The 57671-nt window shown below is 44.8% G+C and carries 44 protein-coding genes and 1 pseudogene (2 of these 45 only partly in view); 12 read left to right on the plus strand and 33 right to left on the minus strand.

The genetic code is table 11. From position 1 onward, the window contains the following. The 9 genes and pseudogenes from DWY79_RS09660 to DWY79_RS09700 all read right to left on the minus strand — a co-directional run. Positions 1-1289 carry the 5' portion of an ABC transporter permease gene (locus DWY79_RS09660; protein ID WP_122369263.1) on the minus strand. It extends 1096 nt beyond the left edge of the window, so only the first 1289 of its 2385 coding nucleotides appear in the window; its start codon is at positions 1287-1289; the stop codon falls past the left edge of the window. Positions 1290-1371: 82 nt separating this feature from the next. After that, a pseudogene (locus DWY79_RS22740) lies at positions 1372-1455 on the minus strand (ABC transporter ATP-binding protein); the annotation flags it as partial. A gap of 199 nt (positions 1456-1654) precedes the next feature. Continuing rightward, entirely contained in the window at positions 1655-3997 is a 2343-nt protein-coding gene (locus tag DWY79_RS09665) for an ABC transporter permease (RefSeq protein WP_122369264.1), read from the minus strand. Positions 3998-4022: 25 nt separating this feature from the next. After that, positions 4023-6347: an FtsX-like permease family protein gene (locus DWY79_RS09670; protein WP_122369265.1), complete on the minus strand. Its 2325-nt coding sequence runs from the start codon at positions 6345-6347 to the stop codon at positions 4023-4025. A gap of 95 nt (positions 6348-6442) precedes the next feature. Then, entirely contained in the window at positions 6443-7123 is a 681-nt protein-coding gene (locus DWY79_RS09675; protein ID WP_005858035.1) for an ABC transporter ATP-binding protein, read from the minus strand. A gap of 245 nt (positions 7124-7368) precedes the next feature. After that, positions 7369-7809: a DUF5024 domain-containing protein gene (locus DWY79_RS09685; RefSeq protein WP_009274957.1), complete on the minus strand. Its 441-nt coding sequence runs from the start codon at positions 7807-7809 to the stop codon at positions 7369-7371. A 27-nt stretch (positions 7810-7836) separates the two neighbouring features. Next, positions 7837-8424: a hypothetical protein gene (locus DWY79_RS09690; RefSeq protein WP_057329155.1), complete on the minus strand. Its 588-nt coding sequence runs from the start codon at positions 8422-8424 to the stop codon at positions 7837-7839. After that, positions 8421-8921 (minus strand): RNA polymerase sigma factor, encoded by a 501-nt coding sequence (locus DWY79_RS09695; protein ID WP_009274955.1) that lies wholly within the window; start codon positions 8919-8921, stop codon positions 8421-8423. Before DWY79_RS09695 ends, DWY79_RS09690 begins: the two co-directional genes overlap by 4 nt. Positions 8922-9146: 225 nt before the next feature. Next, positions 9147-10028 (minus strand): hydroxypyruvate isomerase family protein, encoded by an 882-nt coding sequence (locus tag DWY79_RS09700; RefSeq protein WP_122144118.1) that lies wholly within the window; start codon positions 10026-10028, stop codon positions 9147-9149. A gap of 113 nt (positions 10029-10141) precedes the next feature. Between DWY79_RS09700 and DWY79_RS09705 the strand changes: the two genes are divergently transcribed. After that, complete coding sequence (locus DWY79_RS09705; protein ID WP_122369266.1) at positions 10142-10804, plus strand: DUF2490 domain-containing protein; 663 nt, start codon at positions 10142-10144, stop codon at positions 10802-10804. Between the two features lie 61 nt (positions 10805-10865). Beyond that, on the plus strand, positions 10866-11546 hold the full coding sequence (locus tag DWY79_RS09710; RefSeq protein ID WP_005858047.1) for a queuosine precursor transporter: 681 nt from the start codon (positions 10866-10868) through the stop codon (positions 11544-11546). Between the two features lie 25 nt (positions 11547-11571). On the opposite strand, the gene DWY79_RS09715 is transcribed toward DWY79_RS09710, so the two are convergent. The 16 genes from DWY79_RS09715 to DWY79_RS09795 all read right to left on the minus strand — a co-directional run bounded on the left by DWY79_RS09715 (position 11572) and on the right by DWY79_RS09795 (position 33128). Next, the gene (locus DWY79_RS09715; RefSeq protein ID WP_122369267.1) at positions 11572-12186 is read right to left on the minus strand and encodes an HAD family phosphatase; all 615 of its coding nucleotides are present in this window, start codon (positions 12184-12186) and stop codon (positions 11572-11574) included. 1 nt (position 12187) lies between these two features. Continuing rightward, positions 12188-13525: an ABC transporter substrate-binding protein gene (locus DWY79_RS09720; RefSeq protein ID WP_121772514.1), complete on the minus strand. Its 1338-nt coding sequence runs from the start codon at positions 13523-13525 to the stop codon at positions 12188-12190. Between the two features lie 6 nt (positions 13526-13531). After that, positions 13532-14320 carry an ABC transporter permease gene (locus DWY79_RS09725; RefSeq protein ID WP_005858053.1) on the minus strand — a complete coding sequence of 263 codons (789 nt, stop codon included), beginning with the start codon at positions 14318-14320 and terminating at the stop codon, positions 13532-13534. Next, entirely contained in the window at positions 14320-15117 is a 798-nt protein-coding gene (locus tag DWY79_RS09730; protein WP_005858055.1) for an ABC transporter permease, read from the minus strand. The genes DWY79_RS09725 and DWY79_RS09730 overlap by 1 nt, the downstream gene beginning before the upstream one ends. Before the next feature lie 12 nt (positions 15118-15129). Then, on the minus strand, positions 15130-16518 hold the full coding sequence (potA, locus tag DWY79_RS09735; RefSeq protein ID WP_121956415.1) for a polyamine ABC transporter ATP-binding protein: 1389 nt from the start codon (positions 16516-16518) through the stop codon (positions 15130-15132). Positions 16519-16833: 315 nt separating this feature from the next. Further along, positions 16834-20277: an alpha-L-rhamnosidase gene (locus tag DWY79_RS09745; protein ID WP_122369268.1), complete on the minus strand. Its 3444-nt coding sequence runs from the start codon at positions 20275-20277 to the stop codon at positions 16834-16836. Between the two features lie 94 nt (positions 20278-20371). After that, positions 20372-21772 (minus strand): class II fumarate hydratase, encoded by a 1401-nt coding sequence (fumC, locus tag DWY79_RS09750; RefSeq protein ID WP_122369269.1) that lies wholly within the window; start codon positions 21770-21772, stop codon positions 20372-20374. Between the two features lie 151 nt (positions 21773-21923). Beyond that, positions 21924-22856 (minus strand): glycosyltransferase family 2 protein, encoded by a 933-nt coding sequence (locus tag DWY79_RS09755; RefSeq protein WP_005866377.1) that lies wholly within the window; start codon positions 22854-22856, stop codon positions 21924-21926. 5 nt (positions 22857-22861) lie between these two features. After that, complete coding sequence (locus tag DWY79_RS09760; protein ID WP_005858065.1) at positions 22862-23242, minus strand: GtrA family protein; 381 nt, start codon at positions 23240-23242, stop codon at positions 22862-22864. Beyond that, positions 23229-23978: a hypothetical protein gene (locus DWY79_RS09765; RefSeq protein ID WP_005866375.1), complete on the minus strand. Its 750-nt coding sequence runs from the start codon at positions 23976-23978 to the stop codon at positions 23229-23231. The genes DWY79_RS09760 and DWY79_RS09765 overlap by 14 nt, the downstream gene beginning before the upstream one ends. An 89-nt stretch (positions 23979-24067) precedes the next feature. Next, a complete protein-coding gene (locus DWY79_RS09770; protein WP_122369270.1) occupies positions 24068-25069 on the minus strand; it encodes a GRP family sugar transporter in 1002 nt (333 codons plus the stop codon). A 7-nt stretch (positions 25070-25076) separates the two neighbouring features. Further along, positions 25077-26093 (minus strand): nucleoside hydrolase, encoded by a 1017-nt coding sequence (locus DWY79_RS09775; protein ID WP_122369271.1) that lies wholly within the window; start codon positions 26091-26093, stop codon positions 25077-25079. Positions 26094-26105: 12 nt separating this feature from the next. After that, positions 26106-27662 (minus strand): ADP-ribosylglycohydrolase family protein, encoded by a 1557-nt coding sequence (locus DWY79_RS09780; RefSeq protein WP_122369272.1) that lies wholly within the window; start codon positions 27660-27662, stop codon positions 26106-26108. 21 nt (positions 27663-27683) lie between these two features. After that, positions 27684-28613, minus strand: a complete 930-nt coding sequence (gene rbsK, locus DWY79_RS09785) for a ribokinase (protein WP_122369273.1) — start codon at positions 28611-28613, stop codon at positions 27684-27686. A gap of 15 nt (positions 28614-28628) precedes the next feature. Next, the gene (locus tag DWY79_RS09790; protein WP_022191894.1) at positions 28629-30143 is read right to left on the minus strand and encodes a RagB/SusD family nutrient uptake outer membrane protein; all 1515 of its coding nucleotides are present in this window, start codon (positions 30141-30143) and stop codon (positions 28629-28631) included. A gap of 12 nt (positions 30144-30155) precedes the next feature. Continuing rightward, positions 30156-33128: a TonB-dependent receptor gene (locus DWY79_RS09795; protein ID WP_122369274.1), complete on the minus strand. Its 2973-nt coding sequence runs from the start codon at positions 33126-33128 to the stop codon at positions 30156-30158. 264 nt (positions 33129-33392) lie between these two features. On the opposite strand from DWY79_RS09795, the gene DWY79_RS09800 reads away from it, so the two are divergent. Further along, positions 33393-34919, plus strand: a complete 1527-nt coding sequence (locus DWY79_RS09800; RefSeq protein WP_122369275.1) for a hypothetical protein — start codon at positions 33393-33395, stop codon at positions 34917-34919. A 37-nt stretch (positions 34920-34956) separates the two neighbouring features. On the opposite strand, the gene DWY79_RS09805 is transcribed toward DWY79_RS09800, so the two are convergent. Further along, positions 34957-35310, minus strand: coding sequence for a helix-turn-helix domain-containing protein (locus tag DWY79_RS09805; RefSeq protein WP_005858079.1), 354 nt, complete (start codon positions 35308-35310; stop codon positions 34957-34959). Between the two features lie 166 nt (positions 35311-35476). Between DWY79_RS09805 and DWY79_RS09810 the strand changes: the two genes are divergently transcribed. Then, a complete protein-coding gene (locus DWY79_RS09810; protein ID WP_005858081.1) occupies positions 35477-36007 on the plus strand; it encodes a DJ-1/PfpI family protein in 531 nt (176 codons plus the stop codon). Between the two features lie 104 nt (positions 36008-36111). On the opposite strand, the gene DWY79_RS09815 is transcribed toward DWY79_RS09810, so the two are convergent. Further along, complete coding sequence (locus DWY79_RS09815; RefSeq protein ID WP_122369276.1) at positions 36112-38460, minus strand: ABC transporter permease; 2349 nt, start codon at positions 38458-38460, stop codon at positions 36112-36114. A 289-nt stretch (positions 38461-38749) separates the two neighbouring features. On the opposite strand from DWY79_RS09815, the gene DWY79_RS22585 reads away from it, so the two are divergent. Further along, positions 38750-38986 carry a hypothetical protein gene (locus tag DWY79_RS22585; protein ID WP_022191889.1) on the plus strand — a complete coding sequence of 79 codons (237 nt, stop codon included), beginning with the start codon at positions 38750-38752 and terminating at the stop codon, positions 38984-38986. 214 nt (positions 38987-39200) lie between these two features. On the opposite strand, the gene DWY79_RS09830 is transcribed toward DWY79_RS22585, so the two are convergent. Beyond that, positions 39201-41660, minus strand: a complete 2460-nt coding sequence (locus tag DWY79_RS09830) for a hypothetical protein (RefSeq protein WP_122369279.1) — start codon at positions 41658-41660, stop codon at positions 39201-39203. Positions 41661-41885: 225 nt separating this feature from the next. Between DWY79_RS09830 and DWY79_RS09835 the strand changes: the two genes are divergently transcribed. The 6 genes from DWY79_RS09835 (at position 41886) to rpiB (ending at position 48893) form a co-directional block, all read left to right on the plus strand. After that, on the plus strand, positions 41886-42962 hold the full coding sequence (locus tag DWY79_RS09835) for an aldose epimerase family protein (protein WP_005866355.1): 1077 nt from the start codon (positions 41886-41888) through the stop codon (positions 42960-42962). A 45-nt stretch (positions 42963-43007) separates the two neighbouring features. After that, positions 43008-44282: an MFS transporter gene (locus tag DWY79_RS09840; RefSeq protein WP_005866353.1), complete on the plus strand. Its 1275-nt coding sequence runs from the start codon at positions 43008-43010 to the stop codon at positions 44280-44282. 107 nt (positions 44283-44389) lie between these two features. Continuing rightward, on the plus strand, positions 44390-45535 hold the full coding sequence (gene galK / locus DWY79_RS09845) for a galactokinase (protein WP_122369297.1): 1146 nt from the start codon (positions 44390-44392) through the stop codon (positions 45533-45535). A gap of 20 nt (positions 45536-45555) precedes the next feature. Next, positions 45556-46248 carry an NUDIX domain-containing protein gene (locus DWY79_RS09850; RefSeq protein WP_036610602.1) on the plus strand — a complete coding sequence of 231 codons (693 nt, stop codon included), beginning with the start codon at positions 45556-45558 and terminating at the stop codon, positions 46246-46248. A 180-nt stretch (positions 46249-46428) separates the two neighbouring features. After that, positions 46429-48459 carry a transketolase gene (locus DWY79_RS09855; protein ID WP_122369280.1) on the plus strand — a complete coding sequence of 677 codons (2031 nt, stop codon included), beginning with the start codon at positions 46429-46431 and terminating at the stop codon, positions 48457-48459. Between the two features lie 2 nt (positions 48460-48461). Further along, a complete protein-coding gene (gene rpiB / locus DWY79_RS09860; RefSeq protein WP_122369281.1) occupies positions 48462-48893 on the plus strand; it encodes a ribose 5-phosphate isomerase B in 432 nt (143 codons plus the stop codon). 143 nt (positions 48894-49036) lie between these two features. Here the strand turns inward: rpiB and DWY79_RS09865 are convergent, their stop codons facing one another. From DWY79_RS09865 to DWY79_RS09880, 4 genes are all read right to left on the minus strand, one after another. After that, positions 49037-50614, minus strand: coding sequence for a carboxylase (locus DWY79_RS09865; RefSeq protein WP_122369282.1), 1578 nt, complete (start codon positions 50612-50614; stop codon positions 49037-49039). Between the two features lie 106 nt (positions 50615-50720). Next, positions 50721-51641 carry an endonuclease/exonuclease/phosphatase family protein gene (locus tag DWY79_RS09870; protein WP_122144126.1) on the minus strand — a complete coding sequence of 307 codons (921 nt, stop codon included), beginning with the start codon at positions 51639-51641 and terminating at the stop codon, positions 50721-50723. Between the two features lie 79 nt (positions 51642-51720). Beyond that, positions 51721-52767, minus strand: coding sequence for an AraC family transcriptional regulator (locus DWY79_RS09875; protein WP_233563959.1), 1047 nt, complete (start codon positions 52765-52767; stop codon positions 51721-51723). Further along, a complete protein-coding gene (locus DWY79_RS09880) occupies positions 52764-53951 on the minus strand; it encodes an AraC family transcriptional regulator (protein WP_233563960.1) in 1188 nt (395 codons plus the stop codon). The genes DWY79_RS09875 and DWY79_RS09880 overlap by 4 nt, the downstream gene beginning before the upstream one ends. Positions 53952-54151: 200 nt before the next feature. Between DWY79_RS09880 and DWY79_RS09885 the strand changes: the two genes are divergently transcribed. Further along, on the plus strand, positions 54152-57091 hold the full coding sequence (locus tag DWY79_RS09885; RefSeq protein WP_122369284.1) for a hypothetical protein: 2940 nt from the start codon (positions 54152-54154) through the stop codon (positions 57089-57091). A gap of 62 nt (positions 57092-57153) precedes the next feature. Here the strand turns inward: DWY79_RS09885 and DWY79_RS09890 are convergent, their stop codons facing one another. After that, on the minus strand, positions 57154-57671 hold the 3' portion of the coding sequence (locus DWY79_RS09890; RefSeq protein WP_122369285.1) for an alkaline phosphatase. 415 nt of this gene lie beyond the right edge of the window; 518 of the gene's 933 nt are visible here — the last part of the coding sequence; the start codon falls outside the window, past its right edge; the stop codon is at positions 57154-57156.

The raw sequence follows: 57671 nt of genomic DNA on the forward strand, positions 1-57671 counted from the left end.
TGAAAACCGATCAATGCCGTACGCAACTTCTTCCCAGAGGAAGAAAGCCCGAAAGAGCCTTTCAATACTAATGCCGGAGGGAAAGAAGTCATATATAAAGATGGATAGATCCCCGCAATAAGACCTATTATAACAGATAATACAGCTAAGCCACCTACTAAACCGGGGTAAGCAGTCAATGTCGTATCCGCTTGCACAAAATACAGCCATCCCATATGTCCTAATCCCCAAACGATAAACAAAGAACAAAGGAAAGCAAGCAAACTAATACCCACGGCTTCAAATAACAGGGAAGCACGTAATATGCCAGCAGAACTCCCCAGAACTTTTTGCGTGTTGATACTCTTGATGCGCAAAGGCGCCAAAGAGGTACTAAAATTCGTGAAGTTGATACCCGCCACAATAATCACCAGAAAAGCGATCAGCATCAGTAACCGGGCTTTCTCCGCGCTACCGCTTTTCGCTAAACTTCCGCTGGAATCCTCGTTCATATAATAAATATCGGTTAGGGGGACCAGCTCGGCATGTATATCTTTCGCCATATCCCCATATTGCTTCGAATAGTCAAAATGGACATCAAAATTCCCAGCCACTTCTTTCGGGGAAGTAGAAGGATCTAGCATCACGTAACAGAAATAGTTACTACTTATCCAATTCGTCAGCGCGTAATCCGGAGACATCTCCGTATAAATCACGTTCTTCAACTGTGTGTTTTCCGGGAAATCCTTATAAACACCTCCTACGACCAAATATTTCACGCCCGGTTTTGTCCAGATCCCACCATCGGGAACGATCTGCTTTCCAATTGCCGATTCCTTTCCAAATAACCGGTGAGCCATACTTTCCGGTATCAAGGCTTTTTCCGGTTCCGACAAGCAAGAAGATTCTCCTTCACGCATCGTAAACTGGAACATCTGGGTAATCTCCGGATGGCAAGTTATGATCGTCTCCTTGAAACCTTGCTTTCCCTCTTTTCTTGTAACAGTCACATACATCTCTCCTATATACGGATTGATTAACGTACCGGCCTCAATATGCGGGGAAGAGTGGATAAACGACTCTATCAACGGGCGGCAATGGATCATGCTCGCTCCATCCGGGAAAGAAAGTCCCATCCGATAAATCCGGGTCGAGTTCGGATGACAACGATCGAAGTTATGCTCAAAGCTTACTTGCATCATGATAATTAAAAACGCGGCGAAAGCGACCGCTAATCCCGCTACATTCAAAAAGGTAGCCACCTTGAAACGTATTAATACATTGATGAAATTGCGTATGATTGTTTTCATAACTTGCTCTATTTTATTGATACTAAAATCGACCCAAAAAGAGTATTCCTTAAATAAGATGGCTGATATTCATTCGTTTCAAGATATTCAAAGAAACCTTGTTCAACGCAATTGTCTCAACCTCTTCCGTACGGAAAAACTTACTTAAACCTTCGATCTTAATCATGGCTGTATTTGTTTTAATTTATTATACTCAAATCCATCTAATAATATTCAAATAACGTGCCAAACTACACATCAAACTAATATTCAATAAATTAATTCTCAATTCATAAAACAGAAGTGTCCAATAATTGGACACCATTGTACAATTATTGGACACATACTTTTCTATGAAAGCAGCAATATGATTCTACAAAAATCTTCTATTCATTCTTAATACTATGTACTGGATTCTCATTCGCCGCACGCCAGTTCTGGAAAGTGACAGTCAATATCGTGATAACCGCTATGATAGCAAAAGCGATCAAATACACCCACCAATACATAGGAGTCTTATAAGCGAAATTCTCAAGCCATCGATGTACCACGTAACCGGCGATCGGCGCCCCCAAAACAAAACAAACACATAAGATTCGTATGTATGTTTTGTTAAACATCACGATAATCTCCTCGGTAGTAGAGCCTAATACCTTACGGATACCGATCTCTTTCTTCCGGTACTCACTATCGAATACGACCAAACCGAATACCCCTACCACCGAGATAAAGATCGCGATTAAACTAAATAAGGTAATCAATGAACTGAGGCTTCTCTCTTTCTCATAAAGTCCGTTCAATACCTCATCGAAGAAACGGACATTAAACGGATATTCCGGATCAAATGATTGAAGCGTAGTCTTGACATGTTGCATAGCCCCCCGTAAGTCAGAGCCGGCCTTTACCTTTATATAAGCGTAATTAGGTTGGTTTCCCCAATTATTAGTACCCCATACAAAAAAGGCCATAGGCGTTACCTCCGTACGGAAAGAGGCGAATTTAACATCCGGCATAAAACCGACAATCTCCATACTATCTATTAAAGATCCTATCTCCAGCCCATATTCCGTCCGGGCACGTTCGTTAAAGACAAACGTGCCATAACGTTTCGCCTTATCTTCCTCCCGGAAATCACGACCTTCCGATATTTTCACATTCATCACCTTCAAAAAAGAAGGTTCAACCGGTAGACATTGGAATTGTATATCCTTATCCCGGTATTTACGTCCCCATCCCATGTATTGGTCCTGACTAGAAAGGAGCATCTCCGCATATGTAACCTCTTCGATACCGGAGAAAGATTTCACTTGGCTGGCGAAGGCATCCCGACTTTTCCGGATATTGTTATTCATATTCGTAATAATTATCTCATCCTTATCATAACCGAGAGGGGTGTTTTGCATATAATAATTCTGCAAATACATGAAAGTAGCACCGATTATCAGACCAAATGAAGCTACAAATTGTATACCGATCAGCACGTTACGTAATTGGCGACCTTTCGGGGATAGACCGAAACTTCCTTTCAATACCAAAGCCGGAGGGAAAGAGGTCATATAATAAGATGGATAGATACCAGAAAAAATACCAGTCGCTATAGCGATAAGGGCGGTTAACCATACTAGCCCCCAATGTGCCGACAACGTAATATCCGCATCAATCAAGGATGCGAGACTTGTCTTTCCCGTCATATACACCAAGAGTAACCCTATAAAATAAGAGAAAACACTAATAAACATGGCCTCTAATATCAAAGCCAGACGAATCACAGACTCTTCGCCACCCAATACTTTCTGCGTATTAATGCTCTTGATACGCATTGGAGTAAGCGCCGTGCTAAAGTTTGTAAAATTGATGCCAGCGATCACCACGATCACGATAGCGATCGCAAACAACACCAACAAAGTTTGCTTACTGGATTTAGGAGTCGTATCATATTGGATACCCATTGTATAATGAACGTCAGGCAATGGGTTCAAACGAAGATGATACCCACCCCAATGTTCTTTCACGGGAGTAGGATCAAAATGAGCCGCAAAATTCTCGAACAGTCCTTCAGCGTTCTTTGGATCGTCTAACCGAACATAAAATTCATAATTCCAGTTTCCCCATTCTTGGATATTTTCCCTCGGATCCATCTTCTGGTAAATACAGTTTTGTACGGACGAATTACGGGGAAAATCTTTATATACGCCTCCAACCGTCAGCTTATCGCCATTCTCAAATACCAACTGTTTACCGACAGCCGATTGGTTTCCAAATAATTTATAAGCCATGCTTTGCGGTAACAAAACACTGGTCGGTTCTTCCAAGGCCGATTGATTCCCTTCTAAGAAATCAAAATCAAACACCTTTGTAAAATCTGGATAAACACTTACGTATTGTTCCTTGAAACTATTCCGCTCACCGTTCTCTTCCACAGAGAAAAATAATGCGCCACCCCATGGATTCACCAATGTCCCTGCGACAATATGTGGAGAGGATTGAATGAAAGCATCCGCCAATGGACGGCAAACAATCGCTTGTCCATCGCCATCGTTCTGTATTATTTCCACCCGGAATATTGATTCCGTATCTGTATACCCCCGGTCAAAATTCCGGTCATACTCGACTTGCATCATAATCAAGATGAAAGCGGCAAAAGCTATCGAAAGTCCTAATACATTTAATAGCATCGCCATCTTGAAACGGCGCAATACACTCAAGAGATTCCTCAAAATAGTTTTCATACGTAATTTTATATTACCTGTTATATTATTCGTTCTTAATGCTACGGACCGGATTCTCATTGGCGATATTCCAAGATTTCAGGATCACGCATCCCCAAATGATCGCTAGAACCAGTAGAGCCGTAGATATGAAAATAAAAACAGTCAGCGGTATCTTATCCGCGAATTGCCTCAACCAGCTCTCTCCCACGACTCGTGAGGCTATCACTCCTAAAAGGATAGCCGGGAAAGCCGTGATCAAAACATCCTTAGATAAAAGACGTAAAATATTCGGGGCCGTCGCTCCATTCACCTTGCGAATCGCTATCTCCTTGCTCCTACGGTGCATCTCGTCCGTAATATACCCTAATAATCCCATTAAGGTGATCAGCAAGATAGCGATCGAGGCAACAAAGACGCCGTCACGGAAATGACGGGTTCCCTCATACTGAGACTCTATGATCGTTTTCAGCACCGTAAAACCGACATCCTCATTCGGAAATAGTTCCGCTATCTTATCATTCATTTCCCGTAAATATTCCGGAGTTAGCTCGGAGACACGAACCGTAAAGTTACAATAACTCATCCGGTCACTACCAAACATGATGACCGGTAACTGGGGAGTGAAGAAGGAATTCACCATGAAATCACGGGTTACACCCACTATTTTTCCTTTTAAATTACCCTCATCATCATAAATATATTTACCGATCGCAGCATCCGTCCACCCACGTTTACTCACGAATGACTCATTCACTAAAATATCCCCGTCACCTTTTAGTGGTTGCCCCTCAAGCAAGGGGATTTTCATCAGAGAGAGATAATCGGCATCATAGTTTACCTGTCGGGCCGTGAACAGCCAGTTTTTCTCATTATCCAGAATAGGGAAACCACCATAACCACTTAGAATGTCCATTGACGAAAGCCCCGTAGCCGTGACATAAGGTAACTTCTTGAACTCGGCGGTAAGTTTGGCCGTTTCCGGATCATCCATATTATTCAAGGGGGCATACACTATATTTTCCGGATCATATCCTAAATCATTATTCATTAGCCGATCATATTGCAATAACACGATCACCAATAATGTAATGACAAACGCAATTCCCCCAAACTGGATAAAGAGCAAACTCCGCTTCCATCCCTGCTTACCCGAAGTAGATACCCGGAATACTTGGGTAACCGGGATAACGCTGAACAAACGGGCCGGTAGCAAGGCGGACAAAATGAATATAGCCAAGATCATGATCGCAGGAAGCCATATAGTCTGCGCATTCAATAAAGTGCCCAAAGTAGGAACAGCCGCCATATCCGCTACATATTCCCGGAAAGCGAATAAAAGCAATGCCATACATACAAGAGCCACTACAAATAAAGCCGCCGTCTCAAACAAGAACATATTGAAAATGTCCTTGCTGGAAGCTCCATTACATTTGTGTACTCCTACGGATCTCGCCCGGATCGGCAGAGAAGATACCGAGTTCAAGATATAATTCATCGCCGCCACGAATAACAAAGCGAAAGCCAGTACGCTCATGATCACCACCATCCGCTTCACCTCGGTACTTTGCGTATATATCTCCGAGACCGGCTTGATATAAAGCTCCATATCAAAACCTTGTTTCCTCTCTCTTTCTACATCTATATATTTAGGCAATAAAGCCGGTATTTTCTGATTGATTTGTTCCGGGAACACACCCGGTTTCAGGCGGATATAGCCCAGATAACTATCGTCGGCACCCCAACCGGCATAGGCACCGAACTGGGTTTTCATATTAATGAAAGAAGCGACAGCGTCAAAACGTAAATGACTATTTTCCGGTATGTCACGGAATATCCCGGCCACCGTATAAGGATAGTTTTTTCCGTACAGCAGTTGTTTCCCGATCGGATCTTCCTTGCCAAATATACGTTCAGCCATTTTTTCCGATAAGAAAACTTGATCTTCGATTCCCAACAAACGGTCATCCCCTCTTAGCACCTTGATTCCCATCGTACGGAAAAAGAGGGAATCCGCCATCATCAAACGGGGCTTGAACCGATCCTCACCATGATACAATACGGCCCCGTACCTTCTCCGGCAAACCGCCGCGTACTGTATCTCGGGGAACTCTTGCCGCAAAGCCTCTGGGATCGGGGCAAATAGGATACGAGACCCATCTTCCTCTCCCGTTTTATCATCATTGTATCGCACATGCACGCTATACAAATCTTCCACTTGGTCAAAGAATGTATCGAAGCTCAATTCAAAAGCGACCCTAGCGAACAGGATTAATCCCACTCCAAGTCCTAGTGTCAAGGACAGAACCTTGATCACATTTCCCCCTCGGCCTCGAAGTAAATAACGGATTGTATAATATAGCTGTCTCATCGATTTGTATTTAAGTTAAATTGAAAGCTAACCGACCTTCACAGGCCAATTAGCTTATAAAAAACTCTTGTGTGTATGTGTTTATGTCATGTTGACTAAATAAATTCACTAACGGAAGAAACAACGCTACCGTCGAATAAATTGATCACACGGTGAGCGAAACCCGCGTCGTGCTTGGAGTGCGTCACCATTACGATCGTCGTTCCCTCCTTATTCAGCTCGGTGAGCAGCTGCATAACCTCGGCACCGTTCTTGGAATCCAAGTTACCCGTTGGCTCATCGGCCAAGATTATCTTCGGGTTGGAAACTACCGCACGGGCGATCGCCACACGCTGTTGCTGACCTCCGGAGAGTTGCTGAGGGAAGTGAGCCGCACGGTGGCTGATATTCATCCGCTTCAAGATATCCGTTACCATCTGCTTACGCTCCGACGCCTTGATCTTTAGATAAGTCAACGGCAGCTCCACGTTCTCAAAAACGTTCAACTCGTCTATCAAGTTGAAGCTCTGGAACACGAAACCGATGTTTCCCTTACGGACCTGCGTACGCTCTTTCTCTTTCAAGTGTCCTACCTCTTGGTCGCCCAAGTAATAATTTCCCTCGGAAGGGTTATCCAGCAAACCCAGAATATTCAACAACGTAGACTTACCGCAACCGGAAGGTCCCATGACAGCGACGAACTCGCCATCTTTTACCTCCAAAGAAACCTTATTCAACGCAATTGTCTCAACCTCTTCCGTACGGAAAAACTTACTTAAACCTTCGATCTTAATCATGACTGTATTTGTTTTAATTGTTATCTAACTATTTAATTTACCATATCTAATTCAAATAGTGTGCCAAACTAACTAAATATTTAATTCTCAAACAAGTACTATTTTACTTTCCAAAACAGACTGTCCAATTATTTGACAGTGGTGTACAAAATTTAGACACTACTATCCAATATCTCGACATAAAAAAACACCTCCCAGCTTCACAGATGAGAGGTGCTATTGTTGACTTATCTACATAGTAAAACCTACATGTCACTACTTGATCTTATCTCTATATCTTTTTCCTCCGGCATGTCGAAATTCTCAATGACTGTCAAGAAAAGCTCTTCCTTATCAACATTTATAGAATAAGAAACTGTATTTTTACCCTTCGAGAAACGGATAAACCAACTAACCACCCCATCGTTCTCATTCTCGATCACTTGATAAGCCTCTTCCTTGTCCCGCTCAAAAGCGGATTTAATTTCTTGTTGTAATGCGGCGTGGCCCTCTACGACGAAAGAAGAGACTATCTTATATACCTTTTTAGTTTTCGGATCTTTATTCGTTACTACGCTTTTATCGATCGTCTTATCCGCTTTACATTTCTGCACGACAGCCTCCAAATTCTTCTGTGCCCATAACTCTGTACTGAAACTTCCCACCAAAAGGCATAATGCCACCCAAAAACATTTACTTGCTTTCATAACTTCTTTTGTTTATTAGTTAATTTACTATTTATCCAATTCCAAGATCTTATAAACTTCCTTACGTACCTGAGTATCCGGAATATTCCTCAGTAGAGTCTCCCGTTTCTTCTCGAACCGCTTATTCATCCTTTCCGGCAAATAAGCTATTTCATCCGCATTTCTTAAGAGCTGATCCGCATTCTTCTCCATCGCTTCCGCCGCTCGGGATATGACCTCCAATTCGGGTTGTATCTTCTTTATATCTGTCATTACGACACCATTGCGCACGATGTAGCTTCCCTCATAAGGGTTAAAAGAAGCATTTTGATTCATAAAGACCGTATTCACCAAAAACAACAAAAGAGAAGCCGCCACGCAAACTGCGATCGCCCATCCCATTTTTCGCTTATCAGAAGATTCCTTAACGGGTAGCCTCAATTCCGGAGTCTCGCTAAAATCCAAGGCAATGCCACTCTCGAAGTATCCGAATACCTCCCGATAACGTTCCAGATGGGCGGGAATATCCGGACGGGCGAAGAACTCATACAACACTCGCTCCTCCTCGTTCGAGGTCTGGCCCTCGAAGAAGCGGTCTAATAAATCCTCTATAGACTTGTATTCCTCTGTTTTCATAACGTCTGCATTTTAAAGAATTGATCTCTCACCCGTTTACGGGCACGGGAAAGATTCATACGTACCGCCTCGGGGGTACTTCCGGTCAACCCGGCGATTTCCTCTACCTCGAAACCATCCACGTGTTTCATGCGAAGAATGGTCTGTTGAAGTCCCGGTAGTTTATTGATAAGCCGCATTACATGCTCCAAACTGTCTTTTTGTTCCAGCTGGGTATAAGGCGTGGAGGCATCGCAGATAAAGAATTGTTCGCCCGCCTCACCTTCCGTGCGTTCACGAACTTTCATCCGATTCAGGCAAAGGTGCTTTGTGATTTGTACGGACAAGGCCATTACATTATTATAATAGTCTAACTCGCCACGCATATACCACAGTTTCAAAAAGACTTCCTGCATGATATCCTCGGCATCCTCCGGGTTATCAAGCAGCCTTCTCGCATAAAGGAATAGTTTCTCCCGCAAAGGCAATATCTCTTTTTTAAACTGTTCTTGTTCCATTCTATCTTAATGACAATCGAGAAAAGAAAACGTAACATGGCTGGAGAAAATAAATTCAAGGTCTTTGTCATTCTAGTATTATAGTCGTGCCACCCTTATGGCACGATAATGCCACGGCGATGGCACGATGATGCCATAGCGATGGCACAACGATGCCACGCTGGTGGCACAGCCGTGCCACTATAACGGCACGGGCTTGGCACTGTAAGTTATTACTAAATAGCCCTATACATCACAGATACGGATACACTTCTCCAAGGAAGCGATCTTGTCTTCTTGGGCGGGGACGAACTCCTGCCCAACGAAGCCTTTATAGCCTGTCTCCATAAGAGCCTTGATGATAGCCGGATAATAAAGTTCCTGCGTCTCGTCGATTTCCGCGCGCCCCGGGCTACCTCCGGTATGGACATGGGAGAAGTATTGATTATATTTCCGGATATTCTCGATGATATTCCCCTCCATGATCTGCATATGATAAATATCATATAGTAACTTAAAATTAGGGGAACCGATACGGCGACAAAGCTCCGCACCCCAAACCGTATGATCGCACAGATAATCCTTATGGCCGACACTGTTCAAAAGCTCCATGGTCAAGACGACCTTGTGTTTCTCCGCTAACGGGATAAGGCGCTTCAACCCCTTCTCGCAGTTCTCCCAGCCTTGCAAGTCCGTTACGCCATTACGTCTGCCGGAGAAGCAAATCAAGTTTGTCAATCCAGCGTCCGCCACCATCGGGATCACCTTCTCATAACTGGCGACCAACTCGTCATGCAAGGCCGGATCATTGAAACCTCGATCTATTCCAAGCCCGGCCCCTTGCGCCATCGCCACCGTCAGGCCATGTTTTTGTACGATCGGCCAATCTACCGGGTCCAGCAACTCAACGGATTCAATCCCTATATGCTTGCAGATCTCACAGAACTCGTCCAGCTTATAATCGCCGAAACACCATTTACTTACGGAATGGCGGACATTTCCTTTCAAGGTTTCCTTCACGTCTGTTTTCTTTTTCGCGGCGGCTGCCGCCTCGATACCTGTAGTCGCCAAAGCCACGCCTCCAGCTAAAAATGTCTTGATAGCCGTTCTTCTTGATATGTTTTCCATGTATTCGAATTTAATAGTTAATAGGAGACAAATATAAGAAAAATCGGATATAATATCCTGAGGCGTTGGTATTACATCCAAAAACACTACTTTTGCATCGGAAGTCACTCTACATGAGAAACACATCATATACAAAACGATCTATTTATCTGATCCTATTCTTTATAATAGGATGCACTTCATCCCTATACGGAATGGAAGGCGCAGGTGTGTATTTCAAGGCGAGCCTATGCGGAAAAATCTATAAGCATTTATCCTTTCTTGTAGAAGAGGACATCCGTCCGAGAGATGACTTTAAGGAAGCGGAATGGTTCCTCACCACCGTTGAGGTAAACTACAAGTTTAATAAATATCTTCTGGCAGGAAGCGGATATATGTCTCTAGCACGATACAAGGCATCCGACGAGTTACGAAACCGATATTATCTCTACGCTACGGGGACTTATTCGGCCGGACGTTTTACCCTCTCTGTCCGGGAACGTTTTCAAAGTACCTATAAGGTTCACGCCGAACATCCCAAGAATTATCTGCGTTCGATGCTGACCCTCTCCTATAAGATCGGCAAGAGTGGTTTCTGTCCTTTTGCCTACACCGAGGTCTTCAATGATACGCGAAATAAGATGCGGTCCGATAAGATCCGTTTCTCCACAGGAAGTAATTACCAACTAAACCCGAACAATAACCTCCAACTCTATTATCGCTACCATATATTTAATGTAGACGATCCCGTGAATTACCGCCATGCGATCGGTATCTGCTATACCCATCGTTTTTAATGAGAATTTTCGTACCTTTGCGCCCCGAGTGCTTGATAAACCTCGTTAAAAACAAGAAGACATGCAAAAAACAGTTACAGTACCTTTCATGCTGCTAGGTATACTTTTTAATATATGCCTTGTAGCGTCCAATCTTTTAGAGACAAAAGTAGTGCAAGTAGGCGGTATAACGGCTACCGCAGGTTTGATCGTATTCCCGATCTCGTATATCATCAATGATTGTATAGCGGAAGTGTGGGGATTCAAGAAGGCACGGCTAATTATCTGGAGTGGCTTCGCCTCTAATTTTCTGGTGATCGCATTCGCGCAATTGGCGGTATTATTACCGGCCGCCCCTTTTTGGGAGGGTGAGGAAGGTTTCAATTTCGTCTTCGGGATGGCCCCACGTATAGCGGTCGCCAGCTTGATAGCGTTTTTGGCCGGTTCTTTCCTGAACGCCTATGTGATGAGCAAAATGAAAATCGCCTCCAACGGAAAGAATTTCTCGTTACGAGCGATCGTATCTACCCTTATCGGTGAGAGCGCCGATTCCCTGATCTTTTTCCCGATCGCCTTCGCCGGATTGATCCCGGCCGGAGAATTGCTTATCATGATCGGGACGCAGGCGGTACTTAAATCCTTGTACGAGGTTATCATCCTTCCCGTCACCATCCGTGTCGTAAAGTACATCAAGAAAGTAGACGGGAATGATGTGTATGATCTTGGTACCTCGTATAATATCCTAAAGGTTAAAGACATTTAGGCCGGGACCAAACAATGACCGGCCTTCATTTGAATAGATGCGACCAATCCTCCCTTTGCTGCGGCATATAGGACTTCATTCCCAATAATTCAGCCGCCCGGCAATTCACGGAAGCGTCATCAATCAGCATAGTCTCCTCGGCTAAAAGATTCGAGTCCTTCAGTACGTACTCAAAAATATCCGCGTTCGGCTTCAGCATATGCAATTCGTAAGAGAGGTAAATCTTATGGAAGAAATCTTGGGCACAAAGACCTTGATAAGAGAAATAGGTATCTTCGGACCATTTCCAATGAAGCTCGTTCGTATTGCTCAGAAGCATCGTATTATAGCGTTCACGAAGCTCCAATAGCAAACGCAACTTATTTTCCGGGACGTCTCCCAACATGGCGATCCATGCCGTGTCGATTTGTTCGTCCGTCAGGGACTTTCCCGATAAGGCACGAATATCATCGCGAAACTGTTCCACCGAAATCGTTCCCAACTCTAATCGCTCAAACAAGTCCTTATGTTGATAGTTATTCGTGATCTGTTCCCGGATATTCTCCACGCCCAGATTCTCGAAAGCCTCGATACAACGGTTGCGAGTCAGGTTAATAAGCACACCGCCCAAGTCTATAATCAAGTTCTTTATGCCTTCCATATCATTTCTTTTTATACCAGCTACGACGTCTGCGATGTCGTCTTTTCTGTTGATAACGATTGATCCGCTTGTAAACGACCCAGACAAACAACAAGCCGAAAACAGCGAATATCAATATAACAATCCAAGAGTTAAGATTGTCACCTTTTACCCGGCTCCACATTTCCAGAACCACCTCCGTCTCGTTCCCGAAATCACGGATCATGGCACAACGTTCCACGACCTTCCGGTCCGGATATTGAGCCGGGTCTATCTGGATACGCTCCGCTCCCGGTCCGAAGAAATAACTTACGTCCGAGAACTCGGTCAGCGTCGTATCGATCTTTTCCGCCAATATTTCCGGGGTAGCCACGGTGCTGACATATCCGGTCACTTCCATATTACGGCTGACGATGTCCGGACGGCATAGATAGTCCATAAAATAACTGGCGGCCTTCACGTTGCGAGCGTATTTAGGGATCGCCCAACCATCGTACCAGATATTACTACCCTCCAAAGGAACCTCATACCCCAGATCTACGCCTACGGCACTCGCCTCTTCCATGGCCCAGACCGCGTCGCCGCTCCAAGTGAAATTCAGCCACGCCTTTCCTTTCGTCATCATCTCCTTACCGAAATCGGCCTCCCAACCGGCGATATTCGGTTTCATTTTCTTTAAGTATTCCTCGGCGATAGCGATCATTTCCGGGGAGCTATCGTTCATCAATTGCTCCACCGTGATCGTACCATTCGCCAATTCCCTCGCATGGGCGTATATGATAGCGGTTCCATAAGCGTCACGATAACTATCCTTCATCAAGATCTTATTCCTGAAACGAGGGTCCCAAAGGCATTTCCACGACATTACCTCGTCCCTCGAGACATCGGCTTTATTATACAACAGGCCGGCGGTTCCCCACATATAAGGAACCACGTAGTCGGTAGTCTTACGGCCCGGCTGACTTAACTTATTCAGTTCCTCTTGGATATAGGGAGAGACATTGTCGATATAATCCGGTGTCTTCCCGAAATTACGGTCGATCGGTAGCAAGAGATTTTTCCGCAGCATGCGCTCAAGGATATACTCCGAAGGGCAAATCAAGTCGAAATCCTCATGTCCCCGCTCGATCTTGGTCAACATGATCTCGTTGATATCAAAGACCTGATAGATAATCCGGACTTCCTCACCCGTCTGTTCCTTATACCATTTCGGGAAATCCGTCAGGACGTCCTCGTCGATATAATCTCCCCAGTTATAAATCTTCAAGATCTTGCTTCTCTCCTCGTCCGAGCGCCCGCAAGAAGTGAACAGCCCCATAAGCAGGGCCAAAACAGACAGAATCGATATAAATTTCTTCATTTTCATTTACGCTCGCTTCGCTTTCTCAGCACGTTTATTTATAACAATCAACAATACTAACACGGTTACGAATATAATCGTTGAGAGGGGACGCAGTTCCGGGGTCAAACCTCCTTTCCGGGCATCCGCGTAGATAAAGGTGGAAAGGGTTTCCAAGCCCTCATTACCAATTGTAAATATGGTCACGGCGAAATCGTCGATAGATAGCGTGAAGGCAAGGATAAAGCCACTGATCATACCCGGACGGATTTCCGGGAAGATCACCTTCCGCAAGGCCTGAAACGGAGTCGCCCCCAAATCCAACGCCGCCTCGTAGATATTCTGGTTCATTTGTTTCAAGCGGGGCATGACGCTTAATACCACATACGGCGTACAGAACGTGATATGCGCCAGCACGACCGTCGTCAAACCTTGAGAGATCCCTAAGCTGACAAACAACAGGAACAAGGAAATACCGGTAATGATATCCGGATTCAACATCGGGATGTTATTGACAAAACTCACGGCATTGCGGGCCCTTGCCTTCAAATTAAAGATCCCGATAGCGGCTACGCTCCCCAACAAGGTAGATACCGTAGCGGCTATCATGGCGATAGCGAACGTATTCCAAAGTGCGCTGACCAACGAATGTTGTACGTTGCCGGCAAAAAGAGAGCTATATAATTTCGTGGAGAACCCGGTCCAGTTACCCAGTACTTTCGCCTCCGTAAACGAGAAGATCATGATAATCAAGATTGGCGAGTAGAGCAATAATAACAAAGCCCATAGATATCCCTTAGCTAAATATTTCACCATCAGATAAGCCCTCCCTCATTCGCCGAATCACTGCTCTCATTGCTGAACAATCCCGTGATTCCGATTAATAACAACATGATAAGAGAAAGCGCCGCCCCGTAGTTCCACATACCGTTATTGATATTCTCCTGTATGGTCGTACCGAAGAGCTTGATATTGTTCATCGTCAACAACTCGGCGATGGCAAACGTAGAGATGGTCGGCATAAACACCATCATGATACCGCTCATCACTCCCGGCATCGATAGTGGGAATACGGCCTTGATAAATACCTGCGACGGATTCGCCCCCAAGTCTTGCGCCGCCTCTATCAAGCTGTGATCCATTTTCTGGAGTGTATTATAAATCGGGTAGATCATAAAGGGCAGGAAGTTGTACACCATACCAAAGATCAAGGCCCCCTCTCCCAGCGGGAAATTCAAGAAATCGAACAAAGCCACGGTAGCCAACGTACGGATCAAGATATTGACCCACATCGGAAGGATAAACAAAACGACCATCGTACGGGAAGTATTAAATCGGGCTTGGCTCAATATCCAAGCGGCCGGATATCCCAGCAGCAGACAAAGAATGGTCGTTATCAAAGCGATCCCGACTGAATACACGAAGGTGTTTATCGCCTCGGGATGGATCATAAACTTACGGAAATTGGCGAAGGTAAACATCCCTTCGTCATTCGTAAAGGCGTAATACACGATCAAGAGGAGCGGTATCACGACAAAGATGGCCAAGAACAGGACATAAGGAATGGTCCAGTTCCTTCGTCTCATAAAAAATGCAGAAAACGTATTGATCACTTCCTTCCCTTTTTAAGCATGAATAATTCGAATTTTATCCGGGGCGATCGTTATGCCGACATGGTCTCCATCATCCCATACATCGTTGGTATCGACAAAGATGTCCTCGTCCCAATCCGTAAACACGGTCAGATGATAATGGTTGCCTTTGTAGAGGATAAATTTCACCTCTCCGGTCAGGCGACCGTCTTCCTCGTTATCCTCCAAGATCACATCTTTAAAATCGATCTCGACTTTCACAGGCGTATTTGGCTCTATATCGGTTACCTCCTTGCATTCGAACGTACAGCCTAGGAATTCCACATGCGTAGCGTCGATGAGCTTTCCCTCGAAGGTATTGCAAATACGCTCTTTCTTCATTACATGGATATCGAAAGGCTTGATAAGAAGCCCGACCTCGCTACCCGCCTCGAACGGGTGGTAATCCTGTACCATGAACTCGTATCCGTTCGGGGTTTGCACCATCATCTCATAATGCACGCCCTTAAAGATGGAGGAGGTTACCGTACCCGTCAGCATCGCCGCCTCCGACGGCTCGAAGATGTAAATATCCTCAGGGCGCAACACGACATCTACCGGCATTTGCTCCCCGAATCCCTCATCCACGCACTCGAACTCATGACCGGCGAAAGAGACTTGCTTATCCTTGATCATCGTTCCGTTCAAGATGTTACTCTCACCGATGAAATCAGCGACGAACGAATTGACCGGCTCGTTATAAATATCGATCGGGGTACCGATTTGCTGGATCTTTCCCTCGCTCATGACAACGATCGTGTCGCTAAGCGTCAGCGCTTCCTCTTGGTCGTGGGTCACGTACACGAACGTAATGCCTAAGGACTTATGCATCTCTTTCAATTCCATTTGCATGTCCTTGCGCATCTTCAAGTCCAAGGCCGCCAACGGCTCATCCAGCAATAACACCTCCGGCTCATTCACGATAGCGCGAGCGATCGCCACACGTTGCTGCTGGCCACCGGAAAGGGAATCGACATCCCGATCCTCATAGTCTGTCAACCCTACCATTTTCAACGCCTGTTTCACTTTCTTCTCGATCGTGGCGGAAGGAAGTTTCTTCAGCTTCAGGCCAAAGGCGATATTATTGTACACATTCAGATGTGGAAATAAAGCATATTTCTGAAATACCGTATTTACGGGACGTTTATGCGGCGGCGTCTGCGTAATCTCCTTCCCGGACATCGTGATAACGCCCTCGGAGGCCGTCTGGAAGCCGGCTATCAAACGCAACAGGGTAGTCTTTCCGCAACCGGAAGGCCCCAAAATGGTTACAAACTCGCCCTTGCGGACCTGTAAATTTACATCATTCAGCACGGCCTTCTCGCCAAAATACTTCGATACGTGCTCCACGCTGATAATGCGATCCGATTTTCGTATTGACATTCTCGCTTGATCTAATTAGAATTAAACAATCATGAACAATGTTCTTATTTATTTTTGCGCGAATGTACAGATTTTAATAAGGCCGGGCACTATCGTTTTTACAAAATCTGACCTTACACCGGGTGAGAAGCACCGCATTTCTCCAAGATTCGACCTTGCACCCGGTGTAAACCCCGCATTTCTCCGAGATTCGACCGCGCACCCAGCGCAAGGTCAAATATTTCTCCAAGATTCGACCCCGCGCCCGATGTAAGCCCCGCATTTCTCACAGATTCGACTGCGCACCCGATGCAAGGCCAAATATTTTCTAAATATTCAATCCACACATATCCGGTAGCTCCCCGATCTCAATCGGTACACAGCCTTCCCATCCTTCAACCCCACGGACGTGATACCCTCCTGCCCTTTCTCCATACGAACGGACTTCTCCGATTTAGCGGGCAGATATAAAATAGCCGTCGTATTAGCGGGGATGGTTGCCTCGTATATATAGCCCCTCTTTTGGATTTGCCATCCACTCTCGATACGGCCATAGGCGGAATCGTAATGACCCCGGATGAACGAGAAGGTTCCGCCGATACGGGGTTGAAGGATGATGTGCTTATAGGCGGGTTGTTCCTCATCCCGCTGGATACCCAAGGTATAAGCTATCATCCACTCCTCGATAGCGCCATACGAATAATGGTTGAAAGAGTTCATATCCACAGGGCCGAAGCCATTTACCAACGTGTAGGAATTCCAACGTTCCCAAATCGTGGTAGCGCCTTGCAGGACAGGGTATAGCCATGAAGGATAGGCGGTTTGCTCAAACAGCTTATAGGCGACATCGTCATAACCATTGTCGGATAATACCAAATTCAGGTAAGGCGTACCGATAAAGCCAGTCGTAAGCGTATAATTATGTTTCTTGATATTCTCTACCAGATGCCGGATCGCCAAGGGTTTGTTTTTCTCATTGAACAGATCGAACTGGAGAGGAACCACGTATGAGGTCTGCGTATCTACGATTTTCGCCTCGGTAGCCGCCGTTCCGGGCCACATACCTACTTGCGAGTCCTTACCAAAGATAGATTCCACCGTCGGGGCGAACGTGCGTCCTTCCTCGTTTACGAACAGGTCGTTAAAAGACCTCTTCACGTTCTCGTAGAAAGTACGGAAACGCCTTTGGTCCGCGTCCTTCCCTAAACGTTTCGCTACCTGCTCCATAATCAAAGCGTCGTAGGCGGAGTAAGCGGTGTTCGTCAACATGGAATTCGTCGGCTCGATAGCCAGCCAATCGCCGAAACCACCGAAGGGCTGTACATAGCGTACAGCACGACGCTCCAAATAATCCATATAAGCGACCATGGAAGCGTAATGCTGTTCCAAAATACGCACGTCTCCGTATTGTTGATACATTTGCCACGGTACGATCACGCCGGCTTCCATCCATCCCATGGCACCTCCGCCATCCTCCGCGCCGTGAGGCGGGAAACCGACTACGGGTATATAGTTCGCGTAACTACCGTCATCTCCTTGATTATCCCGGACCGAGTAGAGCCAACGGGTGTAAAACGGATCGACATTCATATTATAAGTAGCCGTACGGGCAAATACCTGCGCATCCCCTGTCCAGCCCATACGCTCATCCCGTTGCGGGCAATCAGTCGGAACCGACAAGAAATTACCCCGTTGGCCCCAGATGATATTATTAAACAAACGGTTGACACGCTCGTCCGACGTCTCATAACCGCTCGTCCGCGCACCGATAGATTCCAGCACGATCCCTTTCACCGCCTCCAAGGGTAACGGCTTGTCCAACCCGTGAATCTCCACGTAACGGAAACCATGGAACGTAAAGCGAGGCTCATACGTCTCACCCGCCGCATCCCCTTTCAAGATATAACGATCTGTGGAAAGGGCGCTCCGGTAATTATCCGTATAGACTTGCCCTTTCTTCTCCTTATACATCGCGATCGTGTACGGGGCGACAGGTTCGGTAGGGATCGTTTCCGGATAATTCATCTCCCCGAAACGGATCGTGATTTCCTGTCCGGCCTTTCCCTTGAAAGTCAGACGGGGAACACCGACCATATTCTGCCCCATATCATAGACATAGACGCCGGGGATAGGCTCTACCACGGACTGAGCGGTCAGGGTCACATTATTTTGTATCGGGCTGCCTACATATCCTTGGATCTCCACATTTACCGGAGGAGCGGCGAATAAGGTCGCCGGTTTCCATGACGAGTCATCAAAACCCGGAGCATCCCAGCCGTTCACCTCTTTCCGGGCATCGTATTCCTCTCCATTCTGAAGGCCGTTAAAAGTGATCGGTCCCCGGTCATAACATTTCCAGCTATCATTCGTAACGATCGTCTCACGAGTACCGTCGGCATACTCGATCACGATCTTTCCCAATAAGGACTGGCGGGTTCCGTATTGATCCTGCCAACCGGTAAGGAAACCGCTATGCTCGCTCCACCATCCGGCGCCCAACATCGCCCCGATACCATTATCGCCTGGTCGTAGCAAATCCGTTATATCATACGTATTATACATGATACGGTAACGGTAATCCGTCCAACCCGGATTCAGATAATCCTTTCCAACCTTCCGCCCGTTCACCGAGAACTCGTAGACACCCCTAGCGGTAGCATATAAACGGGCGCTCTTGACCGGTTTCTCTATCTTTATCGCTTTCCGGAGCATGGGAGCGGATACGTTCTCGCCCGGATACCAGACATTGAGCTTTCCCTCCCCTTTCTCCACATAAGTCTCGGCAGGATTGTACAGAAGCGTATTCCACGTATCCTCGCTGATACGCAAGTTGGAGAATGTAGCGGTCTGCCCTTTAGGTTGCAGGAAACCGATCGCATACAAGCGGCAATGATAAACCAACTCTCCATCCGGATAAGGATACACGGTGAAAGCCCCTTCCTTGCCTCCCCAGAAATCACCACGGCTCTTCCGTTCTTTCTCCTCGGGAGTCAAAGAGGAATTCACCAAGGTCTTTCCATCGATCTCTATATCCACGAAATATTTCAAGGCATATTGGGCCGTCGTCACCTTCAACCGGATATGATGTACCTTATGTTTATCCGAGGCTGGGATGATAGAGGCCAGACTTTCCGCCGCATCTTGCCTCGTTTTTCCATCTGTGGTATGACGTAAAATGAAACGGGCGTCCCCCGAACCATTCAAGTCCAGTTCAGCAGACACATAATTATCAGCGTCCCTCGACCCAAAGACAAATACGGCTTTATCATTACCCTCGGCCACCCGCACATCATAGTCGATCACATAATGCGAGCGATATTTGGAGAGTTGTGTCTCCGACGAGCCGATCCAACGGGCGCCACTCCATCCGGAACCCAGAAGACCGGTCTCGAACCACGCAGGCTCGGTGGAGGTAATTTCCGTTCCCGATTCATCCCATACGGAAACTTTCCAATAATAGCGAGTGGAAGGTTGCAATGCTTTTCCTTGATAAACTACGCCGACCGATTCCCCGGAAAGAACCTTTCCCGAATCATAGATATAACGCCCGGCAGCCAATTGCTCCGGACTATCGGCCACCCATAACCGATAAGCCTGCCCACAGGCCCCATAGCGATCGGACTCCATCTGCCAGTTAAAACGTGGCTGACTGACATCAATTCCCAGTGGATTGGCTTGATACTCAACCTGTAGGTTCTTCAATACGGTAACTGCACCCAGAGGTAGCCATCCGGCCAGCAACCCTAAGATTATAGACAAAATACATCGTGTGCTCTTCATAATACAAAGAATTAAAATGATAACGGTACAAAAATATCCATTATCATCTTAACTCTTTGTTTCATTTTTGGGAGAAGATGTAGCAGTTTTGACACTACTCAATCTTTCCTACCATCTTGGACGGGTCTACCCAACGATCAAACTCCTCGGCGGTCACATAACCGGACTCGATAGCCGCCTCCCGCAAAGTCTTATTTTCTTGATAGGCTTTCTGGGCGATAGCGGCGGCCTTGTAATATCCTATTTTCGGATTCAAGGCAGTAACCAGCATTAAGGAGCTATCCAGATGGCGTTTGATGTTTTCGTTCACCGGGGTAATGCCTTTTACGCAACGTTCGCTGAAATTCAGGCAACCGTCACCGATCAAGCGGGCGCTTTGCAAGAAGTTCGAGATAATAACCGGCTTAAATACGTTCAACTCGAACTGCCCGTTGGAGCCGGCTATCGAGATTGTCACGTCGTTACCCATTACTTGAGCGGCGAGCATCGTCAATGACTCGCATTGCGTAGGATTCACCTTTCCCGGCATGATGGAGGAACCCGGCTCGTTCTCCGGCAAATGGATCTCACCGATACCGGCACGAGGACCTGAGCCCAACATTCGTATATCGTTCGCGATCTTCATTAAGCTGACCGCTACGGATTTCAAGGCTCCATGCGCCTCAACCAAGGCATCATGGGTAGCTAGGGCCTCGAATTTATTCGGAGCGGTTACAAAAGGAAGCCCAGTCAACTCTGATATCTTCTTAGCGACACACTCGTCATAATTGACCGGGGCGTTAATACCGGTCCCAACCGCCGTACCTCCTAAAGCCAACTCGGAGATATGCGACAGGGAATCCTTTACTTTCCGTATACCATATTCCAATTGAGCCGCATAGCCACTGAACTCTTGCCCCAATGTCAATGGAGTGGCATCCATAAAATGAGTCCTCCCGATCTTCACGATCTTCATGAACTCCTCACTTTTTAGCGCCAACGCACGATACAGACTCTCCAATCCCGGGATCGTCACCTCCGCAGTCACCTTATAGGCGGCAATATGCATAGCGGAAGGAAACGTATCATTGGAGGATTGCGATTTATTCACGTCATCGTTCGGAAGCAGCACTTTCTCCTTATCCGTTAGCTTTCCTCCGCTCAGCACATGCGCCCGGTTGGCGATCACCTCATTGACATTCATATTCGTCTGGGTCCCGCTCCCCGTTTGCCATACGATCAAGGGGAAGGAGTCATTTAATTTACCCGCCAAGATCTCGTCGCATACCTTACCGATCAACTCGCATTTCTCCAGAGACAAGACGCCGGCGTCTTTATTAGCCAAAGCCGCTCCTTTTTTCAAGTAAGCGAACGCCTCTATCACCTCTTTGGGCATCCGGCTAATATCGGTGGCGATCTTGAAATTATTCACGCTCCGTTGTGTTTGCGGCCCATAATAAACGTCCACCGGCACTTCCACCTCACCTAAGGTATCTTTCTCTATTCTATACTTCATGACACATAAGTTTTATTAATCTCTTCTATGTATAAACTATCCGGATATCGAATTGTTTATGTTACATATCACAAGTATATCATGAAAAGACATTTATCATGGAACAGAATTCAGATCATAGAAAAACGGCTTATTTCGCCTCCGATGTTTTTTAATAGTTTTTCTTCTCGTCAATAATGTATTCGGGACGGGCCTTGATCTCGTCAAAGAGGATACCGACATATTGCCCTAACACGCCGACCGTCAATAACTGTACACCTCCAAAGAAGATAATGGAAGTCATGATAGAAGTCCAGCCAACCTCGGCGTTACTAAAACCATAGATCTTGCCCAACGTGAACCAAACCGCCAAGATTATACCGACCAATACGGATATAAACCCGAGACTCGTCGCCAAACGCAACGGCTTCTTCGAGAAATAAAGCATTGCCGTCGACGCAAATTTCAGCATCTTACTAATCGGATATTTCGTCTCGCCGGCGATACGCGCCTCACGCTCATAATAAAACGGCACTTGGTGGAAGCCCACCCAGCTTATCAAGCCACGGATATATTTTCCCCGTTCCTTAAAACGGTCGAACTCATTCATCACCTTCCGGTCCACTAAACGGAAATCTCCTGTATCCAGCGGGAAATGGACCTCGCTCATATAATTCATCACCCGGTAAAAAGCCTTGGAGGTGAACAGCTTGAAAAGACTCTCCCCTTCCCGTGACTTACGGACGCAATAAACCACGTTGGCATCCTCTCTCTCCTGCACTTCCAGCAGATCCGGAATCAATTCCGGCGGATCCTGCATATCGGCGTCGATGATAATCGCCAAATCAGCGTCACAGTTATTGATACCCGCCGTTACCGCCGGTTGATGACCGAAATTCCGGGAGAAGTGAATCACCTTCACATGAGGATCGGTAGCGGCTATATGATCCAACAAAGAACGTGTCTTATCCTGACTGCCATCATTTATATAGATAATCTCCGTAGGGTTCGGCAACTTTACCAAGACCTCTTTCGTACGCCGATACGATTCCTCGATCACGGCTTCCTCGTTATAACACGGGACTATAACCGCTAACTTCTTCATGCCTTTTAAGCTTTAAAGGTATAAAACTTATTTACTAAAAAATTAATCACCGTATAGAAAGCCATTCCAATCAAGTGGTTGTAGTAATGATCGATCGTAAGTCGGGAATTCAAGATCAGTACCAATCCGTACTGTAAGGCATAACAAATAATGAAAGCGATCGTGAACCGAACCGCCCCTTTCGTCCATCCGGTGGAACTTCCCTTGAAAGTCCATTGCTTGTTCCAGATGAAACTGTTTAATATGCCTGCCACATATCCCGTTAAGTTAGATAAACCTTCCCGGCATCCGAAGAGTTTCATCATCACCCAGATAACAATCATCGTTATCAAGGTATTGCTCAACCCGACTACACCATACTTAATAGCTTGCTTAATCGTCTCCATTCTTACTTATAATCTCGGAAATCTCCTCGGGTGTCAATTCCTTGACATTCGTGATCGTGAAAACATTCGAGAGGAAATCGCCGTATTGGTTACATTCATTGATCACCCGGTCCAACGTGGCTTTTATATCCGTACGCACCGGGATCAAGAACACCAGCTCCACATACTGCTCACCGATCGTCAAACGCTCGATCTCGCAGTCCGTTTTCGGCAGATAATAAGCGAACTCCCGCTCGATTGTCTGCCGCTGATATTCTTGGAAAGGTTTCTTGCCTTTAGACGTCATCAAGACATAGAAACGCAGCTTCTCCCCTTTTCCTCCCAAGCCGGTCGAGATATAAATTTGTTTCTCGTCGGAGAAATCGGACTCTAAAGAGATACGAGACTCCATCAAAGCCATGTAGGCCCAATCTGTCACTTCCGGGTCCGGATGCTGGGTGTATTCCTCCAACAATCGGTACGCACGGACGGATTTCGAGGTAGCCAATTGAGATAACAAATATCTCTTCTCGGTCTTGTCCGTGGTTTCCTCCGTCAACAAAGTGTTGTACAGGGTCTCGCACTCATCCTCCGATAAGGGACGGGGAGGCCGGTTTTCCTTCCGTACGTTTTCCGAGTATTTGAAATACTCCATCTGAAGTTCAACCGGCACACGCTGTTCTAGTATATGGAAATGTCCCTCCATCCTGCTGAAGGAATCACGGAACTTTTTGAATACATCACCTTCTTCTTTCATAGATCGTCTTTTTTCGTTATTAAACTCCCATAAACAAGAAACAAGAACAAAGGTAATGTTTTTTCCGGAATAAATAAAAATAACGTTATTTAAGCTCCCGCATAAATTAAGAACCCAAGTCCGATCACGAATAAAATAAACATCCCGACATTCAGACGATTGGAAATGGCTGGCGCTCCCTTGAACTCTTTCCAGATAAGGATGCCCCATAAAGCGGAGACTAGCGTGGCTCCTTGCCCCAATCCGTAAGATATAGCCGCTCCCGCTTTCTCTGACGCTATCATACTGAAAGATTGACCGATACACCAGATAACACCCCCCAATACACCCACGAGATGCGTACTCATATCTCCCTTAAAATAACCGGATATGGAGACAGGCTTACCTTCCACCGGATGTTTCATTGCCAATGTGTTAAATAAGAAATTACTAACAAATACTCCTATGGCAAAAACAAATACGGCGGCATAAGGCGTCAACTTCCCGGGTGCCGGAGAAGCGAAATTCTCCATATCCATGGAAGCGGCGACAAAACGATAGAAAAAGGCCATGATCACGCCGGCCACAACCGATATAAGGATCCCCTTCCCCGATACTTTCTTGGTACCGACCAAGGCTTTCTTATAAGCCAGGCCGTTCAAGATGATGGCGATCGTGATTAAGGCTACACCAATAAAGATATAAGTCGGTTCCCCCTTCGCCGCCCCGAAATAGTTAACCAATACGCCTAGCACCAAGGCCAATCCGATCCCTACCGGAAAAGCGACCGACAATCCGCAAATGGCGATCGCCGCAGACAACAAGATATTGGCAGCATTAAAAATAATACCGCCCAAAAAGGCACTCCCTAAACTAGCGAGATTCGCTTGCGCCAAATCCGGCAGGAAACTGCGTCCTTCCGTCCCGATGCTGCCCAAGGTAAAGCCGGAAATCAGAGAAAAGAGCAAGACACCAATCACGTAGTCCCAATAGAAGAACTCATATCTCCAAGTCTTGGAGGCTAATTTCTGCGTATTCCCCCACGATCCCCAACAAAGCATCGTAACGACACAGAATATGACAGCTAAAGAATAATCTTGTACGATATACATAAAAATACTATTTAATAGATGGTTGATGCATCATATAATTCTCTATCAAGGAAGCGACCTCCGTAGGCGGCATCTTCTCGATCAAACGAAGATCACGGCCATTGGGATTTGCCACCCAATTGTTAGTCCCCTCATCATCTACGACATGAAAGGTACCTCGCTCTACATCGAAATAAGGCTCATAACCTTTTATAGCGACCAATACCGCCGTATGATCCCAGCTCATGCGCCCTTCCGGGTCTCCCTCCGCGAAACAAAGGGCATACGCATCTTTTACAGGACTGTTCTCCACGTTCATTTGCACCAGTTTCTTTCCGGTCAAGATTACGTTCCCGATCTCAAAACCGCTAAAGACAATCTCTGTAGGCCATTCATCCGCTACGACTTTAGAGGCAGGGACATCGCAATACACATTAAATTCTTTTCCTTCCGGAAACAGGCCCGCCATAGAAACCAAACGTTTCACTTTCTTGGCGACTAATTCCTTTCCGGAGAGATCGCTATATTCATCAGCTCCCGATTGAAGCAAGTCCCTTAAATTAGAGAAGAAACCAATCGTACAAATAACAACGCTGGTATCCGGTTGTTCGCTCAGAATCTTACGGTACACCTTCAGAGCATCCGGAGCGTCGGAAGTCTTCGCCGTATGATGCGGATAGTTAGCGGGTAACTCGTCAGTCCACTTCGTTTTATGCCAAGTAGTCAAGGAGGCCCCCGGTTCGCTCTTTGGTGCCCCTACCGGTATGTCCAGACGGTTGAAATAAGTATTCAACACCTCAATGCAAGGTACCACCCGCTCATCATGGTTGGAGGAAAGAGTCGCAAGGATATTTACCTGACCGCTATCCGCCAAGGCATGCATCAAGGCCATAGCGCCCACATCATCATAGTCCGGACCTAAATCAGTATCTAGAATAAGATTTACCGGTTGAGGCTTATCGGTTTGAGGAATATTTTTCGACACATTTCCCTTACAGGAAATCAACAAGGCAAATAAGCCCATCAGAAACAATGATTTCTTCATAATCTTTATAATTTATTGGTGAACAATCTCTTTCGGAGCATCCGAGTAAATCAGTATCTCGCTGAAATGAACGGAGACATCATTACGTGGATTTAGCCATTTAAACGTAGCCGTATGTTTTCCCTTGGGCAGCTGATACTTCCAGAACAGGTCGTTCCTACGAGTCGTATAGGATGCCGGAAGGTTCGCCGTCTCAACCAGCTCCCCATCTAGGTACATCTCTACTTTCGCTACGTATTTATCATCTTTAGCGTTCACAAAGCCTTTGAATACGGCGCCTGTTCCCTCAAAAGGCAGTTCTCCTACATCGGGCAAATTCTTATTAACCGCCACTTTCTCTATCGGATACATACCCTCGAAAGCCTTCTCGTAACGAACGGCTACAGGTTGCTGGCATTTGATCGTCACCTCCTCACCTGAAACGGAACCGCCGTTGCGCTCTATCACTTGCAACGCTTGATCGAAGCCCATTTGGTAAGTCTTATTCAATGAGATGGTCGTATAGGCAAAATCCATATTCTCCACTTCTCTCAAGTTCTTCATCCAATAATCCGGTATATGGCTATAACCAAGGATTGTTCCTAAGATACCACCCGCGGAGGCTGGGTTGCAATCCGAGTCTTGTCCGCAACGGGTAGAGATATCCAATGTTTTATAGAAATCTCCCTCACCATAAAGCAAGCCGATAAGAATGTATGCGCTATTGATCACGGCATCGATATTGAACGGAACAAAAACACCATCCGGACAACCAATATCCGAGCTCCATTTCTTCTCACATTCAAACCAAGTGCGTTTCCAATCGTCCGGATATTCCTTATGCCAGCGGATCACATCGCTCATACATTTATAATAGATACTTTGCTCCGGTATCGTCTTCAATGCCTCAGTCACGATAAACTCGATATCATCCGAGATAAACGATAACGAATACATCGCCCCGACATACACACCGCCGTACCAACCATCTCCATAATTCATGATATGCCCGATCTTATCAGAAATCTCGGAAGCCGTATTCGGCATACCCGGCGACATCAGTCCGGCATAGTCCGCCTCGATCTGATAATCAAGATCATCCGCATGCGGGTTATTCAGCCAATGACCGGATGCCGGAGGCATGATCCCTTGTAAAATATTATAACGTGCCGACTGGTTAGCATGCCACAACGTATATCCTGCCGTAGCGAACGCCATGGCGAATGAGTCTACAGGAGCATCCAATCCCAACCGGTCAAAGACATCCACGAACGTAAGGTCCATATAAACATCATCGTATAATCCGGGAACATTCTCGTACCACCACTTGATATACCCGTCCGGCCATACGATCGGTACGTATTCCTGAATCATCGTTCCGTTATATTTGAACTCCGTCGGACCGCCATACGTACAGCCTATGGTTTGTCCGGCCCAGCCTCCCTTAATCTTATCCATCAACTTTTCTTTACTAATCGTAAACTCAGCGGGAACCGTCGTTTGATCCTTTGCCGAGGGTTGTTGGGAACATGAGGTCGCCCCTATAAATAAAGAGGCTACCGCTATCATCGCAAATACTGTTTGTTTCATAATATTAGATTGTTTTTTAGATTAATCAAAGATATCTACCTCATTTCGATAAGGAGCGGAAGATTGCGCTCCCACACGAGTCACGGAAATGGCGGAAGCTTTGCAAGCGAATCTCACGGCTTCCCTTAAATCCCGCCCCTCGGCCAAAGCAACCGTTAAAGCACCGTTGAAAATATCCCCGGCCGCAGTAGTATCAACGGCTTCCACTTTTATCGCAGGAACCATATCTACCATGGAATCACAGTAAATCAAAGCTCCTTTTGAACCTAAAGTAATGATTACGTTCTGTACCCCCATCTCCATTATAACTCGCGCAGCCTTCTCCGCGGAAACCTCATCCGTGATCTTCACGCCGGAGATCATCTCCGCCTCTGTCTCATTCGGGGTAATCATATACAGATGGCGGAGTAACGCAGCCGACAATGGTTGAGCTGGAGCCGGATTTAGTATTACTCGCTTATTTTTCTTCCAAGCTGTCTTTGCGACAAACTCAACAGTATCCATCGGTATTTCTAACTGCATTAATATCAACTCGGCTTGTTCTATAGCTTCCTCTGCCTTCGCTAAATCTGTTGGCAGTAAATTCGCATTTGCCCCAGAAGCCACAACAATACAATTCTCAGCATGAGCATCTACCGTAATCAACGCTACACCGGAAGGATTCTTTGAATCTGAGAAAATATAAGAAGTATCTATGCCTTCTTCTTCAAATAATTGCTGAGACTGATGTCCAAATATGTCACTACCTGTTTTACAAATAAATGAAACTTCTCCTCCCAATCTCGCAATGGCAACTGCTTGATTCGCACCTTTCCCCCCGGGATTCATAAAAAATGTTCCACCTAACACAGTCTCCCCCAGCCGGGGGAGATGGTTTGTTTTTATTACCATATCAGTATTACTACTTCCAACTACCAATATGTTATGTTTCCGCAAGTTTCTTTCACTCATATCTTAATTATTTAATTAATAACCGGGATTCTGTTTTAACTTCACATTCGTATCAATCGCCCAATACGGAATAGGAAATAGTTTCGTAAAATCACCCTTCGCCTCTTTCTCATACCATGCATCATTCCATTTACCAAAACGAATCAGATCCTGACGACGACAACCTTCCCATGCTAACTCTCTACTCCGTTCATTTAAGATTTCCTCCAAAGTTAAATCTTTTTCTTGATATAATGGAGCCCCAGCTCTTGCTCTTACCTCATTAAAATATGATAAAGCCTCTGAAGCTCGACCTAAACGGACTAAAGCTTCCCCTTTCATCAATAAAATATCCGCATAACGATAAAAAGCATAATCATTGTTCATTCCATTCATTAAGCCTGATTCATATTCATATTTCGCAAAACGAACTCCATCATCTAATAATGCAGGATCATATTCATTATATAAAGCCTTTACTTGAGGACGATAAGTTAGCTGACGATTAGGTCCTAACATTAAAGGATTTCCTGATGAATCAAATTGAGGCCCTTCTAACCAAGATTTCTTTCGTACATCTTGATCCGTATATAATTTATAATGACTTTCCATCGCACAGAATCCATCCCAACAAAAGTCGACGATACCAAAAGTCTGCTGGCTCAGCGTATGTAAACACATTTGATGAAAAATCATCGCCGAGGGTGTATAAATATTATCAACAGCTACCACAAATATGTTTTCTTTAGAATCTTCATTATTCACCTTGAAGTTAGAAAAGTAATTAGGCTCTAACGACAATTTACCAAACCCTATTACTTTATCGCACGCATCAGAAGTCTCTCTCCACATCTCTTTTCCAATCCATTCTTTTGCGTTTAAATAAAGTTTTGATAACATTGTATAAGCCATAGCCTGTGTCACACGTCCATAATTGTTAGCCGCCGGGACCTCATCCAACAAATCGATATTCCCTTTAATCTCTGATTCTATGAATTCAAACAAAGCAGGCCGTCCTACTTGATCCGGTAATTCTTTTTCTTTGAAATCAATTGCCAAAGGGACATTTCCATACATATCTATAGCATTCAAGTAAAGCCAAGCCCGCAATATTTTCACCTCAGCCACCAGATTTTTCTTTGTCGGAAAATCAACCTCCGATTCTTCCATCTGGTATAGAATCTGATTACAGAGAGTCACCCCATCAAAAATAAAACTCCAACAATTATTCAAATTACCAGATTGAGAATGGAAATTATGTCGGTGCAAATCTATCCATACCCCATTATCCCACCATAAATTTGTTTCACGGTAAGGGCACAGACCTTCATCTGATGTAATGACTAATGTACCCCAGATATTCCAGTGATTAAGATAAGAAGTCAAATGAGTATATGCCCTTCCTACATTCATTATCATTTCATCCTCATTCTTAAAAAATTCATCCGCAGGAATTGTCGAATAAATCTTCTCATCTAAATTCGTACAAGATTGCGCAAGAATACTAAAAATAGCAATCGCCAATATATGAATCTTATGTAATGTTTTCATGATAGAATCCTTTTAAAAGTTAATATTCAATCCCAATAAGAATGTCCGAGTTCTCGGATAATACTCATACCGATCCATTCCCGGCTCTAAGCCTGATAAATCAACTTCAGGGTCAATACCTTTATAACCTGTAATCGTAAATAAATTTTGAGCGGTCAGATACAATTTCAATCTTGAGACCCATGAAGTATTCAGCCTAAAATTATATCCAATTGTAAGGTTATCTAGTTTCATATAAGAGCCATCTTCTACAAAACGATCAGAAAACACTGCAGATCCCTTATATTCAGGATGTTCCAATGTGGATACCAAGATATTCTTCCCCCCAAAGTAATTAAACCCCTCATAATACATTCGATGAACATTCAAAACATCATTTCCTATCGCTCCTCGCAATAAAAAACTTAACTCCCAATTCTTATAGGTAAACGTATTGGAGAAACCAAATGTCACATCTGGATATGCGTTTCCTATTACTTGGTAATCCTCTTCATTTATCACTCCATCCTTATTCAAATCCTCCAATATATTCTGTCCATTTTCGTCTACACCCAAAAAACGTGGCCCCCAGAAATTTCCAATCGGACCTCCTTCTACGATACTTTGTGTATATTGCTGAAAATCTTCTGGGATATAGCCAGTCCGGATTTGTACCATCGCATAATCTTTATTTGAGAACTTATCCAATTTATTCGTATTATGGCTTAACGTAAGCATCGAATTCCAACGAAAATCCTTTGTTTGAACAGGTATAGCATTAATCGTTACCTCAATACCAGAATTCTTTATAGTACCTACATTTGTAAAAAGCTGATTATACAAATTAGGAGGAACAGGCACTGTATACCAATACAATAAGTCTTTTGTCGTACGATTATAGTAGTCAACTGTACCTCCTAAACGACCTTCCAGCACTGAAAAATCCAAGCCTATATTAAACTCACCTTTACGCTCCCATTTTAAATCAGGATTGGGATTACTAGCAGGTTTATACGTACTAATCCAATTTTCCTTATAATAAAAAAATCTATCTTTTTCCAATAATTGCAATGATTTATAATTTCCTATCTCTTGATTTCCAGTAACACCATAACCTACACGTAATTTTAGATCATTGATCCATTTTATGTCCTCCATAAAATGTTCTTTATTAATACGCCATCCAGCACTAATAGCAGGGAATGTTCCCCATTTATTATTTGCACCGAAACGCGATGACCCCTCATAACGTACTGATGCGGAAAGCAAATACCGTTCTTGGTAATTATACATAACACGTCCAAAAAAAGCGATCAACTTATTTTCATCCTTGTAACTACTCATACCTGCTTTTCCTTGCGTAAGAGCTGCTCCCGCCCCAATATTATGGTAAGAAAAATAGTCTGTATCATACAGATAGTTACGAGACCAGTTCTCTTCATATTCTCCTTTATTATATGAATACCCCGCTATCGCTTGAATTGTATGATCCTTAAAAGCCTTCCTATAATCAACACTAGCTTCTAACAGGCTATTGGTCGAGGATGATTTTTTAATTTCAGCACTTCCATTCGTCCCAAAATCTTTCGGATAGTAACGACCAAAATAAGATCCGGTATTTGAAGACGATTGAGTGATTGATCCCATTACAGACGCTTTTAATCCCTCAATTATTTCAAATGAAGCTTTCATGCTTCCCATAACATCCCGCATTTCTTTTTCTCTTGTAGATTCATTTACCATCGCTACAGGATTGAAGTATTGAAACGGTCCCGGATTATAATAATATCCTCCAGATATTGGTGTAATACCTTCCTGATCATAAACAGGCTCCGTTGGATTACGTCTGGCCACTTGTTGCAAAATCGAATTATCAGCTAGTTCGCTTTTCCCTTTTGAATATGTCAAATTATAATCTATAGACAAACGATCATCAAAATTTCTTTGATTGATACTCATTTTAGCCCTCAACTTATTATTGCTCGTTTTATCTAAAAGTCCTTGATCATTTTGATAAGATAGAGAAGCACGATAGCCCAAGGACTTTGCCCCTCCCGAAAACGCTACATTATAATATTGACTTATAGGATTTTTCCGAGTCACTTCCTCAAACCAATCTGTAGAGGCCCCAAAATCATATTGATCTTTCATGGTCGGATAATAATCATTGATTACAGATCTAAATTGCTCCGCTGTTAATACATCCAATTTTTTCGCTACGGATTGCATAGCTACATAAGTAGAAAATTCAATTGTTGTTTTTTCCCCACCACTCGCTCTTTTAGTCGTAATCAAAATAACTCCATTCGTACCTCTAGTACCATAGATGGCCGCGGCAGAACCATCTTTTAATACATCTATCGATTCAATTTCTTCAGGATTGACGCTCTCCAAACTTCCCCCAATAATACCATCGATCACTACCAATGGAGAAGCGCCACCGGACAATGTCGTCATACCCCTTAACTGAACCTTGAATTCTCCATTAGGATCTCCTCCATTAGGCTTTACAATATTCATACCAGCAACCTGTCCTTGTAATAACTGCATAGGGTTGCTGATATTTCCTTTCACGAAACTTTCTTCTTTCAAACTAGATATTGATCCCGTAACCTCTTTTTTTGTAGTCGTTCCATAACCGATAACAACAACTTCATCCATCTGGGTAACGTCCTCTCTCATTTTTACACGCAAATTTTGTTTATTTTCAACAGGTACATCAATAGAAGTAAAACCTATATATGAAAATGAAAGTATAGCGTTGCCATCCTTCAGCGTTAATTCAAATTTACCATCTACATCTGTGATCGTACCATTACGTGTTCCTTTCTCCACGACATTAACCCCGGGTAAAGGATTATTCACTGCATCTATAACCTCCCCTGTCACTACAAACGCATTAGTTACCGCATAGGCAGGCAAAGTCAACATAAAAAAAACAATGATTACCCAAAATCGTTTATCAAGTAATCCCTTAATGCTTAAAGTGTTTATTTCTCTATTCATAACAATATGGATTAGATTAGGTTTATTCTTTACAGTTTACATACTCTCTTATCAAAAAAACGTCCTGTATCCCATAGGCTACTGATTTAATGTTAACAAATCCTCACATTAGCTCCTCTCTTGATATCGCAAATGTAAAAAGAGAAAAAACAAAAAAATTATCAATCAATTGGCATTACAGATAAACCCAAATTGATATATTTGCATTGTTTATTACGTTAGTATTACTATTTATCAAGTACTTAAAAAACCATCTATAGCCATATGAACAGTATACACACACTTATAATCCTTGTCAATTCTTTGACAAAAACAGAAAAAAGGTATTTTCATCTTTATTCAAATTTACAAAGCGGAGATAAAGTGTATATATCACTTTTTAATTTAATAGACTCCAATACCTCTCCTGAAGATTTGTATTCATGCTTTTGTAAAATTCAGAATGGAAGGAACTTTGAAGCCGCAGTTAAACACCTTTATCGCACAATTTTAGATTGCTTAGTTAAACTCCGAGAGAAACAAGATATACAAGCAAGAATTTTCAACTACATATCTAAAGCAAACATACTATTTGAGCGTGAAATGTATGATGAAGCGTTCATCGAGTTAGATAAATCCAAGAAATTAGCAAGTATGTATGAAAACGATCCCTTGCTTTTACTAATTCGGCGAATAGAGCTAAAATATTTAAGTGCCCTAGAATTTGAGACAATATCTGAAAAACAGTTGATAAATAAACAAATGAAAGTCAATGAAGTAATAAAATATGCCAAAAGCCTTAACCAACACACACAACTATACGATATACTTAAACATCGTCTTATCCATAAAGGATATATCCGTTCTGATAAGCAAAAAGAAGATTTGAACGATCTCGTGTTGAGTGAACTATATCTAATTGCCAATAGTTCATACCGAAGCTTTGAAGCTAACAAGTTACATTTGTTATTCCAAGCCACTTATTATCTAAATGTAGGGAATTATAAATTAGCTATTCAATATTATCAAGAACTCATTGGATTATTCAATGAGAACCAACATTTAATACTAAATCCCCCTATTTACTACCTTAGCGCTATACAAGGTGTTTTAGACAGTTTATATGTCGCTGGCCTATATCGCGAAACCTCATTTTTCCTTTCTAAGCTAGAAGCTCTGACAATAGGTGAGTATTCCACTGAGTTCATACTACATGTAAAAACATTAGTATATATCTATAAATCTAATAGCTTATTACATATGGGACATTTTGAACAAGCCAAAAAGTTAAAGGAAAGACAAGAAGAAGAGTTACTAAAAAAAATAACATCATTAAGACTTGAAACCCAATTATCTTTATATCTAAGTTCCGCTATTTTATGTATGTATACAAAAGATTATAGTCAAACCCGTAAATACATGAAAAAGATTTTCAGTTTAGGAAAACTACTTCACACATTTCCTACTTATAAGATAGCTAGATTAATAAATTTACTATTTCAAGCAGAGTTAGGGAACTATGAGTTCTTTGAAAATGAGATCACGTCTATCAAAAGAAACATCCAATTCGAAAAACATACTTATATTACAGAGAAATTAATATTCAAATTCGTACGAGATTATCCGCTCCCCTCTTATGAGAAAGCCCGAAATAAACAATGGCAACAATATCAAAAAGACATTCAAAAAATAAAGGAAGACAAATACGAGCGTCAACTCCTAAAGACCTTCGATGTTCTATCTTGGATCGAGAACAAAATAACCCGCCGATCTTTAGCGGAAATTCTCGCAGAAAAAAGTCAATCTTATTAAGTCCACCTTTGCTTAACCCTTTTCTTAGACCTTCAAGTCATGACGTATGTAAAACCCGGCTTTCCATAATACCACTCATCTGCTGCAACGCCCAATCCACCAATCCTTGGATATGGGGAATAAGACTTAATCCTCTTTCCGTTAAGCAGTATTCTACTCGGGGAGGAACTTCCGCATAGACCTTTCGTTCGATCAGACCATCCGATTCCAACGTGCGCAAAGTTACGGTCAGCATACGTTGCGATACATCCGCGATGGTTTTATGGATATCACTAAAACGCATGGTACCATTGGCGCTTAAAGTGATAAGCACTAACATAGACCATTTATCTCCTAGCCGGCTCAATACGTCTCTTACGGGGCAATTCCCTGTCGGATGAAAGTTTTTCATTTTTTAACCTTTTCTATTTACTTGAATCTCAACAATGGTTACATCCATGTAAGTTCCTTATTTATAAGTGCCTTCTTGTTTTCTCTAAAAAAGGGACTTACTTTTACACCACAAAAGTAATAAACTTACGAAAAATAACTATTGTATCACTTAATAATTTACGATTATGGCAAAGAAAGTAGCAGTTTTAGCGGTAAATCCAGTAAATGGATTTGGTTTGTTCCAATATTTGGAATCATTTTTCGAGAATGGCATTACTTATAAAGTATATGCGGTAGCCGATTCAAAAGAGATCAAAACGAACTCTGGCATAGCTTTGACAGTAGACGATGTGATCGCTAATTTAAAAGGGCATGAAGATGAATACGACGCAATGGTATTCGCTTGTGGCGATGCGGTTCCTGTTTTCCAGCAGAACGCTAGCAAACAATACAATATCGATCTAATGGATGTGATTAAGAATTTCGGGGAAAAGGGTAAGATTATGATTGGACATTGCGCTGCTGCTATGCTCTTCGACTTCACCGGAATCACGGAAGGAAAGAAGCTAGCGGTACATCCGTTGGCTAAACCTGCCATTAGCAAAGGACAAGCAACAGATGAGGATTCCGTAGTCGATGGCAATTTCTTTACAGCGAAAGAAGAACATTATATCTGTACTATGATGCCTCAAGTATTAGAGGCCTTGAAGAAATAAGTTCTAAGTATCTTAGCTTCATCAGCAAAGTATCTTAGGTTCGTCGGCAAAGTATGTTAAGTTACTTTGCCGATAAAGTTAACTTCGTTGCCGATGTAAGTTGTCTATAACATATCCACCGGATTCTCATTCGCCGCCCTCCAACTTTGGAACGTGACCACTCCTACCGTCAGGATACTGATCCCTAGCAATGTGACAAAATAAATCAAATAACCGACAGGGGCTTTCTCCATAAAATTACTGCCCCATCTCTCCATAAAATAATAGGAAACTGGAATCGCAATAACAAAACTAATGAGCAAGACCTTTAAATAGACTTTATTCAAACGATATAGTATCTCACTCACGGAAGATCCATACACCCGCCTTATACCAATTTCTCGCCGCTGATAGTGGACATCAAACAATACCAGACTTAAAATACCTGCCAATGCCATCCAAATAGATAAAACACTGGATAAAATAACCCGGTCGCCAAACTGGATTTCTTTTTCATACAGATGCCGGGAAAATGTATCGCAAAACTCAAAATCGGATAAACATGAAGGAGAAAGTTCGCTGAGCATGTCCCTAATATAAAGTAAAACATTTCCTTTATCAGCCCCCGGCATCAACTTAATATAAGCGTAAGGCATATAAAATTCCTCATTCGTCACAAAAGCGACAGGATAAGTAGCTAGCAGCTCCGATGCTTTATGTGTGGAAGCGATCACCACCTCATCCGTAAATCCTAATACCCGGGCATCATTCCCCCAAAAGGTTTTCATACGGTCACCCACATGAAGGTTTAATTGCCTTTTCGCTTTTTGGTCAAAAACCAAAAGCAACTCTTTATTCCTCCCATCTTCCATCCTTGAGACACGCCCTTCGTTCGCGGTAATATCCATAAGGGATAAAAAATTAGGTGATACATTCAAATAATAAAAATAAATAGTCTCTCCATTAAACTCTGCGGCCCCGCCACGATTCTCATTGGTCGCTCCTATCTTACTAGCGGCGAAAGCCACATCCTCAATTCCCGCATAACCACGCAAACGGTTGGTAAAATTCTCTTTATATTTCTCGGTTATCTCCTTATTCAATTCTACGACAACTACATTATCATTCCCGAAACCAAAGGAATGACTCCGCATTGTCTCTATCTGCTTATAAATAAACAGTGACAGGACGATCAATATAATTGAAACCGTATACTGAAAACCAACCAGACATTCCCGCATTCTTTTTCCCTTTGGAGACAAACCGAAAGAACCGTTCAGCACGATTCGCTGAGGAATAGAAGTCGCATAAATAGCCGGATATGCACCGGCCAATAGTCCCGCACACAAAGCCATAAATAATCCACCCCAAAAAACTATTCCCTTCATATGAAAGCCTCCTCCAATGCAACCTTCATAAACCAATAACAGCAAAAAGGATATAGCATAAGACAATAACGCAAAAAGAAAAGACTCCAACCAAAGAAATCCACGTAACCGCCGTACCGAGTCCCCTAGAATTTTGCGGATGTTAATACTTCTTATTCTTGCCGGAACCAATGCCATTGTAAAGTTTATAAAATTAATCACTGCTATCAATACCACTAGAAACGAGGCGCTAAACAACAAATCCGTTTGTCTTTTATTCCCTGACTTTATGTAAGTAACACTATTCATATCATTCATATAATAAATATCGCATAAATTCACCAAACGGGTCTGTACCTCTTGGAGCCTTTCGTATTGCTTGAAGGGAAATGCTTGGTTAAACTGGGAGCAAATGAGATCTTTTTGTGACGGATCATCTAAAAGGACATAACAAAGGAAAATCCAGTTATCCCAATCATCCATACAATAAGTCGACGATAAAGAAGTATAAATGGCATTATTCAATTGTGTGTTTTCCGGAAAATCTTTATAAACTCCTCCTACGACTAGTGATTTTCGTTCCTTGCTCCAAATCTCTTCTTCCGCAAGCAACTCCTTACCAATAGCCGATGACTCACCAAATATCTTCCGGACCATACTTTCCGGCAAAAGGCATTTCTCCGGATCATCTAAGCAATCCAGTGAACCTTCCACCAATTGGAAGTCAAATATAGAAACGATCCCCGGAGTACAGGTTATCACCGGTTCCTTATAACCTTTGAGAATCTCGTCCCTCCCGATCGTAAAATAAACTTCCCCTACGTAAGGATTTATGATCGTACTTTCCAATATATGTGGAGAAGACGAGGCGAATGCTTGGGCGAAAGGCAGGATTTGCGTAGGCCATTGACTTTTACTTGTCACACAATCCAATCGATAAATAGCCCCGGCTTTCGAGTGTATTTTATCAAAAGTTCGTTCGGATTCCGTACGGATAGCTACGCTATTAAATAAAGTAAAGGCGATTACGAGGCCGCATATATTTAGTGTTGCCGCCATTTTATTTGCCTTCAACGTGATAATAAAATTTCGATATATAGAGTTCATGACACGCTTGTTTTTCGTATAAAATAAATTGACACAACTCTCCTCTATGCCCTTGAAGACAGGGCATAATCATGTCTAATTCAGCATACGACAAAGCACATAGCAAGAGTATCGCTCTTGCCAAAAGACGGATTTTAATCGAACATAACTTACCCTCCGTTCGTAAAACAACAAAGCTACCGACTGGGTAAACAAAGCGAGGAAAAAAGTCAATGAGGCAATAAGATACAAAAGTTTCTCCCCAAAAGCGGAGAAAGACGTCAAAGGAGTTATGATTTCTTGAAAAGAGATGAAAGCAGCCGGCTCTTTATTCGCTATTGAAAATAAAGATGTAGAAGCACACACCCGTACCTCCTTTTGGGAGAAAGAATCGTTGGCGACCACAGTCAATGCGGCAAAAACGACCATGCACAAAAACATTGCCCTTAACCACTTCATAACAAGAACAAAATTGATCAAAGGCAAATGTATGGATTTTCACTCAATAAATCCAAACAATAAGCATGCAAATAACACGAATATGTAAATCATTGATTATCATCATCCTTAAAAACATGATTATATTTCTGAAAAAACACGTACATGTTTTCCACAAAAGTCGTACATCTTTTTCGGAAAACACGTACACGTTTTTACCGGGTCATACGACAGAAGACAAGAACAAATATAGAAATAGACAATAACCCTCCTTATCATGATGAGAATTTCCCTCATCAGTCCCGTGTAGGTTTGAGGCTATATCAAAACCCAAGCCCCAACTCAAAGGCGAACCGGAAACTATCCGTCGAGCCGAACCAAGAATATTTAGTGGTGAACTTATTCAAGAAAGTAAGCCAAATCCCGCCACCATAGGAAGTATGCCAACTATGGGAACGCTCACCGGGAAACCAGACCCTACCATAATCAAAGCCCGCGAATAGACCATATTTTAAGGGAGTGAACGGATTCTTTAGTTTTCCCATGTCCAAGCGTAAATCCGAGTATTGGTAAAAGGATTGCTTTCCGATAAAACGGTTATCACGGAATCCCCTTAAATCAATCGTGGCGGCTTGATAGAACTCATAGTCATTATCGAATAATACCGTTCCCTTTATCAAGGAGGCCCAAGTAAAACGATCCGAGAACCGTACGTTCCATGAAAGGCTTCCCTGCGCATAGGGGAAATTACGTTCCGGCTTTTTCAAATTCATTTTCCATCCGGCCGTCCATTCGGTTTCCAATAGGGGAAGCCACGAATAAGGCTGTTTCGTTATCCGGTAAGTAGCACCAAGACCTACGAAATAATTCGTGCGGAAAATAGGATGATCTTCTCCATAAACCGTATAAATATATCGATCATCCGTACGTTTAGCCTTGTACATATCCAAAGAGCCAAAGAATGTCATCACCTCTTCTTTCCTCAAATCCATCTCGAAGGATGGATTAAACATATACGTCCGGAGCTTCACCCGGTTATAATTCTTTTTCTCCTCTTTATAGCCCACCGTATTATTTCCAAATCCGAAGAAGTTCTCGAAGTTACGGGGTGAAGAAATGGAGGCATTTAGGTATAAACGTCTCCGGCCATCATAATTAGGGAAGATACCTGCATACATGAACCCTTTCAAATAATTATACCCGATCCGATGCTGATAGGTGAATGGGGCTCGTTTAAAGCCATACATCGTATATGTAAAGAACGTACCCAAACTAATACCTTTATCCGAATCATATATTCCCCACGGGGTAAAAGATATCTTATGGTATTTTATCTTCTGGTAATCATATTTATAATCTTTATCATAGACATGTATTTTCCGGTTATGATTCAATTGGTATTGGCTCTCCCCCTCTCCGGAGATCAAGTATATCGGAAAATCTTTCCGTGTATTTCCCTTCACTTCAAACGTATCGTTTCCCGCAAGCCCATATAACCACAGTTCCTTGGTTTCCTTGCCGGAGAATTGTTGTTCCAACCTACAGTCTCCGGTCTCGGGATCATAAATCCGTAAAACAGTCCGGTCCGGCGCTTGCCGCTCGATCAAGAAATAATCGGATTGATTGGTTCCGGCAACCACTGGAGTACGTTGCAATAAGCGATAATATTGGCTGGCAACCGCTTCCAGCTCTAGCCTCCTTCGTTTCAACTTTCGTTTAATCAGTTCTATCTCATCATGTTTTACACCTTCCGGCAAATAAGTAAAAGCGCTATCGATCAAAGAGTCGGTCATCTGTCTCTGAATTTCTTGGGCTTGGCGTATCCAAACCGACTCATCACTGCGGCCTGCTACCGCCATATCCAGCGCAAAAGCTAGCTTATTGATTTTCTTTGTATCTTTTAAAATCAGGCTATCATAATTACAGATAAAATCCAACGATAACATCTTCAACATTTGCTTGAACAATACTCCGTCCACCTTCGTGAAAGCATGATTCCTATCGATCACGATCGGGGTATAAATTACGCTATCATTGACGGTATGTGACTGCCACTCCCAGTTTTCGTTCGTCTTATTCCAATCTCCGGTCCACATATCGAAAATACGTTCCCGAATGTATAGATTTTGATCCGCCATATAGTTTTTACTCACTTGAAGGCTGTCTAGAAAGTCTTCCGTGGTATACAAATTAGACCTTAAATTAATATCCGGAACATTGATTAGATTGACCAGCCTATCTTGTATATCGCTGCCGTCCGCAACTGTGTCTTTCCGTATGTGGGAAGGAATATAGTAAATACGGGAGGGAGAAAAACTCAATCCCGCGGACTTCGCTAAATAATCTGCGACCAAAAAGGTATAGGGATTGATAATCGTATAAGCATCTCCTAAGAACTCATCCAAATATGTATTCTTAAAATCAGTCTTATTATATATTTCCCGGAAAAACTTCGACTCCAAGAAACTTGTAGAGCCACCCAAGGGCTTTAGCAAATACAATTGCTTACGCTTATTCTCCAACAATAATCCGTGAAACCCTTCCGCTTGCCCGACGATATCCATCCCACCCCCCAACGTTTCCATCGTAGCCGAAGGAACCCTGATCGGGATCGTATAAAGGTGACGATAATGCCTCCCCCACATCCAATTATAGATTTTGCTTTTACCACTATCCGCTTGCGGATAAATGGACTTACGTACCCAATCTTGAGATTGGGAATAAAGCAAGCCGGGCATAAGCACAAAGAGTATGAGTATGATATATTTATAGGACGACCGCATGGACAATTTCTTTCTATCTCTGTTTTACTAATAACAGGGGTAAGACAAGAGTTGTTTTGTTTTTTTAGCCTAAGAGAAGAATCAAGGACTTGACGTATAAACAAGCGATAATTATATATTTTTGGTAGACAAATCTAAAATCATGCTATAAAACATTATTCAGAAAGGTTATAAATACAAAGAAGAAAGTTACTTTTACACGCAATTTCAATAATATTGATACGCATGAAGAACATAAATACACTGTCGGGCTTGTCTGTTGCTAACTTCAGCAAGCAAATTGACGGGAAAGAAACGGCGCTTTATACCCTGTGTAACAAGGTTGGAGCAGAGCTAGCGATCACGAATTATGGAGCGAAAATCGTCTCACTGATGGTTCCGGATAAGAACGGAAAAATGACCGATGTCGTTACTGGCCATAATTCGATTGAAGAGTACTTAACATCAGAAGAACCTTATTTCGGTGCCATTTGCGGTCGTTATGGAAATCGTATCGCCGCTGGAAAATTCACGATCGACGGTATTACTTATGACAAATTAGCCATAAATAATGGCCCCAATAGCTTGCATGGCGGAATCAAGGGATTCAATGCGGTCGTATGGGACGCCAAACAAATAGACGAGCAAACCATTGAGTTGAAATATACCTCCGCCGATGGCGAGGAAGGTTTCCCCGGAGAACTAAAGACAACCGTAACTTATCATCTGACAAATGAGAATGAGGTCGTTATCTCCTATCAAGCCTCTACGGACAAACCTACGGTCTTGAATCTAACCAATCATTCTTATTTTAACCTATCCGGTGCGGGAGACCCTTATATAGGAGACCATATTCTCACGATCAACGCCGACTATTATCTGCCTACAGACAATACGGCAATCCCGTACGGACCTAAAGAGAAGGTAGAAGGTACACCGATGGACTTCCGGACTCCTCATGAGGTAGGCGAACGAATCAATGACAATTTCGAACAGCTTATATTCGGTAAGGGATATGACCACACGTACATATTAAATAAAGAGGACAACGAACTTTCTTACTGCGCTCGCTGCTCCTCCCCCAAGACCGGTATCGTAATGGAAACTTATACGACTCAACCGGGCGTGCAATTATACACAGGTAACTGGATGACTGGGAATTTCGAAGGTAAGAACGGACAACGCTACCCGGAGCGGGCCGCTTTATGTCTGGAAACCCAGCATTTCCCCGATAGCCCCAACAAACCGGAATATCCGACAACGGAACTCCGCCCGGGCGAGGTTTTCCAAAGTACTACTATTTATAAATTCAGTGTAGAATAAGAGAATAATTTAAGTAATCTAATAATCTAAAACAACAAAAAAGAAATGGAATCAACAGCAAAAAAGAATTACACATTGCCTATTATCATGATGGTGGCTCTCTTCTTCATGATATCTTTCGTGACGGGTCTACAGAACCCATTCGGTATCATCGTTAAGAACCAGTTCGCTGCCAGCAACTTCATGTCGCAGCTGGGTAACGCGGCTAACTTTATCGCCTATGCCTTCATGGGTATTCCGGCCGGTATGCTATTGCAGAAGATCGGTTACAAGAAAACCGCTTTGTTAGCGATCATCGTAGGTTTCTGTGGTGTAGGCATTTCTTATCTTTCCGGTGTGGCTGGTAGCTACGCTGTTTATTTGACAGGTGCTTTCGTGTCCGGTTTCTCTATGTGTATGTTGAATACCGTAGTAAACCCGATGTTGAACACGCTAGGTGGTGGTGGAAACAAAGGTAACCAATTAATTCAGGTTGCCGGTTCCGTGAACTCTATCGGCGCTACGATCGTTCCGGTATTGGTTGGTTATTTGATCGGTGACGCTGCTAAGGCTCAGATCAGTGACGCTAACCCGGCATTGTTCTTGGCTATGGGTATCTTTGCCATCGTATTTATCGTATTGTTCTGCATGCAAATTCCGGAACCGCATATGGTTAAAGAAAATGAAGCCAAGACTCCGGACAAGCACAGCGCGCTTTCTTTCCGTCACTTCATTTTAGGTGCCATCGCAATCTTCTTGTATGTGGGTGTCGAAGTAGGTATTCCTAACTTCATGAACTTGTTCGCTACTTCTCCTGAGATCGGTATCGATCCTACAGTAGCCGGTTCTATCGTGGGTACATATTGGTTCTTGATGATGATCGGACGTCTGTTCGGTGCCTCTTTCGGAGCTAAGATCTCTAGTAAGGCGATGTTGTCATCAGCCGCCACGGTAGGTATGATCTTTATCTTGATCGCTATCTTCGCCCCTGCTACGACAAAAGTTAGTATGCCTGTATTCTTGTCTGATATCTCTTTCGGTATGGTTGAGGTTCCGGTTGGAATCATGTTCATGGCTCTTTGTGGTTTATGTACTTCCATCATGTGGGGTGGTATCTTCAACTTGGCAGTAGAAGGTTTAGGTAAATATACGGCAGCCGCTTCCGGTATCTTCATGGTGATGGTTTGCGGTGGAGGTATTCTTCCGTTGATCCAAGGAGCTGTAGCCGACGCTGGCGGTTTCATTACTAGCTTTTGGGTGGTATTCCTAGGATTGGCATATTTGCTATATTACGCTTTGATTGGTAGCAAGAACGTAAACAAAGACATTCCTGTTGAATAATAAGGACAGGACATAATATGATAAAGAAGAAATTATCCGGCAGAGTTATCTGAATGGGTAATTTCTTCTTGTTTATTCAATTATTTACCTTAATCAAATTAAGTATCATGCAACAAAAAATCAGAACTAAATTTAAAGAGTTATTTAATACCCAAGGTAGCTTATACACATCCCCGGGACGTATTAACTTGATCGGTGAACACACTGATTATAATGGAGGTTTCGTTTTTCCGGGTGCTGTAGATAAAGGGATGATCGCCGAGATCAAACCGAATGGGACGGGCAAAGTCCGGGCGTTCTCCATCGACTTAAATGATTACGCTGAATTTGGCTTGACCGAGGAGGACGCTCCTTCCGCAAGCTGGGCAAGATATATCTTTGGCGTATGCCGGGAGATTATTAAACGAGGTGGTAATATCCAAGGTTTCGATACCGTATTCGCTGGAGACGTGCCTCTGGGCGCTGGAATGTCTTCTTCCGCCGCATTGGAAAGTACTTATGCTTTCGCATTGAATGACTTATTCTCATTGAATATCGATAAATTCGAGTTGGCTAAGATCGGTCAAGCTACAGAACATAATTATTGTGGCGTGAATTGCGGTATCATGGACCAATTCGCTTCCGTATTCGGCAAGGCCGGAAGTTTGATCCGCTTGGATTGCCGTTCTTTGGAATATAAATATTATCCGTTTAATCCGGTTGGTTACAAACTCGTGTTATTGGATTCGGTCGTTAAGCATGAGTTGGCGTCCTCAGCCTACAACAAACGCCGTAAATCCTGCGAGAACGTGGTAGCCGCCATTCGCCGCAACCATCCGAAAGTAGAGTTCTTACGTGACGCTACGATGGAGATGCTGAACGAGGTAAAAGCGGATGTCAGCGCAGAGGATTACATGCGTGCCGAATATGTTATCGAGGAAATCCAACGTGTACTCGACGTATGTGCCGCTTTGGAGAAAGGCGACTATGAAACTGTCGGCGAAAAGATGTATGGCACGCATCAAGGTATGAGCAAGCTTTATGAAGTTAGCTGCGAGGAACTGGATTTCTTGAACGATATCGCCAAGGAATGTGGTGTAACGGGTTCTCGTGTCATGGGTGGAGGATTCGGCGGTTGTACGATCAACTTGGTTAAGGATGAGTTGTACGACGATTTCGTGAAGAAAGCCTTCTCCGCTTATAAAGAGAAGTTTGGCCGTGAACCTAAATTATATAATGTAGTAATCAGCGACGGAGCACGCAAGCTCTGTTAATCTTTAAAATCCATAAAACGATGTCAGCAGCTTTTTATCAAGACGAAGTAAAATTCTATGTTGCCGTAGATTGTATCATTCTAGGGTTTAACAATAAGGAGTTGAATGTTTTATTATACAAACGTTCGTTCGAGCCGATGAAAGGACAGTGGTCTCTTATGGGAGGCTTCGTGAAATCCGGGGAAAGCGTGGATGAAGCAGCATCACGGGTATTAACCGATTGCACGGGCATCGAGCATCTTTTTATGGAACAAATAGGGGCTTACGGAGATGTATCGCGTGACTTAGGGGAACGGGTTATCTCCGTAGCTTACTATTCCTTGGTGAATATGAATGATTTTAGTCCCGAGATCTTGGAAAACCATAACGCTACTTGGACCAAGATATCCGAGCTTCCTGACTTGATTTTCGACCATAACCAAATGATAAACGATACGTTGTCCGTCCTTAAAAAGAAAGCGGCAAGCCGCCCTATCGGTTTCAATTTGCTTCCCGAGCAATTTACCTTGCCCCAACTACAGACATTGTATGAGGCCATCTACCAAACCCTTTTAGACAAACGAAACTTCCGCAAAAAGCTAAACGCCATGGATATTCTGGAAAAACTGGATATCAAAGACAAGAAAAGTTCTAAACGAGGAGCTTTCCTCTACAAATTCAACGAGAAAAAATACAACAAATGGGTTGAACAGGGTTTCGACTTCTCGCTCTAATCCGAATGATGTATACCCGCAAGAATAAGGCGCTCAGCGGGCTATCTTAAATATCTCTCAATTTATCAAAAATATAAGAAGATAGGAACCTTTACCGAAAAGGAATTGTTTGATTGATATAACGGCTCTTACAAAGAGTTTGATTATCTTTGCAGTCAAATAAATAATTCATCTGATAAAATGAACGATATTCAAGTAATGAACAAAGCAGCTGATAACATCCGTATACTGGCTGCGTCAATGGTGGAGAAAGCGAACTCCGGGCACCCGGGTGGCGCTATGGGTGGTGCAGACTTTGTTAACGTACTGTTCTCAGAGTTCTTAATATACGATCCCAAGAATCCCAAATGGGAAGGACGCGATCGTTTCTTCCTTGACCCGGGGCATATGTCTCCGATGCTTTATTCCGTACTGGCTTTAAGCGGCAAATTCACATTGGATGAACTTCAACAGTTCCGCCAATGGGGAAGCGTTACTCCGGGACATCCTGAGGTAGACGTTATGCGTGGTATCGAAAACACGTCCGGCCCGCTGGGACAAGGACATACTTATGCGGTAGGTGCGGCTATCGCAGCTAAATTCTTGAAAGCACGTCTGGGTGAGGAAGTAATGAACCAGACTATTTACGCATATATTTCCGATGGAGGTATCCAAGAGGAAATCTCCCAAGGTGCCGGACGTATCGCCGGAACTTTAGGACTGGACAACTTGATCATGTTCTACGACGCTAACAACGTACAGCTATCTACCAAGGTAGAAGACGTTGACGCGGAGAACGTAGCCATGAAATACGAGGCTTGGGGCTGGAAAGTCATTCAAATAAACGGTAACGACGTAAACGAGATCCGCAAGGCTTTAAAAGAGGCTAAGGCAGAGATCTCCAAACCGACTTTGATCATCGGTAACACCGTTATGGGGAAAGGTGCTGTCGGCGCTGATAACAGCTGTTACGAGAATAAGGTATCTACTCACGGACAACCTTTATCCGCAGCAGGAGCTTCCATCGCGGATACGATCAAGAACCTAGGAGGCGATCCGGAACATCCGTTCGCAATCCTTCCTGAGGTAGCCGAATTATATGCCAAACGCACGAAAGAACTGGAAGTAATCGTCGCCGAGCGTTACGCCGTGAAAGACGTATGGGCGAAAGCTCACCCGGACTTAGCGGCTAAGATGGAGCAATGGTTCTCCGGTAAGGCTCCTAAAATCGACTGGGCCGCAATCGAGCAGAAAGCGAACCAAGCGACCCGTGCCGCTTCCGCTACCGTATTAGGTGTGCTTGCTACCCATGTAGAAAACATGATCGTAGCTTCCGCCGACCTTTCCAATTCCGATAAGACAGACGGCTTCTTGAAAAAGACCCATGCTTTCGTGAAAGGCGACTTTAGCGGAGCTTTCTTCCAAGCGGGTGTAGCCGAGCTTTCTATGGCTTGTATCTGTATCGGTATGTCTTTACATGGTGGCGTGATCGCCGCTTGCGGTACTTTCTTCGTATTCTCCGATTACATGAAGCCTGCGTTACGTATGGCCGCATTGATGGAGCAGCCCGTTAAGTTCATCTGGACACACGACGCTTTCCGTGTTGGAGAAGACGGACCTACGCACGAGCCGGTAGAGCAAGAAGCTCAAGTTCGTTTATTAGAGAAATTGAAGAATCATAAGGGACACAACTCCATGTTGGTACTTCGTCCGGCAGACGTTGTGGAGACAACAGTCGCATGGAAACTAGCGATGGAGAATGTTTACACTCCTACCGCATTGATTCTTTCCCGTCAGAATATCACAGATCTTCCCGCTAAGGAAAACCGCTATCAAGAGGCTTTGCAAGCGGAAAAGGGTGCCTATATCGTCAATGAAGACGCTAATGCGGATGTAATTCTTTTGGCTTCCGGTTCCGAGGTATCGACTTTGGTCGAGGGCGCCGCCCTGCTTCGTGCCGATGGCATAAAGGTTCGTATCGTTTCCGTTCCTTCCGAAGGTCTATTCCGTTCACAAAGCAAAGAGTACCAAGAATCCATTCTTCCCGCAGGAAGCAAGATTTTCGGCTTAACCGCTGGTCTTCCGGTTAATCTGGAAGGGTTGGTAGGTCCTAACGGCAAGGTATGGGGACTTGAATCCTTCGGTTTCTCCGCCCCTTACAAAGTATTGGACGAGAAATTAGGTTTCACGGCTAACAACGTTTATAACCAAGTAAAAGAATTATTAGCATAAAGATGGGTATAGTAGGTTTGTGTAGCGATCACGCTGGTTTTGAGTTAAAAGAATATATAAAGACAATCCTCGATGAAAGGGGATTGTCTTATAAAGATTTTGGAACTTATTCTTCTGACAGTTGCGATTATCCGGATTTCGCCCATCTGATGGGCAAGGCCGTAGAAGCTGGCGAGGTTTATCCGGGAATAGCTGTCTGCGGTACAGGGAATGGCATTAGTATGACCTTGAACAAACATCGGGGTGTCCGTGCCGCCTTATGCTGGCGAGAGGATATCGCGAAACTGGCACGTGAGCATAACGACGCGAACGTGTTATCAATGCCCGGTCGTTTTATCAGCAAGGAAGAGGCTAAGAAAATCGTTAAGATATTCTTGGATACACCTTTTGAGGGTGGTCGCCACCAACGTCGTATAGACAAGATCCCTTTGTAAAGTCCGCAAAAAAGTCACTTTATATAATAAAAGAAGGCTCTCCCATGGTTCGCTTACCATTCGAAGAGCCTTTTCGTATCACCGTTTAAACGGCAACGTACATATAATAGATGACGGATGCCAAATTTGAAGACTTTCTACTATTAAACATTCGATCTCGCTTTTTGTTCTTTCCATTTAGTTAAAAATGTACGGGCTACCGTCGGGAATAACTCCAGCAACAGTATTTCTTTCTCATTCTCAGCCAATAATACATCCAAATCCTCCAATACAGGATTCTCTTGCATCACGTAATGGGAACCGTCGTAAGGCACCTCATTTTGTACGCCGGCGATTTTCAACCGGAACGCCGGATCTACCGGAATCGGCGTCTTGCCATACTCTCCTTTTACCAAGGCGATAAACTGGTTGGAAGGATTACTATACATCGGGCGGCCTTTCAGCTCATCCAGCGCACAGGAAACCGCTTGCGCCCCGATAATCTGGCTCGTAGGCGTCACCAACGGAGGCAAGCCGGCATCCATCCGTACTTGCGGAATGAGCGACATCGCCTTCTCCAACAAGTCGATCTGCCCCAATTGCTTCAACTGGGCAACCATATTCGTGTACATACCTCCCGGGATCTGCGCTTTTTTCACCAACTCGTTCGGCTCGGGGAAATCAAAATACTCCTCGATCGCACGGCAATAAAGCAGCAAATCGTCCTCCTTATCTTTCCGAGCGGCCTCGATGGCATCGTTGAAGAAGCGGTCGATCTCGGCGGGGAAACTATCCTCTACGGGATTAAAGGGTCTCGGGAATTTCTTAGCGGTATCGAATGCGGAAAGTTCCTTGCGGATCGTCAATAATTCCTTGTTGATCTTAGCGATCGCATCCATATCAAGATCCAGCTCGATACCCAATTTCTTGCAGAAGATATAGACCAGCTCCACGGCGGGAGCGGCTGGTCCTCCGGCGAAGTTCCATATATTCGTATCAACGATATCCACCCCATTGATAATGGCGGATACGACCGACGCCAATCCGTAACCGGGCGTACAATGCGTATGAAAATCCACCGGTACTTTCAAGCTCTTCTTGAACAATCGCACCAATTCCGCCGTACGAGCCGGAGGTATCAAACCACTCATATCCTTCAGGGTGATCATATCAGCGCCCAGCGACTCCAGTTGAAGGGCCTTGTTTAAGAAATACTCATTCGTAAAAACAGGCTTATGCAAGGGCCGTCCATGCAAGGCGGCTTTTATACGTTCTACCGGGGAATGGTGAGGATCTATCGTATAACAGATGGCACAGTCGGCCTTTCCCCCGAATTTCTTCACATAACGGATCGTGGATTTCACGTTATCCACGTCGTTCAAAGCATCGAAAATACGCATGATATCGATACCGGAACGAATCGAGTTCCGGCAAAAGCCTTCTATAATCTCGTCGGGATAAGGATTATAACCGAATAAATTACGCCCACGGGAAAGAGCGGATAGTTTTGAGGAATTACCTATTTTCTCTTTGATGATCTCTAAACGATCCCACGGATTCTCACCTAAATAACGCATCACGGAATCGGGAACCGCCCCACCCCATACTTCCATGGCGTAAAAGCCTGCGTCTTTGTAGTAAGGAAGTACACGGTCTATTTGCGCTTGAGACATTCTTGTAGCGAATGCCGATTGCTGACCATCGCGAAGAGTCAAATCACGAATCAATAATTTACGTATCATACCAAATTTGTTTAGATCGTTTTAGTCAATATTCTGATTATATAACAGGATCTAAACAAATTTGATAAAGATTACGGGGTTAATAATAACCAATTTTTCTAAAACCTCAGTCTTTTACTTCCACAACGATCATTACGGGAAAGTGGTCGGAAGGAGTGCGGGCCTCGTATTTGCTCAATGACACCTCTTTCGGGAAATTACCGTTTTGCTCCTTCTGGGCGCTTTCTTTCACCTCGGAGCGATAGGTATCCGTTAAGATTCCATACTTCTTCACCTCAAATTCTTTCGTAAGAAAAAGGTGGTCGATACGGCTATCGGTCTTACGGTCCGGATGGAAACCGTTGAAGGTACCATTCGGGGCATAGCGGAAATCTGCGATCTCATAAGAGTCACGCATGATACCGGAACCATCTAACAACTTATACGACTCACTTGTTTGATCAACATTGAAATCTCCGGTCAGGATAGCGGGAAGTCTCTTCGGGAATTCCTTGATCTTCTTCAAGATCAACTTAGCGCTCTCGGCACGGGCTTGTACGCCGACATGGTCCATATGAAGGTTGAAGAACAAGAAAGTGAAGCCGGTCTGTTTGTCCCGAAACTCGCCCCACGTACAGATACGGGGCAGAACGGCGTCCCAGCCTTTGTTCGGACGGTCGGTGATCTCGGATAGCCAGAAATCACCATGTTCCAAGACCTCGAACTTATCCGTGCGGTAAAAGATAGCCGAATGCTCTCCCGCCTGCTTACCATCGTCACGTCCCACGCCGATATAATCATATCCGGGCATGGCTTGCCTCAAGTCCTGCAATTGCGGATATTTGCCCTCTTGGGTACCAAAGATATCGAACCCGTGAAACTGTACGATCTGGGCGATGTAAGGATAACGTTGTCCCCAACCGTTACCGTTCGTGGAATCGCCGCCGTTGGCGTTTCGCAAGTTATAGGTGGCCACCACCATCGTCTCCGCCTGTAACGTCATCAAGGCGCAAAGGATAAAAGCGAAAGTATAAAAGAATTTCTTCATGGTTTATATATTTAAAATGCGTGACAAAGATAACGTTTATGCCTCAAAAAACACCTCACCTCGGTTTGCCAAATCGGGGTTATCGCTCGAATACTTTCAATAACGCCAGCCTATCCTCCTCCTTTTTCACCCGAAGATAATTCCGGTAACCACTGAAGCCTGCCATAAGTACCAGTTCCATATTAGTCTTGCCTGCATTCGCGGGAGATACCCGCAAGCGGTCGAGAGCCATCAGACGGCAACGGTTTATCAAGCGGCAGAAATTCATGCCATACTCCTTGTTGATAAAAGCCGACAGGTAGCTACGGTTGGTACTTAGCCCGGCGGCGAGGTCGGTGATCCGCAACTTGGGGTCCAGATAAGGTTTCTTCTCACGTAGGTAGCGTTCTAGGCGTTTACGGTCTAGAGCCGGGAGATTGGGAGGCATATCCTCCACTTTCAACGCCTCGGGCTGGACGATGAGATAATTCTTGTCGAGCATGTTATAACAGAGCATCATATAAAACACGAACGTTGGCAACACCCCCAGCCACACGAAATAGGAAGAGGAGAAAGTCTCCATATCGAGCAACAATCCCGCCAGCGGAACGGGTACGCAAGCCAAGATAAAAACTTGCACGGCCGCCAGCCAATCCAAGGAGATACGTTGCGCCTCCGACGAGTAATCTACGATGAACCGCCTGTAACGGTATATGTTCCGGAGGTTTAGCGCCGGGTAAAGCGTATTGTAGATAAAAAACACGAGACTTACCAGTATACCGCCCTCGAACGAGGCCCCCATAAGGAAGACAGGCACCACCCAGTGCCATCGATTCAGCCTCCGCCGCTCGTCGGTATCCGTTATCATGGATACCACCCAGAAAAACATCACCTGATCCAGCATCAACGTCAATAAAAAGACGGGATGGTAATACGAGAAAGCGCACGGGGCGACCGAATAAAGCACCAACCCGAGCCAACCCAGCGACGTCACCAAGTAAGTCAGCGCCAAGAGCGCCCTCAACCGCCTTTCCTGCCCGCCCCTTCCGTACCGGCAGGCGTCCAGCAACATCAATACCATACATACCATGGCGCAGACGATGGGAAGACTGAAAGCGAAAGCCTCCATAAGACCAAGGCTCATCATGCCGTGCCTCCTTCCTCCTTGGGCTCCCGCTTCCCGGCGGCCGCTTCCCGCTCGGCGACGACGGCATGGGAATAGGTACGGAAATCCTTGAAACCTACCTGCCCGATCAGCGAGCTCACGCTCTTGCCTTGGTTGGCGGGATGCGAGCGGAGCCTATCCAACTCCCTCAAGCGGAAACGGTTCAGGTAACGATTGAAGTTCATGCCATACGTCTGGTTGATAAAGGCAGATAGCACCGTGCGGTTCACGTCCAAGTCCTCCACCAGATCAGTCATCTTATAACCCGGCCTCAAAAAAGGCTTGTGTTCCCGGAAAAAACGCTCGAAACGTCTCTGGGTCAATTTCCCGGAATGGCTACGGCGGAGGCGCACGTCTCCCGCATCCGTTTCCCCGGAGGAAGAAGGCGGGGATTCACGGCGCAAGACGTAGAGGCAGTATTCCCGCCGTATGACATGGTACGATAGCAAAACGTGTTGGAGGGCGATGCCGCAAGACACGACTGCCGTCCAAAGGGAATAGTAGAACCGGCTCCGTGGTATGAACGTAGGCAGGACCGATGAGAGCAGCGAGGCGATGGACACACCTACCAAGAAGATCACCCAGCCCGCCGGCCCGCGAACCAGCGTATCCTTCCTTCTCGCCCTCTTATAATAAGATACCAGCAGCGCCAGCGTAAGGATATAATACAAGAGGCCAAAAACAACCCTCAGCAGGGGCTTGAGGGTAAAAAAGCGGGTATACCACTCGTACCCCGCGGGAATCACCTCCGCTTTCCCCCTCACGATCTCCAGCCGCACGTCGAAAGGCACGAAGCACGACCAGACCAACATCGCCAGCGCCAGCAGCCCGGGTACGAGATAATGGATAGGCGGGAATTCCTCCGGCTCGCCCAGCCTCGTGAGGAAACGGACGATCCGGTAGAAGAAGATAGACGGCAAGACGAAACAAAGCAGACAAACCACGTTGAGCCGGACAAACAACGAGGGATAAAACTGATAGCAAAACGTGACCAACCACCCGGTAGCCGAGACGGATAGGTAAACCAGCAATATCCTCTTCAAGTCACGCTCCTCCCGAGACAGGCAATCCCGCAAGGAAAGCCCCACCACCATCCCGCAAGACACGGCGGAATAGACGGGTACCAATACCATGATAGAGATCATATAAACAGTCAGGATATCCATGCCCCAAATATATCGCTTTTTTATCAAGGCCTGCCGCTTTTTGATAGAAAAGAGACATTTTTACCTTTTTGCGCGTGAATTACGATCTGTCCTATCAATAAAATCAGCTAATTACGATTTGTCCTAATAGATTCGGACGGATTGTCATGCGGGAAACCCGCTCCCTCCCATATCTTAGCGGCAACTAAAATACGAACATCATGAAAGAACAAATCATCCTAACAACAGGCGTCTTACTATTCCTTTCGCTCGTATCGGCATGGGGGCAAGGGACAAGCACAATAGATATAGATCTTAGTGACGATAGCCATAAAGGGGGAATTACCATTAGTCAAGACAATAGCGTATATCGTATTCACGGTACGTATGATGTCCAAAAACAAGGATGGCCATCACAAGAAACCGGATACGGCACAACAGATCAGAATAAATCGAAAGCCGTTATCGTGGTCGCCAGTGGCATACGGGTAAAGATCACGCTGGAGAATGTAAACATCGAGAATCTCCAAGAAGACGAACCTTATTGCGCCTTATACGCCGATGAAGCCCAGAAAGTAGAATTGACCCTAGCCGGAGATAACAGCTTGGTAGGTGGCCATGACCTACCCGCCATTTGCGCGCCTACAGGCGATGGTACCGAGCTTATAATAAAAGGTAAAGGAAAACTAACGGCCAAAGGAGGAAAAGAAGCCGCCGGAATAGGCTCACGATACAGTAAAGATGCGAAAGGAACCATCACGATAGATGACGGCACTATCATTGCCTATGGGAATGGATATGGAGCCGGTATCGGAACAAGTTCTAATTCCAATGGTGGAACCGTCCGGATCAATAACGGAAATATCACCGCCACAGGGGGTGATTCCGGGCCGGGTATCGGGGTATCGGGGACTCCCGCTCATGCTAATCCACCCATAACTTCCGGAACGATAGAGATCAGCGGGGGAATCGTAAATGCCACCGGATATAACGGTATGGGCGCGGGGGAAGGAAAGGTAGGGGAAACAGTCACGATAAGCGGGGGGATCATCTCCGCTATAACGAATAAAGATGGAGACAAAGCTATAAACGCGTCATCTTATGTCACCCCCACCGGTCAGAATAGCGCTATCATATTTCTAAAGGAACATAATTATAGTAGCATTGAGGGTAGCATCAAGGGTAGCATGATAGATGGCAACAACGTCGACATTACCCACTATACCATCGACCGGGATTACGAGATACCGCCCGGCTATACACTCCATATAAGAAGGAAACAGACATTGACGATCGCCGATGGCGTAACCCTCACCAATGAAGGAACGATCAGCAATGAAGATAGTGGAACCATCGACGGCAACGGAACGATAGAGAACAACGAGGATCTCAAGAGTGACAATACCAATATCAAGGTTCAGTTTAATGGTCAGAAGATAAAGTACAAAGTGAACTTTCAAACCAATTATCCCATCGACGACGGCACTAATAGCACAGAATACCTATCAGAAACTGACGCATTAAGGCCAGGTGAGCTCACCTATACATATTACACCCTAGTAGAAGGCTGGTACGACGATAGAGAAGGCGGGAATCAAATAACCAAGATCACCGGGCCTATGACCCTCTACGCCCATTGGACAGAGAACCTGATCAAGACCACCGCCTCCCCGGCCACGCTGGAAGGGACGTACGCCACGCCACTGGAACCGAATGAGCTTTATGACCTGTCCGGGCTCCTCGCTCCCGATACCTACGGCGATAAGTCCGACTATAAGTTCGAAATCGACGGTGCAGCTTATGGCCTGACGGTAAACAATGATAACAAGCTATGCGGTTCCCCCAACAAGGCTACCGCAACATCCGGAGCTACGATACGCATTGACATCAGCCATGTCAATTGCGAGAAGCCGGAGAGCGTAGACATCCCAATAACGATCCACCTGAGAACACTCACCGTCACCCCGCGGGCCGACCAAATACTGTATAAAGGCGAGGCCCCGGAATATGACACAAGCGGAGAAGCCACAGGAGAAACAGCAGCCTTCTCCGGGCAACTGGCCATAGACTCCCCAACCAACCTTATCATTCCGGGAGATCTCAAGCTAATAGATAACGGCAAGTTCCTAGCGTCCAACTACAAGCTGGAACTCACGCCGGATATCCCATGTACCTATACCGACAAGCTACCGGAAGAGGCCCGTGTAGAACTTGGTGGCGACAAGAAGGGGGAATGGTATGCCGGAGCCGTTACCTTCTCCGCTCCCCCCGGTTTCACCATCAAGCTGAAAGAAGCGGAAGAGACTGGCATACAAACCAAAGCGATTAGCCCGCTAATCGCTTCCGGCGAAGTCTTCGCCGCCTCCTTCACCTTCAGCCAAGAGGGAACCTTCGACGTGACCTACCTGCTCAAACGTGACGCCCCTTATACGCGAGAGTACGAGTATAAGGCCACGGATATCCGCCTCGACCTCAACGCCCCAACCGTAACCGTCTCCACCAATAACCTCGGCTATACCCTCACCGCCACCGATGGCAAGGGCAGCGGCGTAGCTTCCGTCCTCATCGACGGTACTTCCGTGCAGCTCACCTCCGACCGCTATGACGGTTCCGGAAGCGAGGGCCTCCATACCTACAAGGTGACGGACCACGCGGGGCACGAGAGCGCGGACACGTTCAGCCTTGCCACTCCGCCCCCGGTATACACGGTCGTAATCCCCGAGACCGCAAACGCAACCCTCACCCCCTCTCCCGGTACCTATTACTATGAGGAGGGTGATCAATTCCTCCTCTACCTTGAGCTAGACTCGGCCTACAGCCAGTCTACCCCCGTGGTAAAGGCGAACGGCCGGGCGATCACCCCCAACCGGGACGGCAGCTACACGATAGCCGTCTACGAAAATATCCGGATCACGATAGAGGATATCATCGTATCCACCGCCCGGATCACCGACAACAAGAGCCGTATCCGCTCCTCCGGCGGTACACTCTACATCGACACCTCCGCCCCGCTCGACGTATCGATAACGACAATGGCCGGAAAGCTGATCCGCCATTCTCCCCTCCCCGCCGGTAGCAACCACCTGCACGGCCTGCCGGCCGGCTTCTACGTCGTGAGGCTATCCGACGGTACGACAGCCAAGGTAGGAATCGCCCGGTAATAAGCCAAAACGCCCCGGAAAGAATCAATCCTTCTGGGGCGTTCCTGTATTCCAAGGTTTGCCTAATCTGAGAACGCAGACATGATCGGGCGGGCGATCCACACCTGCGGCTGCGGTACGTCCAATAGGTAAGCCATCGTACCGGCGATATCATATACCATCGTACTCTCCGGGATCTTGAAGCCTTTCTTTACGTTCTTTCCATAGAAAACGATCGGGGTTTGCATCTCGTTCATCGTCTTGCCACCGTGACCGGTCTCGATACCGCCGTGGTCGGCCGTCAGTATAACCACCGTATCATCCATGATACCCGCCTCACGAACGGCGTCCATCACTTGCGTCAAGCAACTGTCCAAATGATTCACCATGGCGAAATACTCCGGGGAGCTCCAACCCTTGCCATGTCCGGTACCATCCGGCTGATCGTATATGATCGCACAAAGGTTCGGCTTCTTCTCCTTGATATACTGAACGGCTACCGGGGTACATCCGTTCGGGTTCTCAGTCGACATCGGGGCATGCTTACGGAAGCTCATGGCCAAGGTATCCGCCAGATAATTCATGCCTTCCCACTCATAGA

The organism is Parabacteroides sp. AF27-14 (genome assembly GCF_003635425.1).
Classification (GTDB): domain Bacteria; phylum Bacteroidota; class Bacteroidia; order Bacteroidales; family Tannerellaceae; genus Parabacteroides; species Parabacteroides distasonis.

Excerpts from the sequence above, each read along its gene's own strand:
- DWY79_RS09665 (WP_122369264.1), bottom strand. The coding sequence starts at position 3,997 with ATGAAAACTATTTTGAGGAATCTCTTGAGTGTATTGCGCCGTTTCAAG.
- DWY79_RS09670 (WP_122369265.1), bottom strand. The coding sequence starts at position 6,347 with ATGAGACAGCTATATTATACAATCCGTTATTTACTTCGAGGCCGAGGG.
- DWY79_RS09675 (WP_005858035.1), bottom strand. The coding sequence starts at position 7,123 with ATGATTAAGATCGAAGGTTTAAGTAAGTTTTTCCGTACGGAAGAGGTT.
- DWY79_RS09685 (WP_009274957.1), bottom strand. The coding sequence starts at position 7,809 with ATGAAAGCAAGTAAATGTTTTTGGGTGGCATTATGCCTTTTGGTGGGA.
- DWY79_RS09690 (WP_057329155.1), bottom strand. The coding sequence starts at position 8,424 with ATGAAAACAGAGGAATACAAGTCTATAGAGGATTTATTAGACCGCTTC.
- DWY79_RS09695 (WP_009274955.1), bottom strand. The coding sequence starts at position 8,921 with ATGGAACAAGAACAGTTTAAAAAAGAGATATTGCCTTTGCGGGAGAAA.
- DWY79_RS09700 (WP_122144118.1), bottom strand. The coding sequence starts at position 10,028 with ATGGAAAACATATCAAGAAGAACGGCTATCAAGACATTTTTAGCTGGA.
- DWY79_RS09705 (WP_122369266.1), top strand. The coding sequence starts at position 10,142 with ATGAGAAACACATCATATACAAAACGATCTATTTATCTGATCCTATTC.
- DWY79_RS09710 (WP_005858047.1), top strand. The coding sequence starts at position 10,866 with ATGCAAAAAACAGTTACAGTACCTTTCATGCTGCTAGGTATACTTTTT.
- DWY79_RS09715 (WP_122369267.1), bottom strand. The coding sequence starts at position 12,186 with ATGGAAGGCATAAAGAACTTGATTATAGACTTGGGCGGTGTGCTTATT.
- DWY79_RS09720 (WP_121772514.1), bottom strand. The coding sequence starts at position 13,525 with ATGAAGAAATTTATATCGATTCTGTCTGTTTTGGCCCTGCTTATGGGG.
- DWY79_RS09725 (WP_005858053.1), bottom strand. The coding sequence starts at position 14,320 with ATGGTGAAATATTTAGCTAAGGGATATCTATGGGCTTTGTTATTATTG.
- potA (WP_121956415.1), bottom strand. The coding sequence starts at position 16,518 with ATGTCAATACGAAAATCGGATCGCATTATCAGCGTGGAGCACGTATCG.
- DWY79_RS09745 (WP_122369268.1), bottom strand. The coding sequence starts at position 20,277 with ATGAAGAGCACACGATGTATTTTGTCTATAATCTTAGGGTTGCTGGCC.
- fumC (WP_122369269.1), bottom strand. The coding sequence starts at position 21,772 with ATGAAGTATAGAATAGAGAAAGATACCTTAGGTGAGGTGGAAGTGCCG.
- DWY79_RS09755 (WP_005866377.1), bottom strand. The coding sequence starts at position 22,856 with ATGAAGAAGTTAGCGGTTATAGTCCCGTGTTATAACGAGGAAGCCGTG.
- DWY79_RS09760 (WP_005858065.1), bottom strand. The coding sequence starts at position 23,242 with ATGGAGACGATTAAGCAAGCTATTAAGTATGGTGTAGTCGGGTTGAGC.
- DWY79_RS09765 (WP_005866375.1), bottom strand. The coding sequence starts at position 23,978 with ATGAAAGAAGAAGGTGATGTATTCAAAAAGTTCCGTGATTCCTTCAGC.
- DWY79_RS09770 (WP_122369270.1), bottom strand. The coding sequence starts at position 25,069 with ATGTATATCGTACAAGATTATTCTTTAGCTGTCATATTCTGTGTCGTT.
- DWY79_RS09775 (WP_122369271.1), bottom strand. The coding sequence starts at position 26,093 with ATGAAGAAATCATTGTTTCTGATGGGCTTATTTGCCTTGTTGATTTCC.
- DWY79_RS09780 (WP_122369272.1), bottom strand. The coding sequence starts at position 27,662 with ATGAAACAAACAGTATTTGCGATGATAGCGGTAGCCTCTTTATTTATA.
- rbsK (WP_122369273.1), bottom strand. The coding sequence starts at position 28,613 with ATGAGTGAAAGAAACTTGCGGAAACATAACATATTGGTAGTTGGAAGT.
- DWY79_RS09790 (WP_022191894.1), bottom strand. The coding sequence starts at position 30,143 with ATGAAAACATTACATAAGATTCATATATTGGCGATTGCTATTTTTAGT.
- DWY79_RS09795 (WP_122369274.1), bottom strand. The coding sequence starts at position 33,128 with ATGAATAGAGAAATAAACACTTTAAGCATTAAGGGATTACTTGATAAA.
- DWY79_RS09800 (WP_122369275.1), top strand. The coding sequence starts at position 33,393 with ATGAACAGTATACACACACTTATAATCCTTGTCAATTCTTTGACAAAA.
- DWY79_RS09805 (WP_005858079.1), bottom strand. The coding sequence starts at position 35,310 with ATGAAAAACTTTCATCCGACAGGGAATTGCCCCGTAAGAGACGTATTG.
- DWY79_RS09810 (WP_005858081.1), top strand. The coding sequence starts at position 35,477 with ATGGCAAAGAAAGTAGCAGTTTTAGCGGTAAATCCAGTAAATGGATTT.
- DWY79_RS09815 (WP_122369276.1), bottom strand. The coding sequence starts at position 38,460 with ATGAACTCTATATATCGAAATTTTATTATCACGTTGAAGGCAAATAAA.
- DWY79_RS22585 (WP_022191889.1), top strand. The coding sequence starts at position 38,750 with ATGAAAGCAGCCGGCTCTTTATTCGCTATTGAAAATAAAGATGTAGAA.
- DWY79_RS09830 (WP_122369279.1), bottom strand. The coding sequence starts at position 41,660 with ATGCGGTCGTCCTATAAATATATCATACTCATACTCTTTGTGCTTATG.
- DWY79_RS09835 (WP_005866355.1), top strand. The coding sequence starts at position 41,886 with ATGAAGAACATAAATACACTGTCGGGCTTGTCTGTTGCTAACTTCAGC.
- DWY79_RS09840 (WP_005866353.1), top strand. The coding sequence starts at position 43,008 with ATGGAATCAACAGCAAAAAAGAATTACACATTGCCTATTATCATGATG.
- galK (WP_122369297.1), top strand. The coding sequence starts at position 44,390 with ATGCAACAAAAAATCAGAACTAAATTTAAAGAGTTATTTAATACCCAA.
- DWY79_RS09850 (WP_036610602.1), top strand. The coding sequence starts at position 45,556 with ATGTCAGCAGCTTTTTATCAAGACGAAGTAAAATTCTATGTTGCCGTA.
- DWY79_RS09855 (WP_122369280.1), top strand. The coding sequence starts at position 46,429 with ATGAACGATATTCAAGTAATGAACAAAGCAGCTGATAACATCCGTATA.
- rpiB (WP_122369281.1), top strand. The coding sequence starts at position 48,462 with ATGGGTATAGTAGGTTTGTGTAGCGATCACGCTGGTTTTGAGTTAAAA.
- DWY79_RS09865 (WP_122369282.1), bottom strand. The coding sequence starts at position 50,614 with ATGATACGTAAATTATTGATTCGTGATTTGACTCTTCGCGATGGTCAG.
- DWY79_RS09870 (WP_122144126.1), bottom strand. The coding sequence starts at position 51,641 with ATGAAGAAATTCTTTTATACTTTCGCTTTTATCCTTTGCGCCTTGATG.
- DWY79_RS09875 (WP_233563959.1), bottom strand. The coding sequence starts at position 52,767 with ATGATGAGCCTTGGTCTTATGGAGGCTTTCGCTTTCAGTCTTCCCATC.
- DWY79_RS09880 (WP_233563960.1), bottom strand. The coding sequence starts at position 53,951 with ATGGATATCCTGACTGTTTATATGATCTCTATCATGGTATTGGTACCC.
- DWY79_RS09885 (WP_122369284.1), top strand. The coding sequence starts at position 54,152 with ATGAAAGAACAAATCATCCTAACAACAGGCGTCTTACTATTCCTTTCG.